General features: G+C 62.5%; 54 protein-coding genes (1 of these 54 cut by a window edge). 28 read left to right on the plus strand and 26 right to left on the minus strand.

The window, feature by feature from the left end; all coding sequences use genetic code 11:
• Positions 1-130: 130 nt before the first annotated feature.
• Genes truB through rbfA form a run of 3 tightly spaced genes read right to left on the minus strand, consistent with a single transcriptional unit; the run spans position 131 to position 2,251 of the window.
• Positions 131-1,051: a tRNA pseudouridine(55) synthase TruB gene (gene truB / locus NO357_RS06265; protein ID WP_306734780.1), complete on the minus strand. Its 921-nt coding sequence runs from the start codon at positions 1,049-1,051 to the stop codon at positions 131-133.
• Between the two features lie 55 nt (positions 1,052-1,106).
• The gene (locus NO357_RS06270) at positions 1,107-1,850 is read right to left on the minus strand and encodes a phosphodiester glycosidase family protein (RefSeq protein WP_306734781.1); all 744 of its coding nucleotides are present in this window, start codon (positions 1,848-1,850) and stop codon (positions 1,107-1,109) included.
• Between the two features lie 5 nt (positions 1,851-1,855).
• The gene (gene rbfA / locus NO357_RS06275; RefSeq protein ID WP_306734782.1) at positions 1,856-2,251 is read right to left on the minus strand and encodes a 30S ribosome-binding factor RbfA; all 396 of its coding nucleotides are present in this window, start codon (positions 2,249-2,251) and stop codon (positions 1,856-1,858) included.
• Positions 2,252-2,336: 85 nt separating this feature from the next.
• Between rbfA and dapB the strand changes: the two genes are divergently transcribed.
• Positions 2,337-3,146 carry a 4-hydroxy-tetrahydrodipicolinate reductase gene (gene dapB / locus NO357_RS06280; RefSeq protein WP_306734783.1) on the plus strand — a complete coding sequence of 270 codons (810 nt, stop codon included), beginning with the start codon at positions 2,337-2,339 and terminating at the stop codon, positions 3,144-3,146.
• A gap of 26 nt (positions 3,147-3,172) precedes the next feature.
• On the opposite strand, the gene NO357_RS06285 is transcribed toward dapB, so the two are convergent.
• Positions 3,173-3,352, minus strand: coding sequence for a DUF1674 domain-containing protein (locus NO357_RS06285; protein ID WP_306734784.1), 180 nt, complete (start codon positions 3,350-3,352; stop codon positions 3,173-3,175).
• A 44-nt stretch (positions 3,353-3,396) separates the two neighbouring features.
• Here NO357_RS06285 and NO357_RS06290 point away from each other — a divergent pair, with 44 nt between their 5' ends.
• The 8 genes from NO357_RS06290 (at position 3,397) to NO357_RS06325 (ending at position 13,188) form a co-directional block, all read left to right on the plus strand.
• On the plus strand, positions 3,397-4,653 hold the full coding sequence (locus NO357_RS06290) for an RsmB/NOP family class I SAM-dependent RNA methyltransferase (protein ID WP_306734785.1): 1,257 nt from the start codon (positions 3,397-3,399) through the stop codon (positions 4,651-4,653).
• Positions 4,654-4,754: 101 nt separating this feature from the next.
• Complete coding sequence (locus NO357_RS06295; RefSeq protein ID WP_306734786.1) at positions 4,755-6,497, plus strand: heparinase II/III family protein; 1,743 nt, start codon at positions 4,755-4,757, stop codon at positions 6,495-6,497.
• On the plus strand, positions 6,494-7,576 hold the full coding sequence (locus NO357_RS06300) for a hypothetical protein (protein ID WP_306734787.1): 1,083 nt from the start codon (positions 6,494-6,496) through the stop codon (positions 7,574-7,576). Before NO357_RS06295 ends, NO357_RS06300 begins: the two co-directional genes overlap by 4 nt.
• A gap of 109 nt (positions 7,577-7,685) precedes the next feature.
• Positions 7,686-9,275, plus strand: coding sequence for a bifunctional phosphoribosylaminoimidazolecarboxamide formyltransferase/IMP cyclohydrolase (purH, locus tag NO357_RS06305; protein ID WP_306734788.1), 1,590 nt, complete (start codon positions 7,686-7,688; stop codon positions 9,273-9,275).
• Positions 9,276-9,350: 75 nt separating this feature from the next.
• Positions 9,351-9,821: a signal peptidase II gene (gene lspA, locus NO357_RS06310; protein WP_306734789.1), complete on the plus strand. Its 471-nt coding sequence runs from the start codon at positions 9,351-9,353 to the stop codon at positions 9,819-9,821.
• Between the two features lie 52 nt (positions 9,822-9,873).
• Positions 9,874-10,398 carry a DUF3035 domain-containing protein gene (locus NO357_RS06315; protein WP_306734790.1) on the plus strand — a complete coding sequence of 175 codons (525 nt, stop codon included), beginning with the start codon at positions 9,874-9,876 and terminating at the stop codon, positions 10,396-10,398.
• 145 nt (positions 10,399-10,543) lie between these two features.
• The gene (locus NO357_RS06320) at positions 10,544-11,881 is read left to right on the plus strand and encodes a M16 family metallopeptidase (protein WP_306735537.1); all 1,338 of its coding nucleotides are present in this window, start codon (positions 10,544-10,546) and stop codon (positions 11,879-11,881) included.
• Positions 11,881-13,188, plus strand: coding sequence for a M16 family metallopeptidase (locus tag NO357_RS06325; RefSeq protein WP_306734791.1), 1,308 nt, complete (start codon positions 11,881-11,883; stop codon positions 13,186-13,188). Before NO357_RS06320 ends, NO357_RS06325 begins: the two co-directional genes overlap by 1 nt.
• A 66-nt stretch (positions 13,189-13,254) precedes the next feature.
• Here NO357_RS06325 and NO357_RS06330 read toward each other — a convergent pair whose 3' ends face one another.
• Both NO357_RS06330 and deoC read right to left on the minus strand, forming a co-directional pair.
• Entirely contained in the window at positions 13,255-15,597 is a 2,343-nt protein-coding gene (locus NO357_RS06330) for an aldehyde dehydrogenase family protein (RefSeq protein ID WP_306734792.1), read from the minus strand.
• Positions 15,598-15,601: 4 nt separating this feature from the next.
• On the minus strand, positions 15,602-16,585 hold the full coding sequence (gene deoC, locus NO357_RS06335; protein WP_306734793.1) for a deoxyribose-phosphate aldolase: 984 nt from the start codon (positions 16,583-16,585) through the stop codon (positions 15,602-15,604).
• Positions 16,586-16,976: 391 nt separating this feature from the next.
• On the opposite strand from deoC, the gene NO357_RS06340 reads away from it, so the two are divergent.
• From NO357_RS06340 to NO357_RS06365, 6 genes are all read left to right on the plus strand, one after another.
• Positions 16,977-17,663 (plus strand): response regulator, encoded by a 687-nt coding sequence (locus NO357_RS06340; protein ID WP_306734794.1) that lies wholly within the window; start codon positions 16,977-16,979, stop codon positions 17,661-17,663.
• Positions 17,648-18,601 (plus strand): ATP-binding protein, encoded by a 954-nt coding sequence (locus NO357_RS06345; protein WP_306734795.1) that lies wholly within the window; start codon positions 17,648-17,650, stop codon positions 18,599-18,601. Before NO357_RS06340 ends, NO357_RS06345 begins: the two co-directional genes overlap by 16 nt.
• A gap of 96 nt (positions 18,602-18,697) precedes the next feature.
• Positions 18,698-19,663: a metal ABC transporter solute-binding protein, Zn/Mn family gene (locus NO357_RS06350; protein ID WP_306734796.1), complete on the plus strand. Its 966-nt coding sequence runs from the start codon at positions 18,698-18,700 to the stop codon at positions 19,661-19,663.
• 10 nt (positions 19,664-19,673) lie between these two features.
• The gene (locus NO357_RS06355; protein WP_306734797.1) at positions 19,674-20,471 is read left to right on the plus strand and encodes a metal ABC transporter ATP-binding protein; all 798 of its coding nucleotides are present in this window, start codon (positions 19,674-19,676) and stop codon (positions 20,469-20,471) included.
• Between the two features lie 3 nt (positions 20,472-20,474).
• On the plus strand, positions 20,475-21,656 hold the full coding sequence (locus tag NO357_RS06360; RefSeq protein ID WP_306734798.1) for a metal ABC transporter permease: 1,182 nt from the start codon (positions 20,475-20,477) through the stop codon (positions 21,654-21,656).
• Positions 21,653-22,582: a metal ABC transporter permease gene (locus NO357_RS06365; protein ID WP_306734799.1), complete on the plus strand. Its 930-nt coding sequence runs from the start codon at positions 21,653-21,655 to the stop codon at positions 22,580-22,582. Before NO357_RS06360 ends, NO357_RS06365 begins: the two co-directional genes overlap by 4 nt.
• On the opposite strand, the gene NO357_RS06370 is transcribed toward NO357_RS06365, so the two are convergent.
• Positions 22,579-23,073, minus strand: coding sequence for a 2-dehydro-3-deoxygalactonokinase (locus NO357_RS06370; RefSeq protein ID WP_306734800.1), 495 nt, complete (start codon positions 23,071-23,073; stop codon positions 22,579-22,581). The genes NO357_RS06365 and NO357_RS06370 overlap by 4 nt on opposite strands.
• 12 nt (positions 23,074-23,085) lie before the next feature.
• The gene (locus NO357_RS06375; RefSeq protein ID WP_306734801.1) at positions 23,086-24,009 is read right to left on the minus strand and encodes a DMT family transporter; all 924 of its coding nucleotides are present in this window, start codon (positions 24,007-24,009) and stop codon (positions 23,086-23,088) included.
• A gap of 229 nt (positions 24,010-24,238) precedes the next feature.
• Here NO357_RS06375 and NO357_RS06380 point away from each other — a divergent pair, with 229 nt between their 5' ends.
• Positions 24,239-24,826, plus strand: coding sequence for an outer membrane protein (locus tag NO357_RS06380; RefSeq protein ID WP_306734802.1), 588 nt, complete (start codon positions 24,239-24,241; stop codon positions 24,824-24,826).
• Positions 24,827-24,854: 28 nt separating this feature from the next.
• On the opposite strand, the gene NO357_RS06385 is transcribed toward NO357_RS06380, so the two are convergent.
• Both NO357_RS06385 and NO357_RS06390 read right to left on the minus strand, forming a co-directional pair.
• The gene (locus NO357_RS06385; RefSeq protein ID WP_306734803.1) at positions 24,855-25,556 is read right to left on the minus strand and encodes a response regulator; all 702 of its coding nucleotides are present in this window, start codon (positions 25,554-25,556) and stop codon (positions 24,855-24,857) included.
• The gene (locus NO357_RS06390; protein ID WP_306734804.1) at positions 25,553-26,050 is read right to left on the minus strand and encodes a MarR family winged helix-turn-helix transcriptional regulator; all 498 of its coding nucleotides are present in this window, start codon (positions 26,048-26,050) and stop codon (positions 25,553-25,555) included. The genes NO357_RS06385 and NO357_RS06390 overlap by 4 nt, the downstream gene beginning before the upstream one ends.
• Before the next feature lie 171 nt (positions 26,051-26,221).
• On the opposite strand from NO357_RS06390, the gene NO357_RS06395 reads away from it, so the two are divergent.
• Positions 26,222-27,088, plus strand: a complete 867-nt coding sequence (locus NO357_RS06395) for a branched-chain amino acid aminotransferase (protein WP_306734805.1) — start codon at positions 26,222-26,224, stop codon at positions 27,086-27,088.
• A gap of 192 nt (positions 27,089-27,280) precedes the next feature.
• Here NO357_RS06395 and NO357_RS06400 read toward each other — a convergent pair whose 3' ends face one another.
• From NO357_RS06400 to NO357_RS06430, 7 genes are all read right to left on the minus strand, one after another.
• Positions 27,281-28,078, minus strand: coding sequence for an SDR family oxidoreductase (locus tag NO357_RS06400; RefSeq protein WP_306734806.1), 798 nt, complete (start codon positions 28,076-28,078; stop codon positions 27,281-27,283).
• Between the two features lie 86 nt (positions 28,079-28,164).
• Positions 28,165-29,409 carry an ABC transporter permease gene (locus NO357_RS06405; protein ID WP_306734807.1) on the minus strand — a complete coding sequence of 415 codons (1,245 nt, stop codon included), beginning with the start codon at positions 29,407-29,409 and terminating at the stop codon, positions 28,165-28,167.
• Between the two features lie 3 nt (positions 29,410-29,412).
• Entirely contained in the window at positions 29,413-30,663 is a 1,251-nt protein-coding gene (locus NO357_RS06410) for an ABC transporter permease (RefSeq protein ID WP_306734808.1), read from the minus strand.
• Between the two features lie 76 nt (positions 30,664-30,739).
• Positions 30,740-31,819, minus strand: coding sequence for an ABC transporter substrate-binding protein (locus NO357_RS06415; RefSeq protein ID WP_306734809.1), 1,080 nt, complete (start codon positions 31,817-31,819; stop codon positions 30,740-30,742).
• Positions 31,820-31,929: 110 nt separating this feature from the next.
• Positions 31,930-33,033 (minus strand): ABC transporter ATP-binding protein, encoded by a 1,104-nt coding sequence (locus NO357_RS06420; RefSeq protein WP_306734810.1) that lies wholly within the window; start codon positions 33,031-33,033, stop codon positions 31,930-31,932.
• Between the two features lie 215 nt (positions 33,034-33,248).
• The gene (locus NO357_RS06425) at positions 33,249-34,646 is read right to left on the minus strand and encodes an aspartate aminotransferase family protein (protein ID WP_306734811.1); all 1,398 of its coding nucleotides are present in this window, start codon (positions 34,644-34,646) and stop codon (positions 33,249-33,251) included.
• 102 nt (positions 34,647-34,748) lie between these two features.
• The gene (locus tag NO357_RS06430; RefSeq protein WP_306735538.1) at positions 34,749-35,438 is read right to left on the minus strand and encodes a GntR family transcriptional regulator; all 690 of its coding nucleotides are present in this window, start codon (positions 35,436-35,438) and stop codon (positions 34,749-34,751) included.
• Between the two features lie 144 nt (positions 35,439-35,582).
• On the opposite strand from NO357_RS06430, the gene NO357_RS06435 reads away from it, so the two are divergent.
• The 5 genes from NO357_RS06435 to NO357_RS06455 all read left to right on the plus strand — a co-directional run bounded on the left by NO357_RS06435 (position 35,583) and on the right by NO357_RS06455 (position 40,902).
• Entirely contained in the window at positions 35,583-36,668 is a 1,086-nt protein-coding gene (locus tag NO357_RS06435) for a polyamine ABC transporter substrate-binding protein (RefSeq protein WP_306734812.1), read from the plus strand.
• 63 nt (positions 36,669-36,731) lie between these two features.
• Positions 36,732-37,856, plus strand: a complete 1,125-nt coding sequence (locus tag NO357_RS06440) for an ABC transporter ATP-binding protein (protein ID WP_306734813.1) — start codon at positions 36,732-36,734, stop codon at positions 37,854-37,856.
• Between the two features lie 3 nt (positions 37,857-37,859).
• Positions 37,860-38,750, plus strand: coding sequence for an ABC transporter permease subunit (locus tag NO357_RS06445; RefSeq protein ID WP_306734814.1), 891 nt, complete (start codon positions 37,860-37,862; stop codon positions 38,748-38,750).
• Entirely contained in the window at positions 38,747-39,568 is an 822-nt protein-coding gene (locus NO357_RS06450; RefSeq protein ID WP_306734815.1) for an ABC transporter permease, read from the plus strand. The genes NO357_RS06445 and NO357_RS06450 overlap by 4 nt, the downstream gene beginning before the upstream one ends.
• Positions 39,565-40,902 (plus strand): NAD(P)/FAD-dependent oxidoreductase, encoded by a 1,338-nt coding sequence (locus NO357_RS06455; RefSeq protein ID WP_306734816.1) that lies wholly within the window; start codon positions 39,565-39,567, stop codon positions 40,900-40,902. Before NO357_RS06450 ends, NO357_RS06455 begins: the two co-directional genes overlap by 4 nt.
• Here NO357_RS06455 and NO357_RS06460 read toward each other — a convergent pair.
• Together NO357_RS06460 and NO357_RS06465 are read right to left on the minus strand one after the other, a co-directional pair.
• Complete coding sequence (locus tag NO357_RS06460; RefSeq protein ID WP_306734817.1) at positions 40,899-42,251, minus strand: aminotransferase class III-fold pyridoxal phosphate-dependent enzyme; 1,353 nt, start codon at positions 42,249-42,251, stop codon at positions 40,899-40,901. The two genes, NO357_RS06455 and NO357_RS06460, sit on opposite strands and share 4 nt — an antisense overlap.
• Positions 42,252-42,350: 99 nt before the next feature.
• Entirely contained in the window at positions 42,351-43,097 is a 747-nt protein-coding gene (locus tag NO357_RS06465; protein ID WP_306734818.1) for a glutamine amidotransferase, read from the minus strand.
• A 185-nt stretch (positions 43,098-43,282) separates the two neighbouring features.
• On the opposite strand from NO357_RS06465, the gene NO357_RS06470 reads away from it, so the two are divergent.
• On the plus strand, positions 43,283-44,506 hold the full coding sequence (locus NO357_RS06470; protein WP_306734819.1) for a 3-deoxy-D-manno-octulosonic acid transferase: 1,224 nt from the start codon (positions 43,283-43,285) through the stop codon (positions 44,504-44,506).
• Positions 44,506-45,510, plus strand: a complete 1,005-nt coding sequence (gene lpxK, locus NO357_RS06475) for a tetraacyldisaccharide 4'-kinase (protein ID WP_306734820.1) — start codon at positions 44,506-44,508, stop codon at positions 45,508-45,510. Before NO357_RS06470 ends, lpxK begins: the two co-directional genes overlap by 1 nt.
• Positions 45,511-45,671: 161 nt before the next feature.
• On the opposite strand, the gene NO357_RS06480 is transcribed toward lpxK, so the two are convergent.
• From NO357_RS06480 to NO357_RS06490, 3 genes are read right to left on the minus strand one after another with little or no spacing between them, the layout of a single operon-like run.
• On the minus strand, positions 45,672-46,787 hold the full coding sequence (locus NO357_RS06480; RefSeq protein ID WP_306734821.1) for a CaiB/BaiF CoA transferase family protein: 1,116 nt from the start codon (positions 46,785-46,787) through the stop codon (positions 45,672-45,674).
• Positions 46,784-47,410 carry a DsbA family protein gene (locus NO357_RS06485; protein ID WP_306734822.1) on the minus strand — a complete coding sequence of 209 codons (627 nt, stop codon included), beginning with the start codon at positions 47,408-47,410 and terminating at the stop codon, positions 46,784-46,786. Before NO357_RS06485 ends, NO357_RS06480 begins: the two co-directional genes overlap by 4 nt.
• Entirely contained in the window at positions 47,407-47,949 is a 543-nt protein-coding gene (locus NO357_RS06490) for a DUF721 domain-containing protein (protein ID WP_306734823.1), read from the minus strand. Before NO357_RS06490 ends, NO357_RS06485 begins: the two co-directional genes overlap by 4 nt.
• A gap of 79 nt (positions 47,950-48,028) precedes the next feature.
• Here NO357_RS06490 and NO357_RS06495 point away from each other — a divergent pair, with 79 nt between their 5' ends.
• The 4 genes from NO357_RS06495 (at position 48,029) to NO357_RS06510 (ending at position 51,420) form a co-directional block, all read left to right on the plus strand.
• A complete protein-coding gene (locus NO357_RS06495) occupies positions 48,029-49,066 on the plus strand; it encodes an A/G-specific adenine glycosylase (protein ID WP_306734824.1) in 1,038 nt (345 codons plus the stop codon).
• A 48-nt stretch (positions 49,067-49,114) separates the two neighbouring features.
• Positions 49,115-50,254, plus strand: coding sequence for an alkane 1-monooxygenase (locus NO357_RS06500; protein ID WP_306734825.1), 1,140 nt, complete (start codon positions 49,115-49,117; stop codon positions 50,252-50,254).
• Positions 50,255-50,373: 119 nt separating this feature from the next.
• A complete protein-coding gene (locus NO357_RS06505) occupies positions 50,374-50,796 on the plus strand; it encodes a globin domain-containing protein (RefSeq protein WP_306734826.1) in 423 nt (140 codons plus the stop codon).
• A gap of 222 nt (positions 50,797-51,018) precedes the next feature.
• On the plus strand, positions 51,019-51,420 hold the full coding sequence (locus NO357_RS06510; RefSeq protein ID WP_306734827.1) for a c-type cytochrome: 402 nt from the start codon (positions 51,019-51,021) through the stop codon (positions 51,418-51,420).
• Between the two features lie 218 nt (positions 51,421-51,638).
• On the opposite strand, the gene NO357_RS06515 is transcribed toward NO357_RS06510, so the two are convergent.
• From NO357_RS06515 to NO357_RS06530, 4 genes are all read right to left on the minus strand, one after another.
• Entirely contained in the window at positions 51,639-52,745 is a 1,107-nt protein-coding gene (locus tag NO357_RS06515) for a site-specific DNA-methyltransferase (RefSeq protein ID WP_306734828.1), read from the minus strand.
• A gap of 90 nt (positions 52,746-52,835) precedes the next feature.
• Entirely contained in the window at positions 52,836-53,468 is a 633-nt protein-coding gene (gene rnhB / locus NO357_RS06520; RefSeq protein WP_306734829.1) for a ribonuclease HII, read from the minus strand.
• A gap of 30 nt (positions 53,469-53,498) precedes the next feature.
• The gene (locus NO357_RS06525; protein ID WP_306734830.1) at positions 53,499-54,731 is read right to left on the minus strand and encodes a hypothetical protein; all 1,233 of its coding nucleotides are present in this window, start codon (positions 54,729-54,731) and stop codon (positions 53,499-53,501) included.
• A gap of 443 nt (positions 54,732-55,174) precedes the next feature.
• A protein-coding gene (locus NO357_RS06530; RefSeq protein WP_306734831.1) for a hypothetical protein crosses the window boundary here: on the minus strand, positions 55,175-55,624 show its 3' portion. It continues 102 nt past the right edge of the window; 450 of the gene's 552 nt are visible here — the last part of the coding sequence; the start codon falls outside the window, past its right edge — the gene reads right to left on this strand; the stop codon is at positions 55,175-55,177.

The following is a 55,624-nucleotide window of genomic DNA, read 5'->3' on the forward strand; positions in this document are numbered from 1 at the left end:
CGTGCTCGAGAACGTCAACCTCGCCGATCTCGACGCCAACGACTTCATCTTCTGAGGTCGGCCCGGAAAAAACAGCAAGGCCCGCGCGGTGGCGCGGGCCTTTTTCAATACTGATCTCCGAAAACAGTTTCTAGCTTGCCGAAATCGGCAGGTTGAACACCCGCGACGGATGCAGCTCTCCGGCCTTGTAAACGCCCACCGCCACGGCCTTGCCATTCAGCGAGGCCCAGCATTCGTCGCCGTAATCCACGTCCGCGGCAATCACCATGCCCGGGTTACCGTTGCGCAGCCGTGCGGCGCCGGCTTCGGTGGTCTTGACCTCGGGAAGATCGACCAAGCCGTCTTCGAGCGGTCGCAGATAGGCATCGAGCTCGGGCGTCTTGGCCAGTGCGTCGATCTCTTCGATGCCGATCCCGTCCTCGGCGTCGAACGGGCCCGACCAAGTGCGGCGCAACCAGCCGACATGGGCATGACAACCCAGCACCTCGCCCAGATCCCGAGCGATGGCACGCACGTAACCACCCTTGCCGCAGGTCATCTCCAGCACCGCCGTGTCGGGCGACGGCCGATCGATCAGCAGCAATTCCTCGACCCACAGGGGCCGCGCCTCGATTTCGACCTCCTCGCCGGCCCGCGCCAACTTGTAGGCGCGCTGCCCGTCGATCTTCACGGCAGAGAATTTCGGCGGCACCTGCATGATCTCGCCAACGAACCCTGACAGGGCAGCCTTGACCTCATCGTCGCTGGGCCGGTTGTCCGATTTGGCAGTCACTTCGCCTTCAGCGTCGTCGGTATTGGTGGCGACGCCAAACCGCACTTCAAAGCGATAAGCCTTGAGCGCATCCGTTATGAAAGGCACGGTCTTGGTCGCCTCGCCCAGCGCCACTGCCAAAACGCCGGTGGCCTCGGGGTCGAGCGTTCCGGCATGGCCGGCCTTCCTAGCGTCGAATGCCCAACGCACCTTGTTCACCACCGCGGTCGAGGTCATCCCCGCCGGCTTGTCCACCACCAGCCAGCCGGAAATGTCGCGCCCCTTGCGTTTGCGTCCCATGGCGAATGCCCCTTCGCTGTCAAGGCGCGCTGGGTAGCGCAGCGATGCGGTGCCGTCAATTCCCGGCCGCCGGGGCCACTACCCCGACGATCGGTCCCATGGCAAAGCCCGGGTCCGAGCGCCCCAGTCCCGGCGCATGCAGACGCGAGACGTTACCGTCGAAATACAGCGCCTGCGGTAATTTCAGCAAATCCCGGTAAAGCCGTCCGAATTCGTGGAAAGTAACCGGGTTGTTCGATATCGCGAAGACCACGCGCTGCCCGTCGGCCGACGTGCCGACGCCGTTGCGGACATAGCGGCTGGTGCTGTCTTTCAGAAACCGGGGATGCAGATTTCCGTCGATCACCAGCATCGGCCCCGACTGGCTGGCATGGCTGCAGGCAGGTTTTTCGTGGTCAAAGAGCCCGGTCTCGATCACGTCCGCCCTGCCGTCGCGGATACAGAACACGCCGTTCGGCAACAGCCCGAAATTCCCGGGCCCGTCCGATGTGACCAGGCGTTGTAATTCTTTTCCGTCCTCCAGGTAGTAACCCACCGGTGCCCGGCTGGCATGATACATACCCGCATTCATTGCGAAGGCGAGCGTGTCGCCGGACGCGGCAAGATCAGTCTCTATCCTGGCGAAACTGGCATAAACCGTCCCGGTTTTGTCGAGCAGGAACAGCCGCAGGTCCTCACGGGCCGCATCCGCTTCGCAGACAGTGAATCGGTTGGTGTTCTGCGCGATGTCCCGGCACTCTACCGCCCAGGCGGCCGCCGCCGGAAGGGTCGCGAGCACCAGAACCGCCAGGCGTCGCATGGGCCCTAGCCCTCCACGTCGCGGCGCACCCGTTCCTCGCTGAACATGCGGCGGGTTTCGTCCATCTGGTCGAAGGTCTCGTCCAGCCGGAATCGCAGGTCGGGGGTGTATTTCATCGCCAGTTTCTTGCCGATGATCCGCCGCAGCTCGCCGCGGTTGCGCGCCAGCAGAGCGATGACGTCCTCCTGCCCCTGTCCACCCAGCGGCAGCACATAGGCCGTCGCGATCTTGAGGTCGGGCGAGGTCCGGACCTCGCCCACGGTGATCGACAACCGGTTCAGCTCGGGGTCGTGCACGTCACCACGCGCCAACACCTCGGCCAGCGTGCGCCGGATCAGCTCGCCGACGCGAAGCTGCCGCTGAGAAGGCCCGGGGCCGTCGTGAAACTTGTTCTTTGCCATGCGCCGCACATAAGCCTTCGCCGGGTCTTTGCCAAGCTTCGGTTGCTGCGCTAAGGAGGACGTCAGCCATAGCGTGGAGAAAATTATGTCGGACCTGCCAGGAATCGTCGTCACCGGGGCTTCGGGGCGTATGGGCCAGATGCTGATCCGTACCGTGGTGGCCTCGGACAAGATGCAGCTTGTCGGCGCTATCGAGCGCGACGGCCATGATTGGCTGGGCCGCGATGTCGGCGAGGCGATGGGCCTGGGCGCGCTGGGCGTTGAGGTCGAAAACGACCCGTTGGAAAGCTTTGCCCGGGCACACGCCGTGATCGACTTCACGTCGCCGGAGGCGACGTTGAATTTCGCTAAATACGCCGCTCAGGCTCGGGTGGTGCACGTGATCGGCACCACCGGCATGGACGACGAACAGATCGCCGCGCTCGAGCCGGCCTCGCGCCACGCGGTGATCGTGCGCGCCGGGAACATGAGCCTTGGGGTCAACCTGTTGACCCAACTCACCCGCAAGGTGGCCGAGGCTCTGGATGATGACTACGACATCGAGGTGATCGAAGCGCATCACAATCAAAAGGTCGATGCGCCCTCGGGCACCGCCCTGATGCTGGGGCAGGCCGCGGCCGAGGGGCGCGGTGTGTCACTTAAGGATGTAGCCGACCGGGGCCGCGACGGCATCACCGGCAAGCGGGAGCGCGGCCATATCGGCTTTTCCGCGATTCGCGGCGGCGATATCGTGGGCGAACATGACGTGCTGTTCGCCGCCACAGGCGAGCGCATCGTCCTGCGCCACATCGCCACCGACCGCACGGTCTTTGCACGGGGTGCCTTGAAGGCCGCGCTCTGGGGTCTCGACAAGAAGCCCGGTCAATACGACATGATTGACGTTCTCGGTCTGTAGCGTGGGTTTTCAACCCGCGTCAGGTGTCAAAAATCAATCGCGATGCCCTTCTTCTCCCAATCGCCATAGCGCGCCGGATCGGGCCCATCGCGCCCGCCCAGTTCCTTAGGCATCGCCTTGGCTTCGGCCTCGGCTTTCTTGCGGCGCTCCTCGGCTTCCTTAAGCGCTCGGATCGCGGCGGGGGGAAGGTCTTTCTTCTCGCTCATGGCATTGATATACGCCGCGCCTGAGCCTTTGCCAAGGAACACCCATGTCCCAGCCCTCTGCCCGCCGCTCCGCGGTCTACCTGCTCGATCAGATCCTCGGCGAAGGGCGCCTGCTCAGCGAGCTGACCCCCTCGCTCGACCGGCTTACCCCGCCCGACCGCGCCCGGGCGCAGCGCCTTGCCACGGACACCCTGCGCGGGCTGGAACGGGCCGACCGGTTGCTCGGCAAACACCTTCGCAAGAACCCGGCTTTGCATGTTCGCAACGTGCTGCGCCTCGCCACGGTCGAGCTGGCCTTGGGCGGCGATGCCCATGGCGTGGTGAACGAGGCGGTGAACATCGTCGCCGGTCACAAACGCCACAACCGGCTCAAGGGGCTGGTCAACGCCGTGTTGCGCAAGATGACCGACGAGGCGCCTGCCAAGTGGGACAGCTTGCGTATCCCGCGCCTGCCCAAATGGCTGCGCGGCCCGCTGGTGCAGGCTTACAGCGCCGAAATCGTCGCCGCGATCGAGGCGGCGCATTACGCGGGCGCGTCGCTCGACATCACCGCCAAAGCAGACCCTAACATGGCGCAACAAGTCCTGAACGGAATGCTGCTGCCCACCGGGTCGATCCGCCTGTCCGGTGCGCCGCAGGTCTCGGCCCTGCCGGGGTTCGAGTCCGGTGACTGGTGGGTGCAGGATGCTGCCGCCGCGCTCCCCGCTCGCATCCTCGCCGCGCAGCCGGGCGAGCGCGTGCTCGACATCTGCGCCGCTCCGGGTGGCAAGACGTTGCAACTGGCCGCGACCGGGGCTGACGTAACCGCGCTCGATATTTCCGATCAGCGTCTCGCTCGTGTCCGCGAAAATCTCTCCCGCACCCGCCTGGAGGCGAAAGTCGTCGTCGAGGACGCGCTCGAACATCAGGGCCACTACGACGCGATTCTGCTCGATGCGCCTTGTTCGGCCACCGGCACGATCCGACGCCATCCCGATCTGCCGCACGCCAAGGACGGCTCCGAGTTTGCCTCTCTGATCGATCTGCAGGCTCGGATGCTCAAGCACGCGGTGACGCTTTTGAAGCCGGGCGGACGGCTGGTCTTCTGCACCTGCTCGCTTCTGCCCGACGAAGGCGAATGCCAGGTGGAAGAGGCGCTGGCCCACGATAACAGGCTGATCGTCGACCGCGATGCACTTTCGATCCCAGGGGTCGATCCGCAGTGGCAGAGCGACGAAGGCGGCCTGCGCCTGCGGCCCGACTACTGGCCCGATCTCGGCGGGATGGACGGGTTCTACATCGCCTGCCTGCGCCGCCGATAGGCGGTTTCCCCCGTCCGGCGCAGTTCCTTGGTGACCTGTTGGGTCAGCCGGGTTATCATGCCGCTCAACGACGCCGCAAAGAGCGCAAAGAGGCAGAGCCGATGTCCAACACCGACACCATGCGCGCCTGGTCGACGCGCCTGCTGAATCGCGTGCACGCACGGGCCAGTGCGCTCGGGCGCAGTGCCACGGCTTTCGTATCGCAGCCCGAACCCCGGACCATCGGCCTGTTCGCCCGCGGCCGCCAGCTGGTGGCGGGCAATTTCCTGTTTGCCGGGCAGTTGGTCGAAGATGCCGAGGCCAGCATCTGGGCGCTTGGTGTGCGAAATCCGCGAATCCTCGAGGAAATCCACGGCTTCGCCTGGCTCGACGATCTGGCCGCGGTCGGCGATCTCCCCGCCCGTGATCGGGCCCAGGCCTGGACCTGGGACTGGATCGCGCGGTTCGGCCATGGCACCGGCCCGGGCTGGACGCCCGAGCTGACCGGCCGTCGCCTGATCCGCTGGATCCATCACGCGATCTTCCTTCTTCAGGGGAGTGACCGCGGCCAGTCCGAGGCGTTCTACCGCTCGCTGGCCCACCAGACCGTCTTTCTCGGTCGTCGCTGGCCGGCCACCGTGCCCGGCCTGCCCCGGTTCGAGGCGTTAACCGGGCTGATCTATGCCGGCTTGTCGCTCGAAGGGATGGAAGCCTATGTCGATCCGGCTGTCCGGGCGCTGGCCCGTGAATGCATGGCCCAGGTCGATGAGCAGGGCGGCATCCCCACCCGCAATCCCGAAGAGCTGCTCGAGGTCTTCACCTTGTTGACCTGGGCGGCTCTGGCGCTTGAGGAGGCCGGGCGCAACGTACCGGCCGAGCATTTCGAGGCGATCGAACGTATCGCCCCCACCCTGCGCACCTTGCGCCACGCCGACGGGTCGCTGGCGCGGTTCCACGGCGGCGGCAAGGGGATCGAAGGGCGGCTCGACAACGCGCTGGCTCAATCCGGCGTCAAGGGTCGGGCCCCCGACGGGTTGTCGATGGGGTTCGCACGTTTGTCGGCCGGGCGCACAAGCGTGATCATCGACGCAGCCCCTCCGCCGCGGAGTCGCGCCGGTCTCAATGCCCATGCCAGCACGCTGGCCTTCGAACTCACCTCAGGCCGCCGCCCGCTGATCGTCAATTGTGGCTCGGGCGCCTGTTTCGGCGAGGACTGGCGCCGGGCCGGTCGGGCCACGCCGTCGCATTCGACGCTGTGCATCGAAGGCTATTCCAGCGCTCGTCTTGGCGGCGGGGCCGGAGCCCGCGCAGAAAGCTTCACCGAAGTTCCCTCCCGGGTTCCGATCGAGATCAGCCAGGCGCCGGATGGCTCGCGCTTCCAGGGCGGGCATGACGGCTGGGTTCGGACTCACGGACTTACCCATGCCCGCACGCTGGAACTCACCTTCGACGGCCGTGGCATGGTGGGCGAGGATCTATTGGTCTGTCTCGACGAGGCCGACCTCAAGCGCTTCGAAAAGGCCCAGGAACAGGCGCTCGAGCCCGGCATCCTGTTCCAGATCCGTTTCCACCTGCATCCCGAGGTCGATGCCAATGTCGATATGGGCGGGGCCGCGGTATCGATGGCGCTGAAAAGCGGCGAACTCTGGGTCCTGCGCAGCGACAGTGGTGTGACGATGACGCTGGAGCCGTCGGTCTATCTCGAAAAGGGTCGACTGAAGCCGCGGGCGGCCAAGCAGGTCGTGCTGACCGGACGGGCCGTCGAGCCCAACACACGCGTGCGCTGGTCGATTTCCAAGGCGCAGGAAACACCGGTCAGTATTCGCGACCTGCAGATGAATGAACTCTTCCCGGAAGTGACATGACGCGTTCGCTGACCATCATCCTGATCACCTGCATGCTTCCGGTCATGGCTACGGCTCAGGCGCCGCGGATGGCTGCGCTCACAGTGACCGGGCAATCGACCTGTACCCACACCGGTGCGGGGGTTGACCGGCAAAGCTCGGAAGAAACAGTGACCTTCACGCTGCCCGCCAGTGACGGGCCGGTATCCGGTCAGGGAACTTACACGGTCCGCGGCACTCTGGGGCCTTACGTATTGTCAGGGATCAACGCCGTTTCAGGCCATGTCAGAGACGATTCCGAGCTCGTGCTGACTTATCTGCAATGGAACTACAACGGCGAATGGATGCCGTCGGAGTCCCCCTTCGTACCGACCCAGGGTCAACCGGTCATCATCCCGCTGGAACCTGGTGGAGAAACGGTTGTCCAGTTCACCAATGCCGGGCCGGCCGAGGCGCCTTGCACTGGCAAGATCACCTATCGCCTTGATTTCGAGCGCGAGACCCAGGTCTGGCAGGTGGCGATGCCCGGTCACGTCCGGATCGTCTATCACAACCTCTATGCCCAGGTTGACCCGGCCACCGGTGCCTACATGCCGCTCAATTATACCCACGGCTTCACTTTCCAGTACCAGCTGGGCGCTGAAGTGACCCTGGAAAAGCGCAAGGGCAATTGGTCTTACAAGTCGGGGAAAGTGACGCAAGCGCAGGTCGTGCCGGAATACGAACAGGCCCCGCCGCTCTACAAGGTGCTCGGCCAGAGCTGCGAACGCTGCGCGAAAGTCGCGGCGCTCAAGGGCTCGGCGCTGTCCGGCACCTCCGATGGCAAGACATTGCAGCTTGGATGGCCGGATATCCGCCCCGTGGCCACCGTCGACAGCAAGTTCGCAATGAAATGCGCACCGGGGCCGCATTTTTCCACCTGTCAGAACAACATCAAGTACGGCACCAGCTTCTCAATCGAAGACGGCTATTTCCTCGACCGTGCCGGTTCGCACATCCTGGCGCTAAAGGATGGGCCGGACCCAAAAAAGGACGGCAAAGCCAAGGCGACCAGCACGCTCGACCTTCGTCATAACTACACACTGAAACGCCTGAAATAGAGGCGGCCCTCGGTTTTCGCCGCACCGCGACATATCGGCGGTTCAATCCCTGCCACAGATGGCGTATGCCCCGCTGCATAAGCTGCCACACCATCTTGCGGAGTCCCTGATGACCGATCTCGCCCCCCTCAATCGCGCCCTGCTGTCCGTGTCCGACAAGACCGGCCTTGTCGATCTTGCCAAGGCCCTGGCCGCGCGGGGGGTTGAGCTCTTGTCGACCGGCGGCAGCGCCAAGACGTTGCGCGAGGCCGGTCTGACCGTAAAGGACGTCTCCGAAGTTACCGGCTTTCCCGAGATGATGGATGGCCGGGTCAAGACCCTGCATCCCAAGGTTCATGGCGGGCTGCTGGCGCTGCGCGACAATGACGCCCACGTCGCCGCGATGGACCAACACGGCATCGGCGCCATCGACCTGCTTGTCGTCAACCTTTACCCGTTCGAGGAGACCGTCGCCAAGGGCGCCGACTATGAGACCTGCATCGAGAATATCGACATCGGCGGCCCGGCGATGATCCGCGCCGCCGCCAAGAACCACGCCTTCGTCAGCGTGGTCACCGATGTCGAAGACTATGATGCACTTTTAGCCGAGTTAGAGACACATGGCGGCCAGACCACGCTGGGTTTCCGCCAGCATCTGGCTCAAAACGCCTATGCCCGCACCGCCGCCTATGACGCCGCCGTGTCGACCTGGATGGCCGGCGCGATCGGGGATCAGACCCCGCGCCGTCGTGCCTTCGCCGGCGCGCTGGCGCAAACCCTGCGCTATGGTGAGAACCCGCACCAGAAGGCCAGCTTCTACACCGACGGCTCGAACCGTCCGGGCGTTGCCACCGCTGTGCAGCACCAAGGCAAGGAGCTGTCCTACAACAACATCAACGATACTGATGCGGCGTTTGAATTGGTCTCGGAATTCCTGCCCGAAAACGGCCCGGCCTGCGCTATTATCAAGCATGCCAACCCTTGCGGCGTGGCTCAGGGCACGACGCTTAAAGAGGCCTATACGAAGGCCTTCGACTGTGACCGCACCTCGGCATTCGGCGGAATCGTGGCGCTGAACCAGCCGCTGGATGCCGCGACCGCAGAAGAAATCGTGCAGATCTTCACCGAGGTGGTGATCGCGCCCCAGGCCAGTGACGAGGCCAGGGCGATTTTCGCCGCCAAGAAGAACCTGCGCCTGCTGATAACCGGAGGCATGGCCGATCCCCGCGGAGGCGGGCTGACCTATCGCCAGGTCTCGGGTGGCTTTCTGGTCCAGGACAAGGACACTGGGCACGTCGATGCGGCTGACCTCAAGGTTGTCACAAAACGCGCCCCGTCCGAACAGGAGTTCACCGATCTCTTGTTCGCCTGGAAGGTCGCGAAACACGTCAAGTCGAACGCCATTGTTTATGTCAAAGGCGGTGCCACAGTCGGGGTCGGTGCCGGCCAGATGAGCCGTGTCGACAGCGCCAATATCGCCGCCATCAAGGCCACCCGTATGGGCGAGGCGCTGGGCCTGCCTGAAAGCCCTGCCAAGGGTTCGGTCGTGGCGTCCGATGCCTTCTTTCCCTTTGCCGACGGCCTGATGGAGGCCGCGGCAGCTGGCGCCACGGCGGTGATTCAACCCGGCGGCAGTATGCGTGACGACGAAGTTATCAAGGCTGCGGATGAGGCCGGATTGGCAATGGTCTTGACCGGGATGCGCCATTTCCGGCACTAAGGACAAAACGAAAAGAGCAGACATATGGGGCAAAGCACCGCAGACATAACGCCCCACCCAGGGCAGGAGAGCACGATGCGCACCGTTTTCTGGGTGGGATTCTGGACCTTTCTGGCCGATCAGGCCAGCAAGTATCTGGTCGTACATTGGATGAACCTGCGCGAACTGGCCGAGATCGTGGTGCTCCCCGATGTCTTCAATCTGCGCATGGCGTGGAACTATGGCGTCAATTTCGGCCTCTTCGCCGAGGACAGCAACCTGACGCGCTGGGTGCTGGTGGCTGTGGCGCTGGTGATCTCCGGCGCCGTGCTGTGGTGGACCCATAACGAGGAAAACCGCTGGCCCGCGCGCGTCGCGGCGGGGTTCCTTGTCGGCGGAGCGCTGGGCAACGTAATCGACCGTCTGCTTTACGGAGCGGTGGCCGATTTTCTCAATGTCACCTGTTGCGGCGTCGATAACCCCTACTCCTTCAACATTGCTGACATTGCGGTGTTTGTCGGGGCGGTGGGATTGGTGATTTTCACCGGGGCGAAAAAGCCCTCGTGACCTTAAGCGGCCTTTCGGGTAAAACCCGAGCCAGACGGTGTGGGAGAAGAGCATGCGCAAACGCATAGCGATCCTGATGATGACGGCGATGGGCCTTTCGGCCTGTGCTGGTTACGAGCGTGACATCACGCTGCGCGACATGCGCCCGGCCACGCCGGGCCCGGATGAATTCAGCATTTTGCCGGGTAAACCTCTGCAGGAACCGCCGAGCTTCACCGCCTTGCCGGCACCGACCCCGGGCGCGGCCAACCTGACCGATCAGAACCCGATGGGCGACGGCGTCGCGGCGCTGGGCGGCAAACCCGCGCGCCTGCAGGACACCGGTGTGCCGCGCAGCGATACGGCGCTGGTGGCGCATGCCTCGCGTAATGGTGTCGATCCCAACGTGCGGGCCGAACTCGCCGCGGCGGACGAAGACTTCCGCCGCCGAAAGTCGCGGTTCACCCGCATCCGTATCGTGCGGCAGGACCTGTACAACCAGGTCTACAAGCGCGAAACGCTCAACGCCCGTCGCGAATGGAACCGCTACCGTCGCGCTGGCGCCCGCACGCCCACCGCGCCACCGCCGCAGCGCTGATCCCGGACCCAATACCTCTTTCTCGACCGCCCCGGAGTAGCCTCACATCTGTGTGCGCAATGTATTACCCCGCTTGAAGCCGCGGCGCGCGTGCCTATTGTCTTGCTGACAAAGTCAGTTTTTTGAAGGAAGATCGACGATGCCGATGAAACGGGTTTTCGCCTCCTTGGTTGCCTTGTCTGCCTTCATCCTTCCGGCGGCGGCGGATGATCAAGTATCGCATTTCACGTTGCAGAACGGCATGGACGTGGTGGTGATCGAAGACCACCGTGCGCCTGTCGTGGTTCACATGGTCTGGTATCGCGCCGGATCAGCCGATGAAAAACCCGGTGTATCCGGTGTGGCGCATTTCCTCGAACACCTTCTGTTCAAGGCGACCGAGAACATGGAGTCGGGCGAACTCTCGGCCACCGTCGCCCGCAATGGCGGGCGCGACAATGCCTTCACCAGCTACGACTACACCGCCTACTACCAACGGGTCGCCGCCGACCGGCTCGAGCTGATGATTCGGATGGAGAGCGATCGCATGGTCAATCTCAAGCTCGCGGAAGACGAGATCGCCACAGAGCGCGACGTGATCATCGAAGAGCGCAATCAACGCACCGAAAACAACCCGGCCGCGCTCTTCCGCGAACAAAAGAACGCCGCGCTATACCTCAATCACCGCTACGGCGTGCCGGTGATCGGCTGGCGGCACGAGATGGAAGGGCTGACCCGGCAGGCCGCGCTCGACTATTATAAGCAGTTCTATGCGCCCAACAACGCAATCCTTGTTGTTGCAGGAGACGCCGACCCGCAGGAGGTTCTGGCGCTGGCCGAAACCTATTACGGCGTGTTAGAGCCGAATCCGGCCCTCGAAGCCCGCAACCGCCCGTCCGAACCGCGCCAGATGGCCGAGCGACGGATGATCTTTCGCGACGCCCGCGTGGCGCAACCCTATGTCAGCCGTTCCTACATCGCGCCTGAACGCGATCCCGGCGATCAGAAAAAGGCCGCAGCCCTGGTGATGCTGGCCGAGCTTCTCGGCGGCGGACAAACCTCGTGGCTGACCGAGAAGTTGCAGTTCGAAACCCAGAAGGCGGTCTATACGGGTGCCTTCTATGACGGTCTGTCGCTCGACGACACCTCTTTCAGTCTGGTCGTCGTGCCGGCCGAGGGCGTCTCGCTTCAGGACGCCGAGGACGCCATGGATGCCGCAGTGAAAAGCTTCCTTGAAGCCGGCATCGACACCGAACAGCTTGACCGTATCAAGTTCCAGCTTCGCGCGGCACAGGTCTATGTGCGCGACGATGTCGAGAAACTCGCCAACCGCTATGGCGAAGCCCTGGCCTCGGGCCTGACCATCGAGGACGTGCAAGCCTGGCCCGACATCCTCCAGGCTGTGACCGAGGACGAGATCCTCGCCGTCGCGCACGAGGTACTGGTGCGCGACCATGCCGTGACCGGCTGGCTGATGAGCGAAGACTCCGGGGAGATCAACTGATGCTGCAGGTCGTTCTTGCGGTAACGGCGGCGTTCGCCTTCGCGCTGCCCGCCCGCGCCAATGTCGATATTCAGGAAATCACGTCGCCCGGCGGCATCGACGCCTGGCTGGTCGAGGAGCACTCGATCCCGTTCGTCGCACTGGAACTGCGCTTCAAAGGCGGCGCGTCGCTCGATGCGCCAGGCAAGCGAGGTGCCACCAGCCTGATGGTAAATCTTCTGGAAGAGGGTGCCGGCGATCTTGATGCCCGCGCTTTCGCCCGTGCCACCGAGTCGCTGGCCGCCTCTTTTAGCTTCCGTGCCAATGACGATTCAGTCTCTGTTTCTGCCAAGTTCCTGTCTGAGAACCGCGGTCAGGCCGTAGCGCTGCTGCGCGACGCGCTGGTCAACCCGCGGTTCGACGCTGACGCTATCGAGAGGGTTCGGGCGCAGGTGATCTCGGGTATCCGCTCGGACTTGAAGGACCCCGACTCCATCGCCGGCACAAAATTTGCGGCCATGCTGTTCGGTGATCACCCATATGGCTCCAACGAGGATGGCACCGAGAACAGCGTCTCGGCGCTGGCGCGGGACGATCTGGTCGCCGCGCATCAGGCCGTGCTGACTCGCGACCGGCTGTTCGTCTCGGCGGTCGGCGACATCACCGCCGATGACCTAGGCCGTCTGCTCGATAGTCTCTTGGCCGATCTGCCTGAAACCGGCGCGCCGCAACCGTCGGACGTCACGCCCGAATTTGCTGGCGGCGTTCACGTGATCGATTTCGACACGCCGCAGTCGGTGGTGTTGTTCGGCCAGCCGGGCATCGGGCTCGACCATCCCGATTTCTTCGCCGTTTATGTGCTCGACACAATTCTCGGCGGCTCCGGTCTTGAATCCCGTCTGATGCGCGAAGTGCGGGAAAAGCGTGGACTGACCTACGGAGTCTATACCTATACCGTCGACAAGGATCATGCCGATTACTGGATGGGATCGGTTGCCTCGGCCAACGACCGCGTCGCCGAGACCATCGATGTCATCCGTGCCGAGTGGCAGAAGCTGCGCGACACCGGTATCACGCAAGAGGAACTCGAGGACGCCAAGACCTATCTCACTGGCGCGTATCCCCTGCGCTTCGACGGCAACGGCCCAATCGCCAACATAACGGTGAACATGCAGGTCAGCGACATGGGGATCGACTATGTCGCCACCCGAAATGACCGGCTGAACGCGGTGACGCTCGACGATGTGAACCGTGTCGCACGCGAGTTGCTCGACCCCGACCGGCTGACTTTTGTCGTGGTTGGGCGCCCGCAGGGTCTCTCAAACTGAACCCGAGCGCCTGCGACCGCCATGCGTGGACAGCTCGCGAGACCACCCGTAGGGCCGGAGAACAAGCTATTCGCCGTAGGGTACCCAGACGGTTTTGACCTCGGTCGTGGCCTCTAGGAATGCACGCGAGTCCTCTTCATACCAGTCGCGTGCGCGGCCGTTGTTTACCCACGTCCGCTTCAGGTTGTCGGCGCTCTCGCGTTCGATCAGACCGGATAGGTCGGAGGACGAAAAGCTCCACACCGCGTCCACGTCCATATGACTGGCCATCGGCTTCGCCAGCTCTTCGTGGCTGCCGGTCAGGATGTTCACCACGCCTCCCGGCACGTCCGAGGTCTCCAGCACCTGGTAGAAATCGGTTGCCGCCAGGGGATAGGGCTCCGACGCCACCAAAACACAGCTGTTGCCCATCGCCATCGCCGGTCCCATCACCGACACCAGCCCCAGTAGCGGCGCTTCGTCGGCGCAGAAGGTGCCGATCACTCCCACCGGCTCGCGCATCGCCATTGCCACGCCGCGGATCGGCACACCGTGCACCTGTCCGTCAAACTTGTCGGCCCAGGCTGCCCAGGTGAAAAGCCGCCGGAGGCTCGCCTCTACCTCCTTTGCGCCCTGACGTCCGCCTTTCATCGCGTCGATCCGCGCGGCGAATTCCCGGGCTCGCCGCGATAGGTTTTCGGCGATGTAGTACAGGATCTGCGCCCTGAGATGCCCGGTCGTTTTTGCCCATCCGCCGGCCGCACCCCGCGCCGCTTCGACCGCGTTGCGGATATCCTTGCGGTTGGCGATCGGGGCCTGGCCCAGAAGCTTGCCGGTCTTGCTCCACACATTCCGGGAATAGCCGCCGTCCGGACGTGTCTGTTTGCCGCCGACATATAGCTTTGCGGTCTGATCGATCCCCTCGGGATCGCCATTTTTCGCTGGATTAGGCTCGATTCTCGTCAGTTGCCGCACCCGCCGCCTGGGCTTTGTGTAGGCCCTCAGTCCGTCCCAGCCGCCTTCCCGGCCAAACCCGCTTTCCCGCACGCCGCCAAAGCCTGCAGCCGCATCGAACAGGTTCGTGGCATTCACCCAAACCACCCCTGCCGTCAGCTTGGGCGCGACATCCAGCGCCAGGTTCAGGTTTTCGGTCCAGACACTTGCCGCCAGCCCGTACCGGCTGTTGTTGGCCAGTTGCACCGCCTCATCGGGCGTGCGGAACGTGGTCGATACCAGTACCGGACCGAAGATCTCTTCCTGCATCAGCCGGTGGGACGGTTCCAGCCCGGTGATCAGCGTCGGCGGATAGAAACACCCTTCCGCCGGCAGCTGGGCGTTGACCTTGAACACCTCGCCGTGCGCGCAGGCGTCCACCATCTCGGTGATCGCCTGCAATTGCACCGGATCGACGATTGCGCCAACGTCAATGCATTTGTCCAGCGGATTGCCGATCCGCAACATTTCCATTCGTGCCTTTAGCCTGGACAGGAAAATCTGGGCGATCCCTTCCTGCACCAGCAGCCGTGATCCGGCGCAGCAGACCTGCCCCTGATTGAACCAGATCGCGTCGACCAACCCCTCGATCGCGCTGTCGATATCGGCGTCGTCGAAGACGACATACGGGCTCTTTCCACCCAGTTCGAGGGTCAGGCCCTTGCCGCTCCCCGCCGTTGCGGCCCGGATTCTGCGGCCAACTTCCGTCGAGCCGGTAAAGGCGATCTTGTCGATGCCGGGATGCGCAACGATCATCTCGCCCACGGCGCCGTCGCCGGTAACGATGTTGACCACCCCCTTCGGCAGGCCCGCCTGGCGACAGATGTCGGCGAAAAGAAGCGCGGTGAGCGAGGTATATTCGGCCGGTTTCAGCACCACCGTATTCCCCGTCGCAAGCGCCGGTGCCACTTTCCACGCCAGCATCAGCAACGGGAAGTTCCACGGGATGATCTGGCCGCAGACGCCCAGCGGGTCCCGGTCGGGCAGTTCGGTGTCCATCAACTGCGCCATGCCGGCATGGAAATAGAAATGCCGCTGTACCAGCGGGATGTCGATATCGCGACTTTCGCGGATCGGTTTGCCGTTGTCCAACGTCTCTAACACGGCGAAAAGCCGCGAGTGTTTCTGCAGCAACCGTGCCAGCGCATAGAGGTACTTCGCCCGCTTATAGCCGCCCAGCCGCGTCCATTTCGGCTGGGCCTGACGGGCGGCCTGGACAGCGGCGTCGACGTCGTCTTGGGTCGCCTGCGTCAGAGTCGCCAATGTCTCGCCGGTGGCGGGGTTCTTCGACAGAAACCCATCTCCCGGCGCGGTGAAGGCCCCGTCGATGAAATGCCCGAACCGGTCACCCTGATCGACCAGCCAGGCGAAGGCCTCGGCCGCATCCTCCGGCGCGGGACCATAGTCCATGCTGTCGAAAATGTCCTTCACACTCATCCGCTCATCCCATTGCATGCCGGTAAGCGGCCGAATACCGCCCGGTGACATGGTGTTCGAGTTGCCGCTCGATGTCGCCCAACAGGCTCGACGCGCCAAAGCGGAACAAATGCGGGCTCAGCCAGGTGTTCCCCAGTTCCTCCTTGATCAGCATCAAATAGGTCAGTGCATCCTTGGCCTTTGAAATTCCGCCTGCCGGTTTATAGCCGATGCGGACACCTGTTTGGCTGAAATAGTCTCGAACTGCCCGGATCATCACCAGGCTCACCGGCAGCGTCGCGTTGACGCTTTCCTTGCCGGTCGAGGTCTTGACGAAGTCGGCCCCCGCCATCATGCAGACCAGCGCGGCCCGCGCGACGTTGCGTAGCGTACCCAGCTCGCCGGTCGCCAGGATCGCCTTGACATGAGCCTCGCCACAGGCGGCGCGGAAGGTGCGCATCTCGTCATAGAGTGCCTCCCAGTTACCGGTCAGCACATGCCGCCGCGAGATTACGATATCGATCTCGCGCGCGCCGGCCTTCACGCTTTCTTCGATTTCCTGCACCCGCAGGTGAAACGGCGAGAGCCCCGCCGGAAAGCCGGTCGATACTGCCGCGACGGGAATTCCCGACCCCGCCAGCGCCGCGACCGCCGGCGCGATCATGTCGTGATAAACACAGACCGCGCCGACCGTCAGACCGTCCAGTCCCAAGGCGTCCAGCAGATCGGCCCGCACCGGTTGACGGGCCTTGGCGCACAGGCGATGCACCCGCCCCGCCGTGTCGTCACCCGCAAGCGTGGTCAGGTCGATGCAACTCACCGCCTTGCACAGCCATGCTGCCTGGACATCCTTCTTGACCGTTCTCCGCCCCGGCAGCGTCCTGGCGCGCCGTTCGATCGCCGAGGTGTTGGCCTGCACCCGCCGCACCCAGTCGAGATCCAGCGCCATCCCGGGATTGCGCCTCTCCACCGCCTGCGGCAGCAGCGTGTTTTTGGTGTCGGTCGTCATGCCATCCTCCGCCGGCCCCGGAAAACCGTGGCATGGCCCGCGGTCTTAAGCAAGCGCACGGGTCTGCACGAAAATTGCGCAACTTGCCCGAAGGCGCCTGCACGGCGGCGTGCGAGGCTGATTGCAGGAAGACCTGAACGGGAAAAAGCCGATGAAAACCTTACTTCTCCGCGGCGTGCCCTATTCGCTTGCCACGGATGGCTGGTGGCTCCAGCACAGTGCGCCGCTTCGGCAAAGCCCCAAGTCGAACGCGCCGGTCGGCAGCAGCCCTCAGGGAACGTCCCGGGTGCGGACAACCGATGACGCGCTGGACGGGACGCAGCGAATTGGGCTTTCGCGACCCGCGCGCAGTCCTTAGCCTTGTCCCGGACGCTGCACCCACGGAGGTCGTATGGCCGACATCCTGATCATAGAAGACGACGCGCAGATTCGCAGCGTGTTGCGGATCGCGCTGAAACAGGCCGGCCACACCACACGCGAAGCCGGCGACGGCGCCGAAGGCCTGGCCAAGGCGCTCAATGGCCGGGACGACCTGATCATTCTCGACGTCGGCCTGCCCGCGATGGACGGGTTCGAGCTCTGCCGCCGCCTGCGGGCCGAGAAGGACACGCCGGTGCTGTTCCTCACCGCCCGCGATGACGAAATCGATCGTATCGTCGGGTTGGAACTGGGCGGTGACGACTATGTCGCGAAACCTTTTTCGCCGCGCGAACTGGTCGCCCGCGTGCGCGCCATCCTCAAGCGGACCCAGGGGCAAGGACGGCCAAACGGCACGCTTTGGCACGGCGCGTTGGAACTGAACCCCGAACGGCATCTTTGCCGGTTTGATGGTCTCGATGTGTCTCTAACTCAGCGGGAAATGGCGATTCTGTCTCTGCTTATGGTGCGGCCCGAGAACGTGTTTTCGAAACCGCAACTCAGCGATGCGGTCTATGGCCCGGTGATCCATGTTTCCGATCGCACGCTCGACAGCCATCTGCGCAACCTGCGCGGCAAGCTGCGCGCGGCCGGTGCCGGGGATGCAATCGAAACCGTGCACGGGGTTGGTGTCCGGATGGGTCCATGCAGGGGCGAATAAGGCAGAAATGGCGGCCGCCGCTGGCGCTGGTGATCGGCGGTACGCTCGCCGCCGTGCTCTGCATTCCGCTCATCGGCATCGCCTATTTCCGGGTCGCAGGCGGCCTCCTCGGCTGGGGCGAAACCTCTTGGATGATTGGCTGGATGACAGTGGCGGCCACTGCGATTCTGGGCTTCCTGCTTTGGCGTTTGGTGCTGCGGCCGGTTTGGGCGCTGACCGCCTATGCCAAGGCGGTGAAGGCGGGTCGGTCCGACGTGCCGCTGCCGCCGCATTTCGGCACGCCCGAATTTTCCGCGCTGGCCGAGGCGGTGGACGACATGGCCACCACCCTGCAAAACCGCGAAGCTGGAGTCCGCGCCTATTCCGAGCATGTCACCCACGAGATGAAATCGCCCCTCACCAGCATCTCTGCCGCCGCCGAACTGCTCGCGGCCGGGCCCGACGACGAAGATCGCGAAGCGCTCACCGAGACGATTCGCGCGTCCTCGGCGCGGATGGAATCCCTGCTCGACGGGCTTCGCCGGCTGGCCGCCGCCCGCGTGCCGCTCGGGCGCGGTCCGACCGGCCTGGCCGATGTTGCCGAGGCGTTGTCGACTCAAACCGGGCTTGAGGTGACGGTGGCGCAGGACGAGGCGGTGCCGCTCGATCGGTCCGGTCTGTTGGCGATTTTGGAACAACTTGCCCAGAACAGCGCTGCCCACGGCGCACAGTCTCTGACTCTGCGCTATTCGGGTCAAACACTGCGCGTTTCAGATGACGGGCGGGGGATTGCCACAGGCGATGCGGCCCGCGTGTTCGATCCGTTTTTCACCACTCGCCGCGCCGATGGCGGCACGGGCATGGGCCTCGCGATCGTCCGCGCCATGCTCGACGCCTCGGGCGCCGCTGTCGTTCTGGTTCCCTCGCGAGACGGCGCGACGTTCGACATCACCTTCTGATCCGCAATCACTTTCTTGCGAATAAGTTGCAACTGCATTGACAGAGTTGAGAGTGACTCTCATATTCGCCAGGTGCTGAAACAGGAGCCCGTTCCGATGAGCTTTGCCCGCCGCCAGATCCTCAGCCTGCTAGCCGGTGCTGCGCTGGCGCCGCTGGCCGGGCCAGTGCGTGCCTCCGCCAAGTTCGACATCGTCGCCACCACCGGCATGATCGCCGATGCGGCGCGCCAGCTTGGCGGCGATCTGGTATCGGTCAAGGCGCTGATGGGGCCCGGTATCGACCCCCATTCCTATCGCCAGACCCGCAGCGACATCGTTGCGCTGACCAGGGCGGGGCTGATCCTGCGCCACGGCCTCTACCTCGAGGCGCAGATGGAGGATCTCTTCGCCAAGCTCGCCCGCCGCGGCAAGATGGTGGCCGTGGGTGAGGCCGTGCCTGACGGCCACCTGATCTCGCATTCCGACTATGCCGACAAGAAAGACCCGCATGTCTGGATGGTGCCGGATTTGTGGACTTTCTCCGTCAAGGCTATCGGCGACGCGCTGGTCGAAACGCTGCCCGACACCCGCGACAGGGTCACAGATGCCACCGAAGCCTATCTCGCCCGTCTCCGCGAGTTGCAGGTCTATGCCGAGACAACGCTGGCAACCGTGCCTGAAACCTCTCGCGTGCTGCTTACGGCGCACGATGCTTTCGGTTATTTCGGACGCGCCTTCGGCTTCGAGGTGATCGGCATTCAGGGAATCTCGACCGAATCCGAAGCCGGGCTGAACCGCATCGCCGAACTGGTCGATCTGCTGGTGTCCCGCCAAATCAGAGCCGCATTCGTCGAAACCTCGGTCTCCGATCGCAACGTCCGCGCCCTCATCGAGGGGGCGGCAGCGCGTGGGCACGAGGTTTCCATCGGCGGAGAGCTTTTTTCCGACGCCATGGGGTCGGAGGGCACATACGAAGGGACCTATCTCGGTATGATCGACCACAACGTCACGATCATCGCACGCGCGCTGGGCGGCAACGCCCCGGCGCGCGGCATGAATGGCCGCCTCGCGGCCGCGAGCTGAGGCTTTGGCAATGGAACTCGACCTCGCCACTGACAACGGCCAGCCGCGGCCCGAAACAACACGCGACGACAGCCCCTTCGCCATTCGCGGCCTGACCGTAAGCTATGGCGACAAACCGGCGCTCTTCTCAGTCGATGCCACCTTTCCGGCGGCCGCGATGAGCGCCATCATCGGCCCTAATGGCGCCGGAAAGTCGACGCTGCTCAAGGCGGCGCTGGGGATCGTGAAACCGGTTTCCGGCCGGGTAACGATGCTGGGGCAGCCGCTAAAGCGGGCGCTGGACCGCGTTGCCTACGTGCCCCAGCGTGCCAGTGTCGACTGGGATTTCCCCGCGCGGGTAATCGACGTGGTCCTGATGGGGTTGTCGCGCGAACTCGGGCTGCTGCGTCGTGTCCGGCCGCATCATCTCGACAAGGCCATGACCTGCCTCGCCCGCGTCGGCATGGACGGTTTCGCCGACCGCCAGATCGGGCAACTCTCGGGTGGTCAGCAACAACGGGTTTTCCTCGCGCGGGCGTTGGCGCAGCAAGCCGAAGTCTATCTGCTCGACGAACCCTTCGCCGGAGTCGATGCGGCCACCGAAAAGGCCATCATCGGCGTGCTGAAATCGCTGCGTGACGACGGCAAAACGGTGGTCGCCGTGCACCATGACCTGGCCACCGTCACCGAATATTTCGACCATGTCTTCCTGATCAACCAAACTCGTATCGCCGAAGGCCCTACGGTAGAGACGTTCACTGCCGCGAATCTGCAGGCTACCTACCGCGGTCGGCTGGCTTTGCAGCAGATCGATCGGCTGGCGGGCTAGGCGATGCTGGCGCTGGGCTATAACGCGGCGCTTGTGGCAACCGGCGCGGGCTTGCTTGGTGTCGCCGCCGGGGTCACCGGGTCGTTCCTGTTCTTGCGCAAGCGGGCCCTGGTGTCGGACGCGATGTCACATGCGACCCTGCCGGGGCTGGCACTGGCCTTCATGGTGATGACCGTGCTGGGTGGGGATGGCCGCGCATTGCCGGGGTTGCTCGCCGGTTCGGCGCTTTCGGCCTGGCTGGGCGTGTTGACCGTCAGTTGGCTCAGCCGGCGCACGCGTCTGGGCGAGGACGCTGCCATCGGTGCGGTGCTGTCGGTATTCTTCGGTCTCGGAATCGTCGGTCTTACGGTGATTCAGTCTCTGAATACCGGCCGTCAGGCCGGGCTCGAAACCTTCCTGCTCGGCTCCACCGCCGGCATGTTGTTCTCCGACGCGCTGACCATAGCGTTGGGCGGTGCGCTCACCCTGGCGCTGGCGTGGCTCCTGCGTCGGCCGATGCTGATGGTGGCGTTCGACCCCGATTATGCCACCGCCACCGGCCGCGACGTGGCACGGATCGACCTCGCCATGCTGGCTCTGGCTCTTGCCGTCACCGTGGTCGGCCTCAAAATTGTTGGCCTCATCCTGATCGTCGCGTTGCTCATCATTCCGCCTGTTGCCGCCCGGTTCTGGAGCGATCGCGCCGACCGGGTGGTGCTTCTGTCCGGTATCATCGGCGGCGGCGCCGGTGTGACTGGCGCGCTGCTGTCCGGTATGGCCCCTGATCTGCCCACCGGCCCAATCATCGTCCTCATTGCCTTCGGCCTCTTTGCCGTGGGCTTTTTCTTTTCCCCCGGCCGAGGCGTTCTCGCCGCCGTCCTGCGTCACCGCCGGTTCCAGCGACGCGTGCATATGCGCCAGGGCCTGCTGGCCATCGCCCAGGGTCAACCGGTTTACGAGCGTCTTACCCTCCGGCTGCTGCGGCGCGCCGGGCTGATCCGCGCCGACGCCGTCGCGACCGATGCCGGGCGTGCGGTGGCCGCCAAGGCGTTGCTCGACGAACACCGTTGGCAGATCCTGCGGGCCGATCCCCGGTTCGAAACCGCCGCCGCGCTCTATGATGGCCTGCGTCCGCTCGACACGGTTCTGACCCCTGACCAGCTGACCGAAATCGACCGTAACCTGCGCCCGGAGGCCGCAACATGACCGGCGTCGAATTCGTCCCGCTGTCGTTGCCGCCCCTGTTGATTGGCGCATTCGCAGCGCTGGCCTGTGCCATACCGGGCAATTTCCTGTTGCTGCGGCGACAGGCGCTGATCGGCGATGCGATCAGTCACGTCGTGCTCCCGGGCATCGTTATGGGCTTTCTGCTCACCGGCGTCGTTTCCACCTGGCCGATGATGCTGGGAGCGGCGGCCGCGGCGATTGTCGCGGTGGTATTGATCGAAACCATCCGCCGGCTTGGGCGGATCGAACCCGGCGCGGCGATGGGCGTGGTTTTCACCACTTTGTTTGCCGCCGGGGTATTGCTGCTTGAGCAATCTGATACCTCTTCGGTGCATCTCGATGTCGAGCACGCGCTTTACGGCAATCTCGAAAGTCTGATCTGGCTCGACGCCACCGGCTGGAAATCGCTGCTCGATGTCGAGGCACTCGCCGCCCTTCCGCCGGAACTGTTCCGCATGGTGGCTGTGTTCGTCGCCATCGCCCTGCTTACCGGTCTGTTCTGGCGGCCGCTGACGATCGCGACCTTCGACGAAGGCTTCGCCCGCACGCTCGGCCTGCCCGTCACCGCGCTCTCGTTGGGGTTGGTGATCGCTGCCGCCATCGCGGCGGTCGCGGCTTTCGACGCGGTCGGTTCGATCATCGTCATCGCCATGTTCATCTGTCCGCCGGCCGCAGCCCGATTGATGACCAACCGGCTGGGCCACCAGCTGGGCTGGAGTGCGGCCTTCGCCGTGCTTTCCGCTGTGCTCGGTTATGTCCTTGCCGGCTACGGGCCGCTTTGGCTGGGATTCGAGAACGCGGTCAGCGCCGCGGGCATGATCGCCACCGTTTCGGGTGTGATCCTCGTCCTTGCTGCGATGTTCGGCCCCTGCCGCCACCGCGTCGGCGCGGCGCAGGCGGATTAAGTGCGCTGCACCGGCACACCCTGTCCTTCCAGCGCGCTGGCATAGGCATCGGCGAGCGGGCCGACTCCGGCAATCACCACCCGTTGACCCAGCCAGTAGACCCGCGCAGCCGCCAGTTCCGCACCCAGCAGAACACCAAGAGTTTCGTCTCTGTTGCTGCTCAATTCGGCTTCACGCAGATAGCCGGCGAGCCGCTCAGGGCGGGCCATCGTATCGGCCAGGCGATCCATATCCGGCTGCGAGCCACCACCGCCCAGCGCCTCGGCCAGCCGCACCGTCAGGAAGGACTGGAAACTGACGATCTCGCCCGCGCTCAAGTGCACCCAATGGGTCGGGTCCCCGGGCAGGCACAGCACCCCGTCCCAGTTGGGCTGCCTGTCCGCAAACTCCGCGACCAACGCGCGGGCCGCCGCTTCCAGCCGTCCGCGCGGGCTCTCCTGCACAACCGCGCCTGTACCCTGCGCCGGGGCAGGTACCTTGTCTTCGCGCATCTCAGTCGCTCCTTACCCCTGCGGCGTCATGTTCTTGCGGTCGCGGTCCCGCTTCAGCCCCAGCCGGTGTTCGCGGAGGATGATCGTGACGCCGGCAAAGATCACGATCCCTGCGCCGGTCAGCATCGGCCCGGTCGGCACCTCCTGAAACACCACATAGCCGATGACCAGAGCGAACAGCATCGAGGCATAGTCGAACGGCGCCACGACGCTGGCATCGGCATAGCGGTAGGCCGACGTCAGCAATATCTGCCCCAGCCCACCGACGAGCCCGGCGAGGATCAGCAGCAGCGCCTCCCAGGGTGCCGGCACCACCCAGCCGAAGGGCAACGTCATCAGCGAAAAGATCGTGGCGCTCAGCGAGAAGAAAAACACGATCGCCGAGGTCTGCTCGGTCTGGACCAGCTTGCGAACATAGACCTGCGCCAGCGCGGCGCAGCCGGCCCCGGCCAGAACCACCAGCGCCCCCAGCGCCTGGGTCGTCTCCACGGTCTCACCGGAAAAGGCCGTCAGCCGCGGTGACAGAACGATCAGCACGCCGACAAGGCCGAGGCCCACCGCGCTCAGACGAAAGACTCCGACGGTTTCGTTCAGGAACATCGCCGCGAATACCACCGTCAGGATAGGCGCAGCATAGCCAATCGCGGTGACCTCGGGCAGGGGCAGCAGGCCCAGACCCGCGAACATCAGCCCCATTGCGGTGGTGCCGACGAAGCCGCGCCAGAAATGCCCCATGGGCGACGTGACCTTCAGTCCGGTGCGCAGGTCTCCGCGCACCCAGAGCCAGCCGATGATCACCGGGATGGCAAAGAACGAGCGGAAGAACACCGCCTCGCCCGGCGGCACATGGTCGGCCGTCGCTTTGATCAGCGAGGCCATGGTGATGAAGGTCATCACCGAAGCCAGTTTGAAACCGATGCCTTTCAGCGGGTTCATCGTCTGCGCCTTCCGTTTTCTTTCCGCTACGGTCCGACACTGCGGGAATCAACACCGCTCTGCAAATAGCTGCCATGCACCGGCAGAAAGGCTCGCCTAAAAAGAAACAGTCCGGAGAATTTTTCCCGCGGGTTCTTCAAGGAAAGCGCCTGAAGCCTTATAATAAAATTAATTAAAGGAGCGTCTCAACGACGCGCACATTTGAACTTGGCACCAGAAAGGAAAAGCGATGACCATTAAGTCTCTCACAGTTTCCGCTCTTGCACTGACAACACTCCTCGCCGCGCCCGTTTACGCCGGGTCACCGGCTCCGGCACCTGCCGATCCGGTCGTTCCGGTCGTGATTCCGGTAACCGGTGACTGGACGGGCCCGTATCTGGGTGTCGAACTCGGTTATGGCGATGCCACCGCGTCGACCGCCTTCATCTCGCTCAGTGACAACGGCATGCTCTACGGTATCACGGCCGGTTACGACCATGACTTTGGCAACTGGGTGCTCGGCGTCGGTTTCGACTACGATATGGCCGATCTCACCTTCGGCGCCGTTAATGTCGAAAGCATCGCACGGCTCAAGGTGCGCGGTGGCGTCGATCTCGGCGACGGCCTGCTCTATGGTGTGGCCGCGGCGGCCCGGGCCGATACCAACCTGATCGGCAACGACACCGGCTGGGCTGCCGGGCTCGGCTACGAGCACCGGCTCGGTTCGAACTGGGCACTGGGCGGCGAAGCGCTGTATCACAGTTTCGACAACTTCAACGGGTTTGGCGTCGATATCGAAGCCACGACCATCGCGGTTCGGGTTGTCTATCGCTTCTGAGCTTGTCTGACACGGTTGGCGCCGGGCATCAGTCCGGCGCCAGCATGTACCCGGCGCCGCGCACCGTCTGAAGATAGCGCGGCTGTTTGGGATCGGATTCGATCTTGCGACGCAGACGGGTGATTTGCACATCCACCGCGCGTTCCTGCGCCTGTCCACCGTCGCGGCCCAGATCCTCGACCAGTTTCGACCGACTCACGGCCTCTCCCGGCGAGGCGGCGAAGATCCGCATCAGTTGGCCTTCCGTTGCGGTCAGCCGGATCAGGTCATCACCCTGCCACAATTCGCCTCGCTCGATGTCATAACGGATGGCGCCCAGATGCAGCACCTTGGGCCGCACGTCCTCGGCAGAGGCTTCCGGCATCCGTCGCAGGATGGCGTTGATCCTGAGCAGCAATTCCTTTGGCTCGAATGGCTTGGCCAGATAGTCGTCAGCCCCAGCCTCAAGCCCGGCGATCCGGTCCTCGGTCTCGCCCTTTGCGGTTAGCAGCAGGATCGGCGTCTGCGAGGTCTCGCGCAGGCTTCGCGTCAGGCTGACTCCGGATTCGCCGGGCATCATCACATCCATCACGATCAGGTCGAAATCGAGCCCCGAAAGGATACGCCGGGCATGCGCGGCGTCACGCGCCGCCGTCACCAGGAAGCCGTTGCGCATCAGGAACTTCTGCAACAAGCCGCGGATGCGTTCGTCATCGTCTACGATCAAAAGATGCGGATCCAGATCGCTCATGGCGCACCCTCCCTCAGCACGTTGTACTTGCGGCGGATCTCCGGGTCCATCATCGCCTCCAGCACGGTACGGAACCCGGCAACGGCCTCCGGACCCGCCTGGCGATACGCCGCACGCATCCTGGCCCGTTGCGCGTCGCTCAGTCGCCGTTCCAGCACCAGGCCCTCGTCGGTCAGATACAGGTGACGTTCGCGCCGGTCGGACGTGCCCACCTTGCTTTCGACAAGGCCGTCTTCCACCAGCGTGCGTAACACACGATTAAGCGATTGCTTCGTGACACCAAGGATTTCCAGAAGATTGTTGACCGTGGTGCCCGGGGCCCGCGCAATGAAATGAATTGCCCGGTGATGCGCGCGACCATAGGCCAGGGTGGCCAATATCCGGTCCGGGTCGGCGGTGAAGCTGCGATAGGCAAAAAACACGGCCTCGATACCCTGCCGCAACTGCTCATCGGTCAGATAGAGAAGGGTCTCGCCACTGGCAGGTTCCGACATGGCCCGGTCCTCTCGTTCACGAATGGCCTGTTTCGTCGTCACAATACGTCAGCTTTGTTGACATTCCAAGACGCAACTGATAGCGAATCGCGACTTTGGCGCAATTTAATGTCCGGTTCGGACGTAAACGGCGCAACAAATGGAAAGCTTGGGCCTTGAAGGAGTATGACGATGACGGGCTATGATGATCGCGACGGCAAGATCTGGATGGATGGCAAACTGATCGATTGGCGGTCGGCCAACGTGCACATCCTATCCCACGCGCTGCATTACGCCTCGTCGGTCTTCGAGGGCGAACGTCTCTATAACGGCAAGATCTTTCTTTCCCGCAAGCATTCCGAACGGTTGCGGAAATCGGGCGAACTGCTCGACATGCCGATTCCGTATTCGATCGACGAGATCGAGGCGGCCAAGCAGGCCGTGGTCGACGCCAACGGGCTGACCAACGCCTATGTCCGCGCCGTCGCCTGGCGCGGGGCGGGGGAAGACATGGGCGTCTCTTCGGCACGCAACCCGGTTCGCATGGCCGTGGCGGCCTGGGAATGGGGCGACTACTATGGCGACGCCAAGTTCAAGGGCGCCAAGCTTGACGTGGCCAAGTGGAAACGCCCCAGCCCCGAAACCATCCCAACCAGTGCCAAGGCCGCCGGGCTTTACATGATCTGCACCATGTCGAAACACGCGGCCGAGGCGAAGGGCTGTTCCGATGCCATGTTCCTCGACTATCGCGGCTACGTGGCCGAGGCGACTGGCGCCAATATTTTCTTCGTGAAGAACGGCGAGGTCCACACGCCGCTGCCCGACGCGATCCTCAACGGACTCACCCGACAGACGGTGATCGGCATGCTCAAAGACCGCCAGATCAAGGTGAACGAGCGCCACATCGACCCGGGCGAGCTCGATAGCATGGAGCAATGCTGGCTCACAGGCTCGGCGGCCGAGGTCACTCCCGTCGGCCAGATCGGCGACTGGAATTTCGAGGTTGGAGATCTGACGAAGGAAATCTCGACCGGCTACGAGAAACTCGTCCGTGAATAACCCGCCACGCCCCTCGCGAGGGGCCGGCCTGTAGGGTGGGTTTCAACCCACCCCGCAAAACGCGGCGACGACCACCGCACGTTGGATTAACCTAACAATCGGTAAATTCCCGACTGTTTCACTCGCAATACAGGCTGCCAGCCGGCCTGCCAGCCGGGCGGCCATACCCGCGGTTTCCGCCGCGCGGTGCCGTTAACTTTCGACGTTGGCCGCCTTGTAGATGCGCTGTAGCTTTGCCATTCCGCCGATCCAACGGTCGTAATCATTGACCTTGTTCTGCATGTATTGCGCCACCTCCGGATGCGGCAGGACGAGGAACTTCTCGGCTCGGATCGCCGTCAGCGTTTTCTCCGCAACCTCTTGTGCCGAAAGGATTCCATCCGCTGTCGCGGGGTTCTCGCCGGCGCCGCGTACCATCGCCGTATCCACCCCTTGCGGGCACAGAACCGTGACGCGGATGTTATCGTCCTTGTGCCCCAGTGCCAGCGCCTCGGCAAAGCCCACGGCGGCGTGCTTGGTTACCCCGTAAACCGCTGATCCGACTTGGTTTAGAAGCCCCGCAGCCGATGCCGTATGCATGAAATAGCCACCCCCCCGCGCCTTCATTTTCGGCACCAGATGGCGGGCAGCGTGGACATGCGCCATGACGTTGACGGCCCAGGCCTTGTTCCATTCCTCGGTAGCAGCGAACGCTATGTTATCGAAGGATTGATCCAACCCCGTCAGAATACCCGCATTCGAACACATCAGGTCAATCGGCCCGATGTCATTCTCCACCCGGTCGATCATCGACTCGACTTGCGCCTGATCGCCGACATCACAGGCCATGGCCGTGCCGCCGACACGCTTTGCCGTTTCTCCGGCGCCCTCGATCTTAAGGTCGACCGCCACGACATGCTTTGCCCCGGCTTCTGCCAGCGCCTCGCACAGCGCCCGACCAATGCCTTGGGCGGCACCCGTAACGACGCAGATTTTCCCTTCAATTTCCATAGCTTGCCTCCCTGCGGCAAAAGAAAACGCCTCGCCTTCGATTGAAGGCGAAGCGCCCAAAGCGTTCAAGCGTTCCGCTGCGTCGGTTACGTCGGCGTGATCCCCCGCATCCGTTCCGACCGCCGACGCAGCAGTTCCACCGCGGTCAGCAGTGCAATCGAAATGATCACCAGGATCGTTGCCACCGCCAGGATCGTCGGACTGATCTGCTCGCGGATGCCCGAAAACATCTGCCGCGGAATCGTGCGCTGCTTCACGTCGGCAAGTTGCAGCACCACCACCACTTCGTCGAACGAGGTGATGAAGGCAAACAGCCCGCCCGAGATAACCCCCGGCAGAATGAGCGGCATCTGAACCTTGAAGAACGTCTGAACCGGACCTGCCCCCATGTTGGCGGCCGCCCGCACCAGGCTCTGGTCAAAGCTGACCAATGTTGCGGTCACGGTGATGATCACGAAGGGTGTGCCCAGTGCGGCGTGCGCCAGGATCAGGCCAACATAGGTCTTGGCCAGGCCGATGTCGGAGAAGAAGTAGAACAGCCCCGACGCGGTGATCACCAGTGGAACGATCATCGGCGAAATCAGCAGCGCCATGATTCCCCGGCGATAGGGCATTTCCGAACGGCTGAGGCCAATTGCCGCCAACGTCCCCAGCGCGGTGCTAAGCAGCGTCGCCCAGATACCGATCCAGAACGAGTTCTTGATCGAGCGCACCCATTGCGCGTTGCTCCACATGTCGGCCCACCAGCCCTCGATGGCTTCGGGGGCTGCCATACCGTTCTTCAGGATGTCCCAGTACCAGCGCAGGCTGTAGGCCTCGGAATCCAACGCCAGCATACCCGGGGTGAAGCTGAAATAGGGCTCCTGGTTAAAGCTGAGTGGGATCAGGATGATGATCGGCGTGATCAGGAACAGAAAGATCAGCCCGCAGATGGTGCGGAAAGCATAGAACCACAGAACCTCGCCGGAGGTCGCATAGGGCGGCTGGTTAAGACGGTAGTTACCAGAACTGAGCCACAGTGACATGCGGCCCATGAAATAACCGACGAAAGCCATCAGCACGCCATAGGCGAACGAGAAAACCTGCCAACCCAGCACGAGGAACAGCAGCGCGGTGCCGAACCCGGCCAGTGCGCGGTTTTCCGTCAGGAGTGGCACGACAAAGGCCACCAGGCCGAAAATCACCGCACCGGCGATCAGATAGGGCAGGAAGAGCGAAAAGTTGCCCTGCGCCGTCGCCAGCCCGATGATCGCACCAAAGCCGGCCAGCCATGCGATGTTGAACCACACGGGCGGTTTCGGGGGGATGTATCTGTATTCGCCGCTGCTCATGCCTTACCCCAGTTTCATGTTGTCGATGCCGACGATGCGGTCGTAGAGCCAGAAGAGGAACAGAACGAAGACCAGCAGCACGAGGCCCAGTGCCGCCGCAAGGTTCCAGTTCAGCGATCTGCGCATATGGAAGTCGATGATGTTCGAGATCATCTGCCCGTCCTGTCCGCCGACAAGTGCGGGGGTGATGTAATAACCGATGGCGAGGATGAAGACCAAGAGCGCGCCGGCCCCGATTCCCGGCACCGATTGCGGGAAATAGACCCGCCAGAACGCCGTGGACGGCCGCGCACCCATGGACTTGGCCGCGCGCACATAAGACGGCGGGATCGTCTTCATCACCGAGTAAAGCGGCAGGATCATGAACGGCAGCAGGATATGCGTCATCGCGATCAGCGTGCCCGTCTTGTTGTAGATGAGGCTGAAACGGTCCTCGTCGGTCGCAATCCCGAACACGACGAACAGGTCGTTCAAAACACCCTGACCTTGCAGCATCGCAATCCAGGCGGTGGTCCGCACCAGCAGCGAAGTCCAGAAAGGCAGCAGCACCAGGATCAGCAGAAGGTTCGAGGTGCGCACCGGCAACGTCGACAGCAGATAGGCCACCGGGTAGCCCAGCAGCAGGGTGAAGACAGTTACCAGAAAGCTGATTTCCAGCGTGCGCCAGAACAATTTGACATGGATGCGGCGCCCTTCGTCTTCGCGTTCGAACGTGCCGTCGGCGTTGTATTTCATGTCGACCGCCGAGGCGAGATAGCTGGGGTTGAACTTCTTGGCCGCAACCTTGATCGCTGCCCAAGTTTCGATCTTGCCCCAGTCCTCATCACGGTCAATCAGGGCCCCGAGATAGGGCGCCTCCAACTTGGCGGCGCTTCGGGCGGTTTTGGTGAACAGGCTGCGTGTACCTGACAGCTCGCGGTTCACCCGCGTGGCAACCTTTCCGATCGTCTTGTTCTCTCGGGCCTGAACCAAGTCAGTCACCATTGCGGCGGCCATCTCTTCGGTCGGTGGCGTGCTACTGTCCCAGCCGGCCACGGCCTTGGTCGATTCCGGCATCAGGTCGGCATAGCGGGAATCCCAGACACTCTGGCTGAGCAGTAGGATGATCGGCAGGATGAAGGCGATGATGATGAAGGCGAGAAGCGGAAAGACCAGTCCGAAGGCGCGTGCCCGTGACCGAAAGAGCGTTTGCTGAAGCTTTTTCTTAAGCGGGGTGCCGTCAGCGGCTAGGATCGGGCCGGAGGTGTCGCTCATGTCAGTGCGCCTTGGGGTTGGTCTTTGGGAGGGTGGAAGAGGGCCGTTCGGCCCCCTTCCGGCTGTTATGTCCGGATCAGTTGGCGAGCCAGGCGTTGAAGCGCTCGTTCAGCTCGTCCTGGTTGTCGGCCCAGAACTCGAAGTCGTTCTGCAGCGCGGTCTTGAAGTTCTCCGGTGCGGTCGGCATCTGCGGGCCCATTTGCAGGTCGGGCTTGGTCGCATAGGTGCCAACCAGCGGCGAGGAGCTCTTGCGGGCCGGGCCGTAGGAAATCCACGAGGCCTGTGCAGCGAGCTGCTCGGTTGCGGTCGAGAACGCCAGGAAGTCCATGGCGAGATCCTTGTTCGGCGCGCCTTTCGGGATTACCCACAGGTCCAGGTCGAAGACCTGACCGTCCCAGACGATCTCGAAGGGTTTGTCTTCGGCCGCCACGGCGTTGAAGATCCGGCCATTATAGGCGGTGGTCATGACAACCTCGCCATCGGCCAGAAGCTGCGGCGGTTGAGCGCCAGCTTCCCACCAGACGGTTTCATCCTTGATGGTGTCGAGCTTGGCAAAGGCACGTGCGATGCCTTCGTCGGATTCGAGCATGTCATATACGTCACCGGGGGCTACACCATCGGCGATCAGCGCCATTTCAAGGTTCGCTTTGGGCGATTTACGCAGGCCGCGCTTGCCGGGGAACTTCTCGAGATCGAAAAAATCGGCCATGGTCTTCGGGCCGTTTTCCAGGACTGTCGAGTCATAGGCATAGATCGTCGACCAGACGATGGAAGCGACGGCGCAGTCTGTGATCGCACCCGGAATAAAGTCATCCATGGCCGGCGTGCCATCGGGGGCAGCGGGCAGGATCGATGGATCGATCTCTTCCAACAGGCCTTCGTCGCAGCCGCGCACGGCGTCGGAAAGTTCGACATCGACGAGGTCCCAAGTCACGTTACCGGCTTCCACCTGGCTTTTCACCTCTGCCAGGCCGCCGTTATAGTCTTCGGACACAATCGAATTGCCGGTCTTGGCGATCCAGGGCTTGTGATAGGCCTCGACCTGAGACTTGGTATAGGCACCGCCCCAGCTCACCACCGTGATTTCGCTCGCCGTCGCGGCGCCAGCCGCAAAGGCCAGGGCAGTGGTGGCAAGGAGAGTTTTCGTCAGTTTCATAAGTTACTCCCTATGTCTCCCGGTTAAACATTTTCGCGGCGCAAGGTTCCGGGGTGCATTGCGCCAGGGGTTAGGCCAGGCTGGGTCATCCGCCTGGCAAAGCACGGGTCTCAGGCGTCGAGCGCCCGGCAATCCTGTGGCAGCCAGCCGATTTCGATCTGTTGGCCGGGTTGGAGGCGCTCCTGGTCAGGCGCGTTGCGGGTCTTGACGATGAACTCGTCATTGCCTGCCACGCGCAGCCGGGTACGGAAGATATCGCCCATATAGATGAACTCGAGCACTTCGGCCTTCAGCGTGTGCACGCCTTTTTGCAGGCGTGCCTTGTTGTATTCCACCCGCTCAGGGCGGATCGACACGCGGGTACGCTCACCCGGCTGGCTGACATTGACGGGCGTGCAATCGATCAACTCGCCATCGTCAAGCTGCACCAGCGCAAGACCGTTTTCCCTGATTTCCTTGATCACGCCTTCAAGCGTGTTGTTCTCGCCAATGAACTGCGCGACAAAGCTGTTTTCGGGCTCTTCATACAGTTGATCGGGTGGCGCAATCTGCTGAATGCGGCCATCGTCGAACACCGCAACGCGGTCCGACATGGTCAGCGCTTCGGTCTGGTCGTGGGTCACATAGACCACGGTGATGCCCAGCTGGTGTGCAAGGTGGGTGATCTCAAACTGCATCTTTTCGCGTAGCTGCTTGTCGAGCGCGCCAAGCGGTTCGTCCATCAACACCAACTCTGGTTCGAACACCAGCGCACGCGCCAGCGCGACTCGCTGCTGCTGCCCCCCCGAAAGCTGCGCCGGGCGGCGCGCCCCGAAGGTGCCCATTTCGACCATATCAAGCGCGCGCTTGATCTTGGCCTCGCGGTCCGACTTGCCGATGTTGCGCACCTCGAGCGGAAACGAGAGGTTTTCCTCGATCGTCATGTGCGGGAAGAGCGCATAGTTCTGAAACACCATCCCAATCCCGCGCTTATGTGGCGGGATGTTGTTGATAGGTTTGCCCCCGAGCTTGATTTCTCCATGGGTGGCGGTCTCGAACCCGGCCAACATCATCAGGCAGGTCGTCTTGCCAGAGCCCGAGGGCCCAAGCATTGTCAGAAACTCGCCCCGGGGCATTTTCAGGTTGAGGTCTTTGACGACGAGCGTTTCGCCGTCATAGCTTTTCTGCACGCGTTCGAATTCGACGAACGCCGCGTCACTCTCTGATTCAGCCAAATCTGGCTCCCTGTCAGTTTCTTGGGGCTTTCCCCATTCATTGACCCTAATGTAAAACGTGTCGCGGACCCGGTTGCAACTGATTTGCGGCAAAACACAGCAGATTCCGCCTTTCGCACATAAAACCGGCGAACTCCGCGCAACCCGATGTGGAGTGGCAAAAAAAAAGACTGGCCCGGCACGAATGGCCGGGCTTCTGCACGATTCTGACAGTCTCAGTTCGCGGCTTTAAGAAGCCCCTCGCTTGCGATCCGTTCGAGACATTGGTCCAGAGACAGGCGGGCGCGCTCGATCAGTAGGTCGATTTCCGAAGGCGAGATCACCAGTGGCGGTGAGATGATCATGCGGTCGCCGACATGACGCATCACAAGGTTGTTGGCAAAACAACGCTCGCGGCAGATGAAACCCACGGTGCCGGGATCGGCGGCGAACTTGGCACGGTTGTCCTTGTCGGGGGTCAGCGCGACGGAACCCATCAGCCCGACGATCCTGGCCTCACCCACCAGAGGATGATCGGTCAGTCTTTCCCATTTTTCTTGCAGGTAAGGCGCGGTTTCGGCGCCAACCCGCTCGACGATGCCTTCTTCATCGAGGATGCGCAGGTTTTCCAGCGCCACCGCGGCTGAAACCGGGTGTCCGGAATAAGTATAGCCGTGATTGAACTCGCAGGCGTCGAGAACCTTGGCGACCCCGTCTGAAACGATCGAGGCGCTGATCGGTGCATAGCCCGAGCTTAGCCCCTTGGCGACGGTCATGATGTCGGGGCGGATATTCATCGTCTGGCTGCCGAACCACTTGCCGGTGCGGCCGAAGCCGCAGATCACCTCGTCGGCGATCAACAAGATCTCGTGCGCGTCGCAGATCCTCTGGATTTCCGGCCAGTAATTGTCAGGCGGCACGATCACGCCGCCAGCACCCTGGATCGGTTCGGCGATGAAGGCCGCGACCTTGTCTTCGCCCAACTCGTGAATTGCCTCTTCCAGTTCGCGCGCGCGGGCGAGGCCGAATTCCTCGGGGCTCATGTCGCCACCCTCGGCCCACCAGTTGGGTTGGTTGATGTGATGGACGCCGGGGATCGGCAAGCCGCCCTGAGCGTGCATCGGGGACATACCACCGAGGCTGGCGGCGCCCACGGTCGAGCCGTGATAGCCGTTCTTGCGGCTGATGATGATCTGCTTTTCCGGCTTGCCACTCTCGGCCCAATAGGTGCGGACCATGCGAATATTGGTGTCGTTCGCTTCGGACCCGGAGCTGGCGAAGAATACATGGTTCAAGTCACCTGGCGCCAGCTCGGCGAGGCGCTGGGCCAAGGCGATGGCGGGCACATGGGTGGTCTGGAAAAAGGTGTTATAGTAAGGAAGTTCACGCATCTGGCGAGCGGCGACCTCGGCCAGTTCCTCGCGCCCATACCCGATGTTGACGCACCACAGCCCACCCATCGCATCAAGGATCTCGTTCCCCTCGCTGTCGGTCAGCCATACCCCCTTGGCCCGGGTAATCACCCGGGCGCCCTTGGCGGCCAACTCGTGCCCGTTGGTAAAGGGATGCATGTGATGTGCGGCATCAAGCGCCTGCAACTCTGCCGTCGGCATATGGTTGGTGATCTGTGCCATGGGGTCTCGCTTTCGTGGACTCATGCCGCTTAGGGCTCAAACAATCCACGTCAGAATATGATCAAATTCTGGCCTGTCAATCGAATCACCTGCATCAGGAGGTCAGCCGGCGAGGGCGCGGCGAACCTGTTCCATGCCCTGGATCACGTCTTGTCGCATGGCTTCGGCGGTGGCTTCTGCATCTCCTGCACGCATCGCCGCGAGCGCTTCCTTGTGCTGGTCAGGCAGGTTCTGCGTGCCCAGCCGTCCGCAGACCACGCGCAGTGACGGGCCGAATCGCAACCACAGACCATCGGCGATAGCTTGCAGAATTGGTGCGTCGGCCAGCGAGTAGATGCAGGTATGGAACCGGTAATTCAGTTCCAGATAAGACCCCACATCGCCGTGCGCGATAGCATTGTCCAAGCGATTGTCGATGTCGGTGAGGCAAGCAAGGTTTTTCTCCGTCGCCCGCTCGGTTGCACGCTTGGCCAACTGAGGTTCAATTGTTTGACGTGCAAAGATTAATTCGTCGATATTCGCGACTGTCAATTGCGGTACACAAACCCGGCGATTGCCCTGAAACTCGAGCGCGCCCTCGGCCGTCAGGCGGCGGATTGCCTCGCGCACCGGAGTGACACCGGCGCCGAACATTTCCGCAATTCCCTGGATGGTCACAGCCTGGCCGGGCGCCAGTTCGCCAAAAAGGATCGAATCGCGCAGCCGCCGATACACGGTTTCATGCGCCGGCGGCGGAGTCGCGCTCGTCGGGACCTGATGTTGCGCGCTTTCGGGAACTGCCCGGTTTTTCATCATTGCCGTAAGATTCACTTCGCCATTTTGCAGGTTGGCCCCAGCTTACAGGGGTGATCAAAAAAATGCCATGTTGCATATGACCAGAAAAATTGATCAAATCTGCGATCAAGAGGCGAACGACCTCACTCACGGGAGACTGATATGACGAAAAAACTGATCACCGCCACAGCCGCGCTGGCACTCCTGGCCGGGATGGCTGGAGCCGAAGAGGTCCGCGTCTACAACTGGTCGGACTATATCGACGAAGAGTTGCTGACCAAGTTCGAGGAAGAGACAGGGATCGACCTGATCTACGACGTGTTCGACTCAAATGAGGTGCTGGAGACCAAGATGCTGGCCGGCGGATCGGGTTACGACGTTGTGGTACCTTCAGGCACCTTCCTGCAGCGCCAGATCACCGCGGGCGCCTTTCAGAAGCTGGACTTGGACAAGTTGCCCAACATCCAGAACATGTGGGACGTGATCGCCGAGCGGACGGCAGCCTATGACCCGGGCAACGAATACTCGATCAACTATATGTGGGGCACCACTGGCCTTGGCGTGAATGAACCGAAGGTCAAGGAGATCCTGGGTGACGATGCGCCGGTGACCAGCTGGTCGCTGATTTTCGATCCGGCCAACGCCGAGAAGCTCTCGGCCTGCGGCATCCACATGCTGGACGCCCCTGCCGAAATGATCCCGGCGGCGCTGAACTATCTCGGGCTCGATCCGGACAGCCATGATCCGGAAGTGATCGCCCGTGCCGAAGAAGTGCTGGGTCCGATCCGTCCTTTCATTCAGAAGTTCCACAGCTCGGAGTACATCAATGCGCTGGCCAACGGCGACATCTGTGTCGCGATCGGCTGGTCGGGCGACGTGCTGCAGGCCCGTGACCGAGCGGCCGAGGCCGACAATGGTGTAGAAATCAGCTATTATGCGCCAGATGAGGGTGCCCAGATGTGGTTTGACCAGATGGCGATCCCGACTGACGCTCCCAACCCGGACGGGGCGCACAAGTTCCTGGACTTCATCATGAATGCACAGAACATGGCCGCGGCGTCGAACTACGTCTACTACGCCAACGGTAACAAGGCGTCCCAGGACTTCCTGGAAGAAGATGTGATCGGCGATCCGGCGATCTATCCGGACGAGGCGGCGATGGCCAATACCTTCACCACGACGCCCTACCCGGCCAAGGTGCAACGGGTGGTCACCCGGCTCTGGACCAAGATCAAGTCGGGCACATGATCCCTCGCCCTTTACGGCCCGCGCTGCACCGGCGCGGGCCTTTTTCGTCAAGGGAGACGCTTGATGACGGAACCGGTGTTTGCTCCGTGGGACGATCCAAACGAAAAGCCGCTGATCGAATTCAAGAATGTGACCAAGCGGTTTGGCGACTTCACGGCTATCGATGACCTGACGCTGGATATCTACGAACGTGAATTCTTTGCCCTGCTGGGCCCGTCGGGCTGTGGTAAGACAACGATGATGCGCATGCTGGCCGGGTTCGAGACCATCACCGAAGGCACGATCCTTCTGTCGGGCAAGAATATCGCTCGGGTGCCGCCCAACCGCCGGGCGGTGAACATGATGTTCCAGTCTTATGCGCTCTTCCCGCATCTGACGGTCTGGGACAACATCGCCTTTGGGCTGAAGCGCGAGAAGCTGCCCAAGGATCAGATCGAAGCCCGGGTGCAGGAGATGCTCAAGCTCACCCGGCTGGAAAAATTCAGCAAACGCAAGCCGCACCAGATTTCCGGAGGCCAACGCCAGCGAGTGGCGCTGGCGCGGTCGCTTGCGAAGGCCCCCAAGCTCCTGCTGCTCGACGAACCGCTGGGTGCGCTCGACAAGAAACTGCGGCAGGACACCCAATTCGAGTTAATGGACATCCAGGAGAAAACCGGCACCACTTTCGTGATCGTGACCCACGACCAGGAAGAGGCAATGACAGTGGCCAGCCGCGTGGCGGTGATGGACGAGGGCCGCCTGATCCAGGTGGCGACGCCGGCTGGCATTTACGAGATGCCGAACACTGTCTATGTGGCCGATTTCATTGGTGACGTGAACATCATCGAAGGTCACGGTACGAAGACCGGCGACGGATATGATGTGACTTTTGCGGAGGGACAACCGGCGCTGCACGCCAAGACCGACGCTCAACTGGGCGAGGCGGCGCGCTGTTACCTGGCGATCCGGCCCGAGAAGGTGACAATCTCTGCCGAGAGGCCCGATGGCGCGGTCAATGTGGTGCAAGGCACGATCCACGACATTGCTTATCTCGGAAACCTGTCAACCTATCACGTTGAACTGCCCACCGGACAGATCTTGAAGGCCCAGGCGGCCAACACGCGCCGGTTATCGCGGCGCTCTTTCACCTGGGAAGACAAGGTCTGGCTGAGCTGGACCGATACCGCCGCCGTCGTCCTGGAGCGCTGAGCTATGCGTCGGTTTTTCCTCATCGCGGTGCCTTATGCCTGGTTGCTGGTGCTGTTCCTGATCCCCTTCGTGATCGTCCTCAAGATTTCATTGTCGGACACCGCGCTGTCGATCCCGCCCTATACGCCGACGCTTGATTTCTCAGGCGGCTGGGCCGGGCTGAAGGCATTTTTCAGCGCTCTCGATCTCGAAAACTTCTGGTTTCTGACCAGCGATGATCTTTACTGGAAAGCCTATCTCTCCAGCGTCTGGATCGCCGTAGCCTCGACCTTGCTGGCACTGTTCGTGGGCTACCCAATTGCATATGGCATGGCACAGGCGCGTGACGAATGGCGCCCGACGCTGATGATGCTGGTGATCCTTCCATTCTGGACCAGCTTCCTGATCCGTGTCTATTCGTGGATGGGTATTCTCAGTCAGGAAGGGTTCCTGAACCAATTCCTGCTCTGGACCGGGATCATCTCGGAACCGCTGATCATCCTCAACACCAACACGGCGGTCTATGTCGGCATCGTCTACACCTACCTGCCCTTCATGATCCTGCCGATCTATGCGGCGCTGGAAAAACTGGATGCCTCGCTGTTGGAAGCAGCCGAGGATCTGGGCTGTTCGCGCATTCAGGCGTTCTGGCTGGTGACGGTGCCGCTATCGAAAAACGGTATTATCGCTGGCTGTTTCCTGGTCTTCATCCCGGCGCTGGGCGAATTCGTGATTCCCTCCTTGCTTGGCGGGTCGCAGACTCTGATGATCGGCAAGGTTTTGTGGGAAGAATTCTTCAACAACCGCGACTGGCCGGTGGCGAGCGCTGTGGCGGTCATACTGCTTATGATCCTGATTATCCCGATCATCCTGTTCCAGCGCAATGAACAGAAACAGCGGGAGGCCGAGCAATGAGACGGTTTTCCTGGTTCAATGCGACGTCGCTGACGCTGGGCTTCGCCTTTCTCTATATTCCTATGATCATCCTGATTCTGTACAGTTTCAACGCTTCGAAACTGGTCACGGTCTGGGCCGGTTTCAGTACCAGGTGGTATGGCGAGTTGCTCCAGAACGAGGCGTTTCTCAATGCGGCATGGGTGACGCTGAAGGTGGCGGTGGCATCTTCGACCATAGCCACGGTATTGGGAACGATGGCCGCCTATGTAATGGTACGAGCGGGGAGATTCAGCGGCCGGACGTTGTTTTCCGGGATGATCTATGCACCGCTGGTGATGCCCGAAGTGATCACTGGCCTGTCGCTCTTGTTGCTGTTCATCGGTATCGGTCTCGACCGCGGAATCGTCACCATTATCCTCGCGCACACCACCTTTTCGATGTGCTACGTCTCGGTGGTGGTGTCGTCACGGTTGGTCAGTTTTGACCGCTCGCTGGAAGAAGCGGCGCTGGACCTGGGTTGTTCACCATTCGAGGCTTTCCGTTTGGTCACCTTGCCGATTATCGCGCCGGCGGTGATCTCGGGCTGGTTGTTGGCCTTTACACTGTCGCTCGACGATTTGGTGATTGCGTCCTTCACTTCGGGACCCTCGGCCACGACCTTGCCGATCAAGATTTTCTCGGCGGTGCGACTTGGGGTCAGTCCAGAAATCAACGCCCTCTCGACGATCATGATCGCAATTGTCACAGTGGCTGTGATCACCGCCTCGTTCGTGTCCAAGCGCGCATCGGTGCGGCAGCAAGCCGAGGAAAAGGCCGCGGTGCGGGCGACTGGATGAAGCGGATCTTTCCAGATCACGCCTATTCCGATGACCGAATTGCCGGGTGCTACTGGTCGGAAACGGTTCCCGATCTCACATTGAAACGCCCCCCGCCCGAAGGCGATCACCACGCCGGCGTGGCCATCATCGGGGCGGGGTTCACCGGGCTTTCGGCTGCGTTGCGCCTGGTGCAGGCTGGGATTTCAGTGGCGGTCGTCGATGCTCGGTTTCCCGGCTGGGGGGCTTCCGGACGCAACGGTGGGTTCTGCTGCCTGGGCGGGTCGAAACTGGACGATGCGGCGATTGACAAGCGGTTCGGGCGGGATGCGCGGCTGGAGTGGCGACGAGCCGAGAAGGCAGCGGTAGAGTTGGTGGCCAGGTTGCTGCGTGAGCATTCGATTGAGGCTGAAACCCATTCCGAGGGTGAAACCCAACTCGCGCACAAGCCGTCTGCAGCGCGGTTCGAGGAGGCAATCGCAACCTGCGAACAAAACTTCGGCGTCACGCCCCAGGTGCTGTCGGTGGACGATTTGGCAGAACAGGGGATGGGCGGGCCGTTTTACGGTGGGCTGACCACGCCGATTGGCTTTGGGTTAAATCCGCGGAAATATCTTGCAGGGTTGATGAAGGCGGCGGAGAGTGCCGGTGCCGTGGTATTCGGCGACGCGCCGGTGTCCGAAATGACTCGGCAGGGCGGAAGATGGCGGCTTTCCAGCCAAGCGGGATCGGTTACGGCTGACACGGTGATTCTGGCTACCAACGGGTATTCCAGCGAGGATGTGCCCGAGTGGATGGCGGCGCGCTACATGCCGGCACAATCGAGCGTGATCGTGACCCGACCGATGAGCGAAGCTGAGCTTGAAGCACAAGGCTGGACCAGCGACCAAGCTGCCTATGACAGCCGCACCTTGCTGCACTATTTCCGTCTGATGCCGGACCGACGCTTCCTGTTCGGGATGCGCGGAGGGCTAGGTTCGTCGCCCGCCTCCGAGGCGGCCATCCGGCGCCTGATCCGGCGGGACTTCGAGGCGATGTTCCCGGCCTGGGCCGGTGTCGAGACGCCGTATTTCTGGAGCGGGATGGTTTGTCTTTCCGCCAATCTGGTGCCTTATTGCGGGCCGGTGCGGGGGATGCCGGGTGTATTCGCCGGATATGCCTATCACGGCAACGGGGTGGCGATGGGCAGCTATACTGGCGCGCTGCTGGCCGATCTGGTGCAGGGCCGAGATCCGGGTGGCGCCCTACCCGAGGTCATGCGGCAAACGCCCGAAAGATTTTTTCTCGGGCGGCGGCGCCGGGCGCTGATGTATGCCGCGTATACAGGCTTCTGGCTCCGCGACCGGTTCGGTTAGGCGGCCGAGAAACCCGCGTCCAATGCGGAAAGGATCGTGTTGACCTCGTCTTCAGAAATGGTCAGCGGCGGCGACATCAGGATGTTGTGCATCCCCAGCCGCACCATTGCGCCCGCGTCATAGGCCGTCTGGTGGATACGCTTCATCGTGGCCATGTCCATCGGGGTCTTTTTGGCCTTGTCTGAGACGATTTCGATGCCGGTCATCAGGCCGTGGCCGCCGCGCACGTCACCGATAATGTCATGTTTCTCGGCCAGTTTCAGAACGCCCTGGTAAAGCTGTGTGCCCCGCGCCGCGGCGTTGGTCTTGGTATCGAGTCTCAGGGTCTCGGAGAGACAGGCGACCACCGCTGCGGCGCCCACGGGATGGGCCGAGTAGGTATAGCCGTGGAAGATCGCCGCCTCGCCGGTTGTGTCCTTCTCGAATACGTCGGCGACCTTCTCGCTCATCAGTGCCGCGCCGACGGGGAAATAGCCCGAGGTGATGCCCTTGGCGGTCGACATCATGTCGGGTTTAACCCCCCAGTGCCGCGCGCCTGTCCAGTCACCGGTGCGGCCAAAGCCTGTGATCACCTCGTCGGAAATCATCAGAATGCCGTGGCGGTCGCAGATGTCGCGCATCAAGGGCATGAAGGTCTCGCCCGGCACGATCACGCCGCCCGCGCCCTGGATCGGTTCCATGATGAAAGCGGCGATGGTGTTGGCGCCCTGGAAGGCGATTTCGTCCTCCATCGCCTGAGCGATCAGTTGTGCCAGTTTCTCAGGGTCTGTTTCATTGAATGGATTGCGATACGTGTATGGCGAGGGCAGGTGATAGCAGCCCGCCAGAAGCGGTTCATAATTGATCCGGAACCGGTTGTTGCCGTTGACCGACGCGCCGCCGAAATGGGTGCCGTGATAGCCTTTTTTCAGGCTCAGGAACTTTGTGCGCGTAGGCTCGCCCCGGAGCCGATGATACTGCCGTGCCAGCCGCAACGTGGTTTCCACTGAATCCGAGCCGCCCGAAGTAAAGAAACAGCGTGCCATACCATCTTCGGCGAAAAACTCGCGAACCGCATAGGAGGCCTCGATTGCGGTCGGGTTGGTCGACCCGGCGAAGGCCGAGTAATAAGGCAGGTCATAGAGCTGCTTTGAAATCGCGTCCTTCACCACGTCATTGGAATAGCCGAGGTTAACGCACCACAGCCCGCCAACGGCATCGACGACGCGATGACCGTCGAGATCAGAGATATGCACGCCATCGGCGCCCTTGATGATGGTCGGCGGATTCTTAAGGCTGTCGCCGGGATGGCCCATCGGATGCCAGAGATGCTTGGCGTTGTTCTCCTTCAGAAAGTTGTCGTCCTTCATGGCTCGCGCTCCCCGACTCGGTGTTCCGGATAATTTGATCAAATCCAGAATGCGGCCAATCGGAGGAAAAGCCAAGAGACGAGTTTGTGCCCGGTTAGGTCAATCCTGACCGAAAAGTTTAACGAAGTTCCTCAGCACCCGTTCGGGTGCGTGAACATCGGCAGCGCGGCACAGCGCGATGATGTTGTCAGCCTCTTCGGGAGGGAAATAGCCGAAATTTTTGTAAATCCCGACACGCACTTCGAAGCCGGCGCTATCGGCTTCGGGGTGGAATTGGGTAGCATAGACGTTTTGTCCGTAGCGGATCATCTGGAAAGGGCAGGTGGGTGAACTGACCAAATGGACACAGCCGGGCGGCAGCTTTTGCACCGCCTCCTTATGACCGACGAAGGCAAGGAAATCATCAGCGATGCCGTCACAGATTGGATCGGATTTGCCGGCTTCGGTGAGCGAGCAATCGGAGGTGCCGACCTCTTCGCCAAAGCGTTCCTTGCTGACCGTGCCGGCGCCACCGAGGTGATGACCGAGGATACCAATACCGTAACAGCAACCAAGAAAAGGGAAGTCTCGGGCGATGATCTCGGGCATGAGTGACAGGACCGTGTCTTCGATCCGCGCCTCGATCGATTTTTTCTTTTCAGGCGGGTCCGAGACGCAGCCGGGGCCGCCGCCAACGATGACGCCGGAATAGTCGGCGAGGTTCAGATCGTTGGGCAGGCCGCCTTGATCGAGACGCACACGACGGGCGTTTTCCGGCGCGATCCCGCCCTTGCGAAGGATGGCGGCAAATTCGTCATCCGAGGCTTCGGTCTCGGGGCGCAGCTGCAGGATCAGAAACGGTTTCATCGGTGGCTCTCCTTCCGGTCCGGTTTTCACGCTGCGCGGGCGAAGGTCAAGGCCGCAGGATGTCGCCATTTCTTGACCCGGGGCGGCAAAGCCTTAGGTTGGCCGCGTCAGGCAGGCAGTTGGAGATGGGCCACATGGCGCAGCGCCGAAAACGAATCGCCGGCTTGGGGCCGGAGTAGAGACGCATGGCGCTGGGACGTTCGATTTCTCTGGCGGCTTACCTGACGCTGGCGCGGCGGGGCACACGGGAGCCATTGAGCTTTCCGGCCAAACGGCCGTCGGGAACGCTGCTGTGGGGGCATGCGACCTCACCGGCACGGGCCACGGCTCTCTTCCAGATTGCTGCGCGGCTGCGAATACAGCGACCCGACCTGAATCTAATCGTGACAGCGCCACCCGAACTCGGCGTGCCGGACCACCTCGGCGACCAGGACTTTTTCCAGCCGCTTCCCGGGGATACGATCGGGGGAGCGGACGCCTTCCTCGACCATTGGCGGCCGGATCTCTGCCTGTGGACCGGCGGGTATTTTATGCCGGCCTTGCTGCATCAGGCTGGCAAACGGGAACTGCCGCTATTCTTGATCGATGCCAGTGAAGATGGTCTTAACGCATCGCACCAGCGCTGGCTGCCTGAGCTGGCGCGGGCTAATTTGAACGCTTTCAGCGGATTTTTCGCGCGCGGGCAGGCCGCGATGAATGTAATGCGCAGGCTGGGTGTGCCGGCGGAAGAGATCGAGGTGACGGGACCGCTTCAAGAGGGCAGCGCGGCCCTGCCATGCAACGAGTCCGACCGCGAGGAGATGGCGCAGGTTCTTGCTGGGCGGCCGGTCTGGCTGGCGGCGATGGCGCAGCGCGATGAGATGTTCCAAGTTCTGGCCGCGCATCGCGAGGTCAGCCGCATGGTCGTGCGGCTCTTGCTGATCCTGGTGCCGGATGACGAGACCGACGGTCCCGAGTTCCGCGATATGCTGCGGGACACCGGGTTCCGGACCGCAGTGTGGTCTGAGGGGGAGATGCCCGACGAGACGACCCAGATTCTGCTGGCTGACACCTGGGGAGAGATCGGATTGTGGTATCGCCTGGCGCCGGTGACCTTCATGGCGAGTTCGCTGGTGCCTGGTCATGGCGGGCGTGACCCTTATGAGCCAGCGGCGCTGGGGTCGGCCATTCTTTATGGCCCGAACGTCGGGAATTACCTGGCCGCCTATTCGCGCTTCGCGGCTGCCGGTGCGGCACGAATTGTCAAAGATTCCAAGAGCCTGACCGCAGCCCTGCAGCAGTGCCTCGCGCCGGATCAGGCGGCCCTGATGGCATCGGCGGGCTGGGAGGTGGCCTCGCAGGGGGCGGAGGTGACCGACCGGGTGGTCGACCTGGTTCATGACACGCTCGATGCGCTGGGGGCGGATTAATGCGCCCGCCGCGGTTCTGGTTCAATCCGCCGGAGAAACCCGGTTTGTGGGCACGGTTGCTGGCGCCGCTGGGATGGCTCTATGTTGCCGTGACGGCGCGACGGGTGGCACGTGCGGGAACGCGGCTAGGCATTCCGGTGATCTGTGTCGGCAACCTGAACGCTGGCGGCACCGGCAAGACGCCGACGGTGATTGCCTTGGCCCAATACCTTCAGGGCAAGGGCCTGAAACCGCACGCCGTTTCAAGGGGATATGGAGGTGCGCTCGAGGGGCCAGTGCGGGTGGAAGAGCAGCAGCACAAGGCGACCGAGACCGGCGACGAGCCGCTGTTGCTGGCGGCGTTTCTGCCGGTCTGGGTGAGCAAGGACAGGCTAGCCGGGTGCCGGGCGGCTGCGGCGGCGGGGGCGGACCTGATCCTGCTCGATGACGGGTTCCAGAACCCGAGTGTTTTCAAGGATTTGTCAATTGTCGTCGTAGATGCATGGCTTGGCTTTGGAAATGGCTACTGTGTTCCGGCGGGGCCGCTGCGCGAACCCGTTGCGGCGGGCATGAAACGGGCCGGTACGGTCTTGTCGATTGGGCAGGGACCTGCACAAAAAACCTTTGAAAAACAATGGGGTAATGAGGTGACTGTGGCCCAAGCCAAGGGCCATCTGGCGCCGTTGCAGACCGGGATGGACTGGCAGGGTCAGCGGGTGCTGGCCTTTGCCGGCATCGGGCATCCGGAAAAGTTCTTTGCGACGCTCAGGGAGCTGGGCGCCGATGTGGTTGAGATGCGGGCGCTGGATGACCATCAGGAACTGACGCCGGCGCTGTTCAACCGATTGGAAACGCAGGCGAAATCCCTGGGCGCGCAGTTGGTCACAACAGAGAAGGATGCGGTACGGCTGCCGGCGGAACACCGGATGAAAGTGTTGACTCTGCCGGTGCGGCTGGAGATCGACGATTGGGGCGGTCTGGACCGGCTTATCGACGCGTTAACGGCCACCGCCCCGGCGGGTTAACCGGTAAGGTTCTGCGAAAACCGCCGGTATGGCAGCCCGGCTGGCAAGTTGGCTGGCACCCCGTCTGGCGAACGCTCGGGCAAGGTTCCGGCAGGAAACGGGTTAACGCGGCGCGCGCCGGTTCGACGCGGCGGTGGGTCGACCTACCACCCGAAGGGCGGTCAACCGTTGTCCTCACCCAATTTCGGACTCGGCCGTTCGAGCGCCAGTTCGGCATCGGAGAAGACAAAGGGGGATCGGACCCCGGGCACGCCCTGCGGATCGATGCGCAGGCCACGGGCCTGGACCTGCGGATCGGCGAAGACTTCCGACATGTCGTTGATCGGGCCGGCGGGAATGCCGTGATCTTCGCAGGCGGCGAGCAGATCGGACTTGGTCCATTTGCGGGTTTCGGCCATCAGCAAGTCGATCATCTCGGGACGGTTTTGCACTCGGTCGGCGTTCTTGAGGAACTTGGGATCCTCGGCCATCCAGTCGAGATCCAGAAGCTTGCAGAGCCGCTGATACTGGGCGTCGTTGCCGGTGGCGATGATGATGAAGCCGTCGGAACAGTCGAAAACCTGATAGGGCGTCAGGTTGGGGTGATAGTTGCCGGTGCGCCCCGGCGGGGTGCCGGTGGCGAGGTAGTTGAGCGACTGATTGGCCATCGCCGCGACAGCGCAGTCCAGAAGCGCCATATCGACATGCTGGCCCTTGCCGGTGACCGAGCGCTGGTGCAGCGCCGCAAGGATGCCGGCAACGGAATAGAGCCCGGTAAAGAGGTCGGTAATGGCGACGCCGGCGCGCTGGGGCTGGCCATCGGGATCGCCGGTGATCGACATGAAACCCGACATGCCCTGGATGATATAGTCATAGCCGGCGCGGTGGGCGTAAGGCCCGGTCTGGCCGAAACCTGTGATCGAGCAGTAGATGAGCCGCGGATTGAGCTTCTTCACACTGTCGTAGTCGAGACCGAATTTCCCGAGGCCGCCGACCTTGAAGTTCTCGATAAGGATGTCGGCTTCGGCGATCAGCGCTTTGAGGCGGTCGAGATCGGCGGGATTGCGGAAATCGACGGTGATCGAGGACTTGCCGCGGTTGCAGGAATGGAAATAGGCGGCGGTCTTGTCGTCGTCGCGGGTGATGAAGGGTGGGCCCCACTGGCGCGTGTCGTCGCCCTGGGGCGCCTCGACCTTGATCACCTCGGCGCCGAGGTCCGAAAGGGCCTGGCCGGCCCAGGGGCCGGCCAGGATGCGGGCAAGTTCGACGACCTTGAGGCCGGCAAGCGGCGCTGTCATGGTGCGCCCAGTTTGTCGTCGATGATGACCTTGAGGTCTTCATAGGACTGGTTGCCATAGACCGTATCGTCGATGACGAGGGCGGGGGTGCCTTCGATCTTGTGCACTTCCATATTGGCCTGGAACCAGTCAACGAGCGCCTTGGCCTTGTCAGCGTCTTCCATGCAGGCGTTGATACGGTCTTCCTCGAGCCCGGCGACCTTGCCGAGCTTGCGCAGGTTGTCCGCCAGCGTGACCGGATCGCGCGAGTTCAACCATTCCCCCTGCTTTTCGAAGATCAGGCCGGCGACGCCGAAGTAGCGATCAGGTTCGCAGCGGGCGAGCATGCCGGCCCAGAGGCCGACGCGGTCGAAATAAACGTCGCGCAGGATGAAACGGACCTTGCCGGTGTCGACGTAGTCGGCCTTCAGTTTCTTGAACTGGTCGGCATGGAAATTGGCGCAATGGCTGCAGGTGAATGAGGCGTATTCGATCAGCGTGACCGGGGCGTCTTCGGCGCCGAGGGTCATTTCGATGACCGCGTTTTCGTCTGTGGCGGCCTCGGAGTGGCTTTCGGACGTTGCCGGCAAAGCCCAGGCGAGGGCTGCAACTGCGGCGAAGACCACGGTGCGGATTTGGATCATTTTACGGGTCCTTTCTGGGGCCCTTTCAGGCGTTTCGATCTGGATAGGACGTTTTCGCCCAAGTGTTCAAGCGCGGAGCGGAGGCCGTGGTCGGCCACGTCGCGCGCCGCCTCGTTGGCAGCGCGTCGCACAGCGGGATCTGGATCCGTGGGTGCGGGCGATGGCGGGCGGTGTTCGAAGCTGACCTGGCCCTCGGCAAAGCCGGTGGCATGGGTTTGCGTCACGCGAATGCGGGCGATGGCGTTGTAGCCATAGGTGGCGTTGACGCGCTCGCGCAGAACCTCCTTCTGCATTTCCAGCATCGGTGCGTTGGCGCCGGTGGTCAGCAGGGTGAGCGTGGCGCCGAAACCTTCGCGGCCATACGACACCTCGACCGGGCGGGCGATGGCGGCGATGTTTTCGCCGGCAATTTCGGGCCAGTGGGTGAGCAACCGGGTGACGGCAAACCCGCGCGTTTCGCCGGCCTTGCGGATCTGGCCGGAGAGGATCTTGGCGGCGCGGGTGAAACCGCGGCCTTTGCCGGGGGCGCGTGGAGGCATCGTCTCTCCCTTGGTTTCAGGTCAACTTAATGGCATGAGACCGGGGCGAACAGGGGTTTCTATGCGCAGGAGATGAAAGTTGCGTGAGCGGGCGGCCGACCTTCTGGAGTGGTACGACAGGCATGCGCGGCAATTGCCGTGGCGGATGCCGCCGGGGTGTGGGGCGCGGCCCGATCCCTATCGCGTCTGGTTGAGCGAGGTGATGTTGCAGCAGACCACGGTGGCCGCCGTGACGAGCTATTTCGAAAGGTTCACGACGCTGTGGCCGACCGTTGAGGCGCTGGCGGCGGCGCGCGACGAAGAGGTAATGGGGGAATGGGCCGGGCTGGGATACTATGCTCGCGCCCGTAACTTGCTGAAATGCGCCCGAACGGTGGCGGAGAAGGGCGCGTTTCCGCGGAATCGCGCCGAGTTAGAGACGCTTCCGGGGATTGGGCCTTACACCAGCGCCGCGATCGCCGCGATTGCCTTCGATGCGTCGGAGGTGGTGGTCGACGGCAATGTCGAGCGGGTGATGGCGCGGATGTTCGCGGTGGAAGACCCGCTGCCCGGCGGCAAGCGGGTTCTGCGGGAAAAGGCCGCGCTGCTGACGCCGGAAGCACGGCCCGGGGATTATGCCCAGGCGGTAATGGATCTGGGCGCGACGGTGTGCACGCCAAAAAACCCGGCCTGCGGGATTTGCCCATGGATGGGATATTGCCAAGGGCGCAAGGCGGGGATCGCGGCGGACTTGCCGAAAACAGAGCCTAAAAAGGCGAAACCGGTCCGTTTCGGAGTTTCCTATGTCGGGCGGCGGGCAGACGGGGCGTGGCTGTTGGAGCGGCGGCCGGCGCGCGGGTTGCTGGGCGGTATGCTGGGCTGGCCAGGAGCCGAGTGGGGCGACGTGGCGCGGGAGGCGCCGCCGGTGGCGGCGGCGTGGCGCGAGGTCGGGGGCGAGGCGCGGCACACGTTCACGCATTTTCATCTGCGGCTGGACGTCAGGGTGGCCGATCTGCCGATGGAGGCGGTGCCGGCGGTCGGCGACTTCGTGCCGCGCGAGGCGTTTCGACCCTCCGACCTGCCGACGGTGATGCGCAAGGTGTTTGACCTTGCTCATGACACGTTTGACAATATCTGACGTACATGCGCCCGCGATGCGGGCCTCATTGTCCCGGAGTTACCTGACATGATTTCCGCCGAAGACGTCGCCCGCCCGCAGAACGCTCTGCCGTTCTGGATGTCGCTTCTACTGATCCCGCTGGCGTGGATCGGGGCCCTGTATGGGGGCTGGACAGTGATTCTGCTGCCGATAGCGACCTGGTTTCTGTTCTCGGCACTCGATGCCGTGCTGGGGTTGAACCTGGAGAACGCCGATCTGGAGACCGGCGAGGATCAGCTCAGGTGGTATACTGTGATCACAAAAGCCTGGGTGCCGCTGCAATTCGGCACACTGTATGCAATGATCTGGTATGTCACCGGCCCGGGAGACGCGCATCTGAACGCGTTGGAAACGATCGTGCTGTTCTTCGGTGTGGGTGTGATCACAGGTACGGTGGGAATCAACTATTCGCACGAGTTGATGCACCAGAAGAACAACTTGGAACGTTGGCTCGGGGATATCCTGCTGGCGATGGTGCTGTATTCTCATTTCCGCAGCGAACACCTTCTGGTGCATCACCGCTATGTCGGCACGCCACGGGATCCGGTGACGGCGCGCTACAACGAAGGCTTCCACCGGTTCTATCCGCGGGTGCTGATCGGATCGCTGAAATCGAGCTTCCGCGCCGAGAAGGAGAAACTGGCAAAGGTGGGCAAGCCCTGGACCGACGCGGCCAATCCGTTTTGGCGTTACTGGGGCTTGCAGGCTCTGATGCTGGCTTTGGCGTTTCTCGTCGGCGGTTGGGAAGGGGTGCTCCTGTTCATCTGGCAGGCCGGTGTCGCGGTTTGGCAGCTCGAGATCGTCAACTACGTCGAGCACTACGCCCTGACCCGGAAGCATCTGGGTGAAGGCAAGTACGAGCATGTGAAGCCGCATCACAGCTGGAATGCGGCGCACAAGGCTTCGAACTGGCTGTTGATTAACCTGCAGCGGCATTCCGACCACCACTACAAGCCAGACCGGCGGTTCCCGCTGCTGCAGAACTATACCGAGGCCTACGCGCCGCAGCTGCCCTACGGCTATCCGGTCATGACCATGGCGGCGATGGTGCCGCCGCTCTGGCGCAAGGTCATGAACCCGCGAGTCAGGAAATGGCGCGAGATGTACTATCCCGAGATTACCGACTGGTCGGCCTACAACAAGGCGGCCAACCCGATGCCGCGGTAACGCTCGTCGGCGCTGTCGGGCCGCCTTGCTGTATTGGGCGGCCGTGCCGCAGGGTAAGGCCGCAGTAGCTATGCTAGGGTGAGTCGCACAGCCGGAATGATCAACCTGGAGGGGGTGCGATGCCGCTAGAACCGCAACAGATCGACCTGATCCGCGAAAGTTTCGATGTTCTGAAGAAGAATCCCAATCGACGGTCGGTGGAGTTTTATCAGGCGTTCTTTGCTCGCGCCCCCGAGGTCAAGGGGATGTTCCGCGAAGACCTGGAAGGCCAGGGTATGCGATTTCTGACCACCTTGTCGCTGATCGTCGGGCATCTGGACCGGCCGGAAGCGATAGATTCGCGGCTGGAGGAGCTTGGCCACACCCACAGGGCCATGGGCGTGACGCCCGAGCAGTTCGGCCCGATGGGCGAGGCGTTGATTGAGGTGCTGGAAAACGCGCTGGGCGAGGGGTTCACCGCGGAGGCGCGCAAGGCATGGGAGGCCGGATTCGCCGAGATTTCACAGTTCGTTATCGCGAAAGGCGGGATTGGCGCGGATTGAAACGAAAGCCGGGTTGCACCGTTGGCATTGCGGAAAGACCCCTGGCGTTGCCATCCTTCTGTCATCGCCGGGCACCTCGGCCAAGGGTTTGGATTGCGCCGGCGCGCACAACCGCGTAGCGGAACTGGCCGGGGTTTTTTGCCGGGACGATCAGTTCCAATTGAAAACTGAAATCGCCATGCTAAGGTAGCTTAGCAATTCGAGAAATCAGGGGGAGTACGTATGAAAAACGCGTTGATTGGAGCCGGACTTGCGGTTGCCGCCATGACCGGTAGTGCCGCGGCCGAAGAGGTCTTGGGAAAACAGGAATACATGGTTGCCTGTGCAATCTGTCATGGTGAAAGCGGTAAGGGCAACGGGCCGTTTGCACCCGTTCTGAATATCGAGACACCAAGCCTGACGAACCTGGCCGCTAAGAACGATGGGACGTTTCCGTTTCTGGAGACTCTGATGATCATCGACGGGCGTACCGGCGTACGCGGTCACGATGGTGGTTCAATGCCGATCTGGGGCGACCGCTATTCGAAATCGGCGACCGAACTTGCCGGTGTCTATGGCAGCGAAGCAATCGTCCGTGGCCGGCTGCTGTCGCTGGTGTACTACCTCGAATCGATCCAGGAGTAACTGGTTGTGATTTGACGCCGGCATAAGGTGTCGGCGTCTTTCGAGACCCGGAGGACGGTGATCCATCCCGTGGAGACGTACGGGTCGTTGAGTCATCACGTTCTCCGCCACGAGAGGAAAATTCGAGCGTTGAAAAAATGCCCCGCCTGGAAAGGCGGGGCAGTTGAGTGCCATGTGTCAGGCCACAGGCACCGGCGGTGTTCTGATACGAGGTAGGCCTAGTTCCGCATCTCTGCGCGGATTTGCTGGCGGAAAATGTCGATGGGGACGGTTTTGCCGTCGCGCTTGATGCCCCAATAGGTCCAGCCGTTACAGGATGGGGCGCCTTCGCAATGGGCGCCGACCTGGTGGATCGAGCCCTTGATGTCGTCGCCAATCAGCGTGCCATCGGCGCGGACCTTGGCCTTGTGGCGGCCGTTGAGGCTGTAGAGTTCCTCGCCCGGGCGCAGCATGCCGCGTTCGACCAGCTGGCCGAAGGGCACGCGCGGCTCGGCCCGTTTCGAGGCCGAGACCTCAAGCGCGGCACGGTCGAATTTGCGGATTTTCGACAGGCGCTTTTCGGCGACCTTTCGGTAAGCCTCTTCCCGCTCGATGCCGATGAAATCGCGGCCCAGCATCTTGGCCACGGCGCCGGTGGTGCCGGTGCCGAAGAACGGGTCGAGGATCACGTCGCCGGGATTGGTGGTGCCAACGAGGATGCGATGCAGAAGCGCCTCGGGTTTTTGCGTCGGATGCGCCTTGTCGCCGTTTTCATCCTTGAGCCGTTCGCCGCCGTTGCAGATCGGGATCACCCAGTCGGAGCGCATCTGGATGCCTTCGTTCAGCGCCTTCAGCGCCTCGTAATTGAAGGTGTATTTCGCGCCTTCGGATCTGGAGGCCCAGATCAGGGTTTCATGGGCGTTGGTGAAACGCTTGCCGCGGAAGTTGGGCATTGGGTTCGATTTGCGCCAGACCACGTCGTTGAGGATCCAGAAGCCCTGGTTCTGCAGTTCCGTGCCCATGCGGAAGACGTTGTGATAGGAGCCGATCACCCAGATCGCGCCGTCGGGTTTCAAGAGGCGGCGCGCGGCCTTGAGCCAGCCGCGGGTGAATTTGTCATAGACCTTGAAGCTGTCGAATTGGTCCCAGTGATCATCGACCGCGTCGACCTTGGAATTGTCCGGGCGGTGCAGGTCGCCCTTGAGCTGGAGGTTATAGGGCGGGTCGGCGAAGATCAGGTCGACCGAAGCTTCGGGCAGCGCGTTCATCGCCGCGATGCAGTCGCCTTCGAGGATCGTGTTGAGAGGGAGCGCGGATGCGCCCCTTTGGGTTTTGGTCTTCGTCATTTCTGCCTCTGTCCCGGCGCCGTTTCGGGGCGCTCAGTTGTTGAAGGCAGGATGAGTCATCACCGATTCGCCGTCAAATTCTTTTTTGAATCAGTCACTTACATTTTTCTGTTGCCACAAGATATTGTGGACGGGCTTGAACGAGCGTCTATGGTGTGGGGTTGGCCCGAGATTTCGTAGCGCCGCCATGTGGTTTTTCGATCCGTATCCGGCGTTGGTTTCCCAGCCGTAGCCGGGGTACTGTTGCGCAAGGGTCAGCATGCCACGATCTCGCCAAGTTTTCGCCACAATTGAGGCCGCTGCAATCGACTGAGACCTGCCGTCGCCCTTGACGATAGCTTCGGCCGAAACGGTCAGATCGCGGGGCAGAATATTGCCGTCGATCAGGCAGTGATCGGGTGGCGGGGCAAGCCCGGCGATGGCGCGGGTCATGGCGAGGTGAGCGGCGCGCAGGATGTTGAGGCTGTCGATCTCCTCGACCGTGGCCTCGGCGATTGAGACCTGCGCCGTGGCGCAAATCTCGTCATAAAGCGCTTCGCGGCGTTTGGCAGAGAGTTTCTTGGAATCGTTAAGCCCGGCCGGGATGTGCCGCGGGTCGAGAATGACGGCGGCAGCGGTGACCGGTCCGGCGAGCGGGCCACGGCCGACCTCGTCGATGCCGGCGACGCGAAGATACCCGCGCGCCATGGCGGCGCGTTCGAACGAAAAATCAGGGGCCGTCATGGCATCGGGTCCGGGTTTGCTGCCCGAAAGTCATTCGGACGGCCTGTCGAGCAGAGCGGCTTCGAGCCGGGCGATCCGCGCGTCCTGCTGGGCGATGTAGATATGCGCATGCTCAAGCTCGTTGAGGAGCTTGCCGTATTGTTCGCTCATGTTGACCCGCGCGCCGGGCTGCGTCGGGCCGACGCCCGGCAGGTGGCCCAGAGCGAACATCTGCGCGGCATGTTCGGAAATCGACGGCAGGTCGAAGTCGTCGGCGAACACCGCATCGCAGCCGGTGGAACAGGTCGGCCCACCGGTGATGATCTGGCCGGCGATCTCTAGGTTGCCGGTGCCGGCGTAAAGGGTGAGATACTTGGTCTTGGCCGAGCTGGCGGTGCCGACGGCGCCCTGTTTCAGGATGAAGTTGGTGCCGGCGCCGAACGACCATTCGCCGCCGGTATCGGTGTTGCCCATCACGATCTCGGGGCGGCCGTTGTTCTGCAGGTTCATCAGGGTGCGCGGGACGGTGGTGGTGCTGGTTTCCTGCACCAGGAATTGGGCGGTGCCGTCGTTGCGGCGCAGGTGAACCGCGGCCGCGGGGCTGGCGGTGCCGAACCCGATTTCGTTGCCAATCATCATGAGCGCGTTCGACGGCACGTTAGTGTAAATGGTGAACGGCGACGTGCCTTGTGTCCAGTCATAGATCTGGAAGTAGGGAGTGGTTGCGGTGATTTCCCAGGTTTGCGGGCTATAACCGCCCGAGCCGTCCTGCTCGAGCCGCAGAGTTGGCGTGTCGCCGCTGACCACATGCAGTTCGCGGGCCGGGGATTGCGTTCCCATGCCGACATTTCCGATGGCGTTGACATAGAGCGCGTTGGACGACGCGCCGCCTGTGATGGTGAAGGGGATCGTGCCCGCCGTGTCATCCTCGATCGAGAAGCGGTTGATGCCGCCGCTTGAGATCAAGGACTTGTCATTGACGATCAGGCGCCAGTCATGGTCGGGATAGTCCGCGTTGGACGTATCGTCGAACAGGACGTCGAGTGTGCCGGCGTTCTTCAATTTCAACAAATCGTAACTCAGAAAGGTTTCGTACTGGTCGCAGTCATGTCCGATGCAGACCTGCCCGTCGAGAACCGTATCGTCGTTGACGAAGAGGTCGGCAATGGAGGTGTCGCTGTCGCCGATGGTGACCCCGTCGGCAAAATGATCGAGCGCCAGGACGGATGTGGTAGAAAGGCCGAATGCAAGGCCGCTGAGAAGGATGGAAAAAACACGTTTCATTGCGGGATTCTCCTTTGGTGGGCGACATGAACACCGTCCAGCCGCGAGCGGACGGGCTGTGCAACCGGAAAGCTGCGTGGGCGATTTCCTTGTTCGCCTCGGCGATCTTTGTGCAAACGAAACCGCACGCGGCCAAAAGCAAAACTTACACCAAACAAAACCTGTCGATTCCTCTTCGGATACACTGTTTCTGCACAAGGAAAGGTCGGATCAGACCTTTCTCTCACACACCCGCAGGATACCTCTTGGAGAGTTTTCTTGTCCAAGACCCAGGTCAAAATTGAAAAAAATTCCATTGACGACCCGGCAAGGCTGTATGGCGCCGTTGGGCGGGGACGAAAAAGTGCACCCCCGCCATGGGGCTGGCGGGGGTGCGGCTGCTCGAGACAGGTGCGCCCGGGCGATGGACAGCGAACGGAAAGACCCGGGCGCGCCGCCTCGCCTCAACGACGGTTCCAGTTGGAGACCTGCGTGCGCTCCCGCAGGCAGCCACCGCCATAGGCCTCGATCTTGCGGCTGCCCAGCCGGACGGTCTTGCGGCAAGCTTGCGGCAGCCGGCCGGCGAAGCGGTAGTTGCGCTCGAGGCAACGTTTTTCGAAGAAGCGACGCGTGCCGTTCGAGGTCCCGACGGTAAAGGAGCAGCGGTTCGGCAGTTCCGAGAAAATCACCCGGGGCGGCACCGGACGCGGGTGGACGCCGGGAGCGAAGCCGCGAGGGCGGCCGTCCCTGTCATCGCTGTACCCGTGGTGGCTGTGGCCATGGCCATGGCCGTGGCGGCTGTCGCCATGGCCGCGCGGGCGGGGGCGGTCATGGGTGGCGACATGAGCGCTCCGGTTTTCGTCGGCCCTGGACATGGCGGCGCCCAGGATGGCGAGCGCAGTGGCGCCGAGAAT

The sequence above is a fragment of the Marimonas arenosa genome (assembly GCF_030848945.1).
In the GTDB taxonomy this organism is placed as follows: Bacteria; Pseudomonadota; Alphaproteobacteria; order Rhodobacterales; family Rhodobacteraceae; genus Marimonas; species Marimonas arenosa.

What these genes read in the sequence shown, in the direction of transcription:
- NO357_RS06405 (WP_306734807.1), bottom strand. Translation starts at nt 29,409, where the DNA reads ATGAGCAGCGGCGAATACAGATACATCCCCCCGAAACCGCCCGTGTGG.
- purH (WP_306734788.1), top strand. Translation starts at nt 7,686, where the DNA reads ATGACCGATCTCGCCCCCCTCAATCGCGCCCTGCTGTCCGTGTCCGAC.
- lpxK (WP_306734820.1), top strand. Translation starts at nt 44,506, where the DNA reads ATGCGCCCGCCGCGGTTCTGGTTCAATCCGCCGGAGAAACCCGGTTTG.
- NO357_RS06435 (WP_306734812.1), top strand. Translation starts at nt 35,583, where the DNA reads ATGACGAAAAAACTGATCACCGCCACAGCCGCGCTGGCACTCCTGGCC.
- dapB (WP_306734783.1), top strand. Translation starts at nt 2,337, where the DNA reads ATGTCGGACCTGCCAGGAATCGTCGTCACCGGGGCTTCGGGGCGTATG.
- NO357_RS06330 (WP_306734792.1), bottom strand. Translation starts at nt 15,597, where the DNA reads ATGAGTGTGAAGGACATTTTCGACAGCATGGACTATGGTCCCGCGCCG.
- lspA (WP_306734789.1), top strand. Translation starts at nt 9,351, where the DNA reads ATGCGCACCGTTTTCTGGGTGGGATTCTGGACCTTTCTGGCCGATCAG.
- NO357_RS06360 (WP_306734798.1), top strand. Translation starts at nt 20,475, where the DNA reads ATGCTGGCGCTGGGCTATAACGCGGCGCTTGTGGCAACCGGCGCGGGC.
- NO357_RS06320 (WP_306735537.1), top strand. Translation starts at nt 10,544, where the DNA reads ATGAAACGGGTTTTCGCCTCCTTGGTTGCCTTGTCTGCCTTCATCCTT.
- NO357_RS06460 (WP_306734817.1), bottom strand. Translation starts at nt 42,251, where the DNA reads ATGAAGGACGACAACTTTCTGAAGGAGAACAACGCCAAGCATCTCTGG.
- NO357_RS06455 (WP_306734816.1), top strand. Translation starts at nt 39,565, where the DNA reads ATGAAGCGGATCTTTCCAGATCACGCCTATTCCGATGACCGAATTGCC.
- NO357_RS06440 (WP_306734813.1), top strand. Translation starts at nt 36,732, where the DNA reads ATGACGGAACCGGTGTTTGCTCCGTGGGACGATCCAAACGAAAAGCCG.
- NO357_RS06365 (WP_306734799.1), top strand. Translation starts at nt 21,653, where the DNA reads ATGACCGGCGTCGAATTCGTCCCGCTGTCGTTGCCGCCCCTGTTGATT.
- NO357_RS06480 (WP_306734821.1), bottom strand. Translation starts at nt 46,787, where the DNA reads ATGACAGCGCCGCTTGCCGGCCTCAAGGTCGTCGAACTTGCCCGCATC.
- NO357_RS06490 (WP_306734823.1), bottom strand. Translation starts at nt 47,949, where the DNA reads ATGCCTCCACGCGCCCCCGGCAAAGGCCGCGGTTTCACCCGCGCCGCC.
- truB (WP_306734780.1), bottom strand. Translation starts at nt 1,051, where the DNA reads ATGGGACGCAAACGCAAGGGGCGCGACATTTCCGGCTGGCTGGTGGTG.
- NO357_RS06270 (WP_306734781.1), bottom strand. Translation starts at nt 1,850, where the DNA reads ATGCGACGCCTGGCGGTTCTGGTGCTCGCGACCCTTCCGGCGGCGGCC.
- NO357_RS06370 (WP_306734800.1), bottom strand. Translation starts at nt 23,073, where the DNA reads ATGCGCGAAGACAAGGTACCTGCCCCGGCGCAGGGTACAGGCGCGGTT.
- NO357_RS06385 (WP_306734803.1), bottom strand. Translation starts at nt 25,556, where the DNA reads ATGAGCGATCTGGATCCGCATCTTTTGATCGTAGACGATGACGAACGC.
- NO357_RS06410 (WP_306734808.1), bottom strand. Translation starts at nt 30,663, where the DNA reads ATGAGCGACACCTCCGGCCCGATCCTAGCCGCTGACGGCACCCCGCTT.
- NO357_RS06485 (WP_306734822.1), bottom strand. Translation starts at nt 47,410, where the DNA reads ATGATCCAAATCCGCACCGTGGTCTTCGCCGCAGTTGCAGCCCTCGCC.
- NO357_RS06415 (WP_306734809.1), bottom strand. Translation starts at nt 31,819, where the DNA reads ATGAAACTGACGAAAACTCTCCTTGCCACCACTGCCCTGGCCTTTGCG.
- NO357_RS06355 (WP_306734797.1), top strand. Translation starts at nt 19,674, where the DNA reads ATGGAACTCGACCTCGCCACTGACAACGGCCAGCCGCGGCCCGAAACA.
- NO357_RS06470 (WP_306734819.1), top strand. Translation starts at nt 43,283, where the DNA reads ATGGCGCTGGGACGTTCGATTTCTCTGGCGGCTTACCTGACGCTGGCG.
- NO357_RS06505 (WP_306734826.1), top strand. Translation starts at nt 50,374, where the DNA reads ATGCCGCTAGAACCGCAACAGATCGACCTGATCCGCGAAAGTTTCGAT.
- NO357_RS06340 (WP_306734794.1), top strand. Translation starts at nt 16,977, where the DNA reads ATGGCCGACATCCTGATCATAGAAGACGACGCGCAGATTCGCAGCGTG.
- NO357_RS06380 (WP_306734802.1), top strand. Translation starts at nt 24,239, where the DNA reads ATGACCATTAAGTCTCTCACAGTTTCCGCTCTTGCACTGACAACACTC.
- NO357_RS06450 (WP_306734815.1), top strand. Translation starts at nt 38,747, where the DNA reads ATGAGACGGTTTTCCTGGTTCAATGCGACGTCGCTGACGCTGGGCTTC.
- NO357_RS06445 (WP_306734814.1), top strand. Translation starts at nt 37,860, where the DNA reads ATGCGTCGGTTTTTCCTCATCGCGGTGCCTTATGCCTGGTTGCTGGTG.
- NO357_RS06395 (WP_306734805.1), top strand. Translation starts at nt 26,222, where the DNA reads ATGACGGGCTATGATGATCGCGACGGCAAGATCTGGATGGATGGCAAA.
- NO357_RS06375 (WP_306734801.1), bottom strand. Translation starts at nt 24,009, where the DNA reads ATGAACCCGCTGAAAGGCATCGGTTTCAAACTGGCTTCGGTGATGACC.
- NO357_RS06350 (WP_306734796.1), top strand. Translation starts at nt 18,698, where the DNA reads ATGAGCTTTGCCCGCCGCCAGATCCTCAGCCTGCTAGCCGGTGCTGCG.
- NO357_RS06465 (WP_306734818.1), bottom strand. Translation starts at nt 43,097, where the DNA reads ATGAAACCGTTTCTGATCCTGCAGCTGCGCCCCGAGACCGAAGCCTCG.
- deoC (WP_306734793.1), bottom strand. Translation starts at nt 16,585, where the DNA reads ATGACGACCGACACCAAAAACACGCTGCTGCCGCAGGCGGTGGAGAGG.
- NO357_RS06290 (WP_306734785.1), top strand. Translation starts at nt 3,397, where the DNA reads ATGTCCCAGCCCTCTGCCCGCCGCTCCGCGGTCTACCTGCTCGATCAG.
- NO357_RS06315 (WP_306734790.1), top strand. Translation starts at nt 9,874, where the DNA reads ATGCGCAAACGCATAGCGATCCTGATGATGACGGCGATGGGCCTTTCG.
- NO357_RS06300 (WP_306734787.1), top strand. Translation starts at nt 6,494, where the DNA reads ATGACGCGTTCGCTGACCATCATCCTGATCACCTGCATGCTTCCGGTC.
- NO357_RS06425 (WP_306734811.1), bottom strand. Translation starts at nt 34,646, where the DNA reads ATGGCACAGATCACCAACCATATGCCGACGGCAGAGTTGCAGGCGCTT.
- NO357_RS06510 (WP_306734827.1), top strand. Translation starts at nt 51,019, where the DNA reads ATGAAAAACGCGTTGATTGGAGCCGGACTTGCGGTTGCCGCCATGACC.
- NO357_RS06285 (WP_306734784.1), bottom strand. Translation starts at nt 3,352, where the DNA reads ATGAGCGAGAAGAAAGACCTTCCCCCCGCCGCGATCCGAGCGCTTAAG.
- rnhB (WP_306734829.1), bottom strand. Translation starts at nt 53,468, where the DNA reads ATGACGGCCCCTGATTTTTCGTTCGAACGCGCCGCCATGGCGCGCGGG.
- NO357_RS06390 (WP_306734804.1), bottom strand. Translation starts at nt 26,050, where the DNA reads ATGTCGGAACCTGCCAGTGGCGAGACCCTTCTCTATCTGACCGATGAG.
- NO357_RS06345 (WP_306734795.1), top strand. Translation starts at nt 17,648, where the DNA reads ATGCAGGGGCGAATAAGGCAGAAATGGCGGCCGCCGCTGGCGCTGGTG.
- rbfA (WP_306734782.1), bottom strand. Translation starts at nt 2,251, where the DNA reads ATGGCAAAGAACAAGTTTCACGACGGCCCCGGGCCTTCTCAGCGGCAG.
- NO357_RS06525 (WP_306734830.1), bottom strand. Translation starts at nt 54,731, where the DNA reads ATGAAACGTGTTTTTTCCATCCTTCTCAGCGGCCTTGCATTCGGCCTT.
- NO357_RS06430 (WP_306735538.1), bottom strand. Translation starts at nt 35,438, where the DNA reads ATGAAAAACCGGGCAGTTCCCGAAAGCGCGCAACATCAGGTCCCGACG.
- NO357_RS06325 (WP_306734791.1), top strand. Translation starts at nt 11,881, where the DNA reads ATGCTGCAGGTCGTTCTTGCGGTAACGGCGGCGTTCGCCTTCGCGCTG.
- NO357_RS06500 (WP_306734825.1), top strand. Translation starts at nt 49,115, where the DNA reads ATGATTTCCGCCGAAGACGTCGCCCGCCCGCAGAACGCTCTGCCGTTC.
- NO357_RS06295 (WP_306734786.1), top strand. Translation starts at nt 4,755, where the DNA reads ATGTCCAACACCGACACCATGCGCGCCTGGTCGACGCGCCTGCTGAAT.
- NO357_RS06515 (WP_306734828.1), bottom strand. Translation starts at nt 52,745, where the DNA reads ATGACGAAGACCAAAACCCAAAGGGGCGCATCCGCGCTCCCTCTCAAC.
- NO357_RS06400 (WP_306734806.1), bottom strand. Translation starts at nt 28,078, where the DNA reads ATGGAAATTGAAGGGAAAATCTGCGTCGTTACGGGTGCCGCCCAAGGC.